The organism is Natrinema salaciae, from assembly GCF_900110865.1.
Taxonomy (GTDB): domain Archaea; phylum Halobacteriota; class Halobacteria; order Halobacteriales; family Natrialbaceae; genus Natrinema; species Natrinema salaciae.
On sequence record NZ_FOFD01000003.1, the window covers coordinates 114,000 to 171,670 of the forward strand.

Annotated in this window: 38 protein-coding genes (1 of these 38 only partly in view); 10 read left to right on the top strand and 28 right to left on the bottom strand. The window is 66.0% G+C overall.

From position 1 onward, the window contains the following. On the top strand, positions 1-1,680 hold the 3' portion of the coding sequence (locus BMX07_RS10055; RefSeq protein WP_090617394.1) for an acyl-CoA dehydrogenase family protein. It extends 159 nt beyond the left edge of the window; the window shows 1,680 of its 1,839 coding nt (coding positions 160-1,839); the start codon falls outside the window, past its left edge; it ends in the stop codon at positions 1,678-1,680. A 61-nt stretch (positions 1,681-1,741) separates the two neighbouring features. Here the strand turns inward: BMX07_RS10055 and hjc are convergent, their stop codons facing one another. The 4 genes from hjc to BMX07_RS10075 all read right to left on the bottom strand — a co-directional run bounded on the left by hjc (position 1,742) and on the right by BMX07_RS10075 (position 9,244). Then, entirely contained in the window at positions 1,742-2,263 is a 522-nt protein-coding gene (hjc, locus tag BMX07_RS10060; protein ID WP_090617395.1) for a Holliday junction resolvase Hjc, read from the bottom strand. 201 nt (positions 2,264-2,464) lie between these two features. After that, complete coding sequence (locus tag BMX07_RS10065; protein WP_245742089.1) at positions 2,465-2,815, bottom strand: DUF7344 domain-containing protein; 351 nt, start codon at positions 2,813-2,815, stop codon at positions 2,465-2,467. A 183-nt stretch (positions 2,816-2,998) separates the two neighbouring features. Next, positions 2,999-3,817 carry a CPBP family intramembrane glutamic endopeptidase gene (locus BMX07_RS10070; protein ID WP_090617398.1) on the bottom strand — a complete coding sequence of 273 codons (819 nt, stop codon included), beginning with the start codon at positions 3,815-3,817 and terminating at the stop codon, positions 2,999-3,001. Positions 3,818-3,913: 96 nt separating this feature from the next. Then, on the bottom strand, positions 3,914-9,244 hold the full coding sequence (locus BMX07_RS10075; RefSeq protein ID WP_090617400.1) for a PAS domain S-box protein: 5,331 nt from the start codon (positions 9,242-9,244) through the stop codon (positions 3,914-3,916). 202 nt (positions 9,245-9,446) lie between these two features. Here BMX07_RS10075 and BMX07_RS10080 point away from each other — a divergent pair, with 202 nt between their 5' ends. Then, positions 9,447-9,704, top strand: a complete 258-nt coding sequence (locus BMX07_RS10080; RefSeq protein ID WP_090617402.1) for a DdfA family disk-determining factor — start codon at positions 9,447-9,449, stop codon at positions 9,702-9,704. A gap of 69 nt (positions 9,705-9,773) precedes the next feature. Continuing rightward, a complete protein-coding gene (locus tag BMX07_RS10085; RefSeq protein WP_090617404.1) occupies positions 9,774-10,589 on the top strand; it encodes a PAS domain-containing protein in 816 nt (271 codons plus the stop codon). A 123-nt stretch (positions 10,590-10,712) separates the two neighbouring features. On the opposite strand, the gene BMX07_RS10090 is transcribed toward BMX07_RS10085, so the two are convergent. From BMX07_RS10090 to BMX07_RS10105, 4 genes are all read right to left on the bottom strand, one after another. Next, complete coding sequence (locus BMX07_RS10090; RefSeq protein WP_090617405.1) at positions 10,713-12,047, bottom strand: adenosylhomocysteinase; 1,335 nt, start codon at positions 12,045-12,047, stop codon at positions 10,713-10,715. A gap of 273 nt (positions 12,048-12,320) precedes the next feature. Further along, positions 12,321-13,001, bottom strand: a complete 681-nt coding sequence (locus BMX07_RS10095) for a hypothetical protein (RefSeq protein ID WP_175480114.1) — start codon at positions 12,999-13,001, stop codon at positions 12,321-12,323. Positions 13,002-13,129: 128 nt separating this feature from the next. Beyond that, positions 13,130-14,425 carry an amidohydrolase gene (locus BMX07_RS10100; RefSeq protein ID WP_090617406.1) on the bottom strand — a complete coding sequence of 432 codons (1,296 nt, stop codon included), beginning with the start codon at positions 14,423-14,425 and terminating at the stop codon, positions 13,130-13,132. 266 nt (positions 14,426-14,691) lie between these two features. Next, positions 14,692-15,552: a hypothetical protein gene (locus BMX07_RS10105; protein WP_090617408.1), complete on the bottom strand. Its 861-nt coding sequence runs from the start codon at positions 15,550-15,552 to the stop codon at positions 14,692-14,694. Between the two features lie 414 nt (positions 15,553-15,966). On the opposite strand from BMX07_RS10105, the gene BMX07_RS10110 reads away from it, so the two are divergent. The 4 genes from BMX07_RS10110 to hisG all read left to right on the top strand — a co-directional run bounded on the left by BMX07_RS10110 (position 15,967) and on the right by hisG (position 19,146). Then, complete coding sequence (locus BMX07_RS10110) at positions 15,967-16,647, top strand: stage II sporulation protein M (RefSeq protein ID WP_090617409.1); 681 nt, start codon at positions 15,967-15,969, stop codon at positions 16,645-16,647. A 114-nt stretch (positions 16,648-16,761) separates the two neighbouring features. Next, on the top strand, positions 16,762-17,646 hold the full coding sequence (locus tag BMX07_RS10115; protein WP_090617411.1) for a DUF4382 domain-containing protein: 885 nt from the start codon (positions 16,762-16,764) through the stop codon (positions 17,644-17,646). 204 nt (positions 17,647-17,850) lie between these two features. Continuing rightward, a complete protein-coding gene (locus BMX07_RS10120; RefSeq protein ID WP_090617415.1) occupies positions 17,851-18,048 on the top strand; it encodes a heavy-metal-associated domain-containing protein in 198 nt (65 codons plus the stop codon). Between the two features lie 237 nt (positions 18,049-18,285). After that, positions 18,286-19,146: an ATP phosphoribosyltransferase gene (gene hisG / locus BMX07_RS10125; protein WP_090617417.1), complete on the top strand. Its 861-nt coding sequence runs from the start codon at positions 18,286-18,288 to the stop codon at positions 19,144-19,146. Positions 19,147-19,157: 11 nt separating this feature from the next. Here the strand turns inward: hisG and BMX07_RS10130 are convergent, their stop codons facing one another. Together BMX07_RS10130 and BMX07_RS10135 are read right to left on the bottom strand one after the other, a co-directional pair. Next, complete coding sequence (locus tag BMX07_RS10130; protein WP_090617419.1) at positions 19,158-19,577, bottom strand: DUF7344 domain-containing protein; 420 nt, start codon at positions 19,575-19,577, stop codon at positions 19,158-19,160. A 308-nt stretch (positions 19,578-19,885) separates the two neighbouring features. Continuing rightward, positions 19,886-20,446 carry a TATA-box-binding protein gene (locus BMX07_RS10135; RefSeq protein ID WP_006671604.1) on the bottom strand — a complete coding sequence of 187 codons (561 nt, stop codon included), beginning with the start codon at positions 20,444-20,446 and terminating at the stop codon, positions 19,886-19,888. Between the two features lie 203 nt (positions 20,447-20,649). Here BMX07_RS10135 and BMX07_RS10140 point away from each other — a divergent pair, with 203 nt between their 5' ends. Beyond that, a complete protein-coding gene (locus tag BMX07_RS10140) occupies positions 20,650-21,768 on the top strand; it encodes a TIGR01177 family methyltransferase (RefSeq protein ID WP_245742090.1) in 1,119 nt (372 codons plus the stop codon). Between the two features lie 218 nt (positions 21,769-21,986). After that, positions 21,987-23,822, top strand: coding sequence for a histidine kinase N-terminal 7TM domain-containing protein (locus BMX07_RS10145; protein ID WP_090617422.1), 1,836 nt, complete (start codon positions 21,987-21,989; stop codon positions 23,820-23,822). Positions 23,823-24,369: 547 nt separating this feature from the next. Here BMX07_RS10145 and BMX07_RS10150 read toward each other — a convergent pair. Beyond that, positions 24,370-25,374, bottom strand: a complete 1,005-nt coding sequence (locus BMX07_RS10150) for an AAA family ATPase (RefSeq protein WP_090617423.1) — start codon at positions 25,372-25,374, stop codon at positions 24,370-24,372. 39 nt (positions 25,375-25,413) lie between these two features. Further along, a complete protein-coding gene (locus BMX07_RS10155; RefSeq protein ID WP_090617425.1) occupies positions 25,414-26,523 on the bottom strand; it encodes a DUF7282 domain-containing protein in 1,110 nt (369 codons plus the stop codon). A gap of 358 nt (positions 26,524-26,881) precedes the next feature. Here BMX07_RS10155 and rnz point away from each other — a divergent pair, with 358 nt between their 5' ends. Next, complete coding sequence (rnz, locus tag BMX07_RS10160; protein WP_090617427.1) at positions 26,882-27,808, top strand: ribonuclease Z; 927 nt, start codon at positions 26,882-26,884, stop codon at positions 27,806-27,808. 97 nt (positions 27,809-27,905) lie between these two features. Here rnz and BMX07_RS10165 read toward each other — a convergent pair whose 3' ends face one another. The 16 genes from BMX07_RS10165 to BMX07_RS10240 all read right to left on the bottom strand — a co-directional run bounded on the left by BMX07_RS10165 (position 27,906) and on the right by BMX07_RS10240 (position 57,045). After that, positions 27,906-30,917, bottom strand: coding sequence for a rhamnogalacturonan lyase family protein (locus tag BMX07_RS10165; protein WP_245742115.1), 3,012 nt, complete (start codon positions 30,915-30,917; stop codon positions 27,906-27,908). Positions 30,918-31,253: 336 nt separating this feature from the next. Next, a complete protein-coding gene (locus BMX07_RS10170) occupies positions 31,254-33,518 on the bottom strand; it encodes a hypothetical protein (protein ID WP_090617431.1) in 2,265 nt (754 codons plus the stop codon). A 286-nt stretch (positions 33,519-33,804) separates the two neighbouring features. Beyond that, positions 33,805-36,315: a VPS10 domain-containing protein gene (locus BMX07_RS10175; RefSeq protein ID WP_090617433.1), complete on the bottom strand. Its 2,511-nt coding sequence runs from the start codon at positions 36,313-36,315 to the stop codon at positions 33,805-33,807. 37 nt (positions 36,316-36,352) lie between these two features. Then, the gene (locus BMX07_RS10180; protein WP_090617434.1) at positions 36,353-37,906 is read right to left on the bottom strand and encodes a cellulase family glycosylhydrolase; all 1,554 of its coding nucleotides are present in this window, start codon (positions 37,904-37,906) and stop codon (positions 36,353-36,355) included. A 23-nt stretch (positions 37,907-37,929) separates the two neighbouring features. Then, positions 37,930-39,411, bottom strand: coding sequence for a glycoside hydrolase 5 family protein (locus BMX07_RS10185; protein WP_139210854.1), 1,482 nt, complete (start codon positions 39,409-39,411; stop codon positions 37,930-37,932). 110 nt (positions 39,412-39,521) lie between these two features. Further along, positions 39,522-41,249 (bottom strand): hypothetical protein, encoded by a 1,728-nt coding sequence (locus BMX07_RS10190; protein ID WP_090617438.1) that lies wholly within the window; start codon positions 41,247-41,249, stop codon positions 39,522-39,524. 94 nt (positions 41,250-41,343) lie between these two features. Further along, the gene (locus BMX07_RS10195) at positions 41,344-43,500 is read right to left on the bottom strand and encodes an endo-1,4-beta-xylanase (protein WP_090617440.1); all 2,157 of its coding nucleotides are present in this window, start codon (positions 43,498-43,500) and stop codon (positions 41,344-41,346) included. Positions 43,501-43,683: 183 nt separating this feature from the next. Beyond that, a complete protein-coding gene (locus BMX07_RS10200; RefSeq protein WP_090617442.1) occupies positions 43,684-44,415 on the bottom strand; it encodes a hypothetical protein in 732 nt (243 codons plus the stop codon). Between the two features lie 75 nt (positions 44,416-44,490). After that, positions 44,491-46,008, bottom strand: coding sequence for a glycoside hydrolase family 5 protein (locus BMX07_RS10205; protein ID WP_090617443.1), 1,518 nt, complete (start codon positions 46,006-46,008; stop codon positions 44,491-44,493). 116 nt (positions 46,009-46,124) lie between these two features. After that, the gene (locus tag BMX07_RS10210) at positions 46,125-47,489 is read right to left on the bottom strand and encodes a fibronectin type III domain-containing protein (RefSeq protein ID WP_090617445.1); all 1,365 of its coding nucleotides are present in this window, start codon (positions 47,487-47,489) and stop codon (positions 46,125-46,127) included. A gap of 91 nt (positions 47,490-47,580) precedes the next feature. Then, positions 47,581-47,871 (bottom strand): hypothetical protein, encoded by a 291-nt coding sequence (locus BMX07_RS23735; protein WP_139210856.1) that lies wholly within the window; start codon positions 47,869-47,871, stop codon positions 47,581-47,583. 83 nt (positions 47,872-47,954) lie between these two features. Continuing rightward, positions 47,955-49,994: a cellulase family glycosylhydrolase gene (locus tag BMX07_RS24830; protein WP_090617448.1), complete on the bottom strand. Its 2,040-nt coding sequence runs from the start codon at positions 49,992-49,994 to the stop codon at positions 47,955-47,957. A gap of 176 nt (positions 49,995-50,170) precedes the next feature. After that, positions 50,171-51,916 (bottom strand): endo-1,4-beta-xylanase, encoded by a 1,746-nt coding sequence (locus tag BMX07_RS10225; protein WP_090617449.1) that lies wholly within the window; start codon positions 51,914-51,916, stop codon positions 50,171-50,173. Positions 51,917-51,963: 47 nt separating this feature from the next. Further along, the gene (locus BMX07_RS10230; RefSeq protein ID WP_090617451.1) at positions 51,964-52,677 is read right to left on the bottom strand and encodes a hypothetical protein; all 714 of its coding nucleotides are present in this window, start codon (positions 52,675-52,677) and stop codon (positions 51,964-51,966) included. Between the two features lie 119 nt (positions 52,678-52,796). Next, positions 52,797-55,205, bottom strand: a complete 2,409-nt coding sequence (locus BMX07_RS10235) for a fibronectin type III domain-containing protein (protein WP_090617453.1) — start codon at positions 55,203-55,205, stop codon at positions 52,797-52,799. Between the two features lie 49 nt (positions 55,206-55,254). Beyond that, positions 55,255-57,045, bottom strand: coding sequence for a cellulase family glycosylhydrolase (locus tag BMX07_RS10240; RefSeq protein ID WP_175480116.1), 1,791 nt, complete (start codon positions 57,043-57,045; stop codon positions 55,255-55,257). Between the last annotated feature and the right edge of the window lie 626 nt (positions 57,046-57,671).

Below are 57,671 nucleotides of genomic sequence, written 5' to 3' on the forward strand. Positions count from 1 at the left end.
CACACCGTCGCGGACAACGCCGATTACGTCGACGACCACGGGCCGGAACTCGAGACCTACGACAAATACGGGGACGTGAAGAACGCCGTCCGGTATCCCGCCGAGCAACTCGAGAGCGACGAACTGGTCTACGAGGCGGGTATCGTGGCCGACGCGTTCGAGGCCCCGCCCGGCCGCGACGAGCCGATGCCGATCAGTCACTTCCTGGCGATGTTGCACCTGCTGTGTTACGCCGACGCCGGCTTCGGCTGCCCCGTCGCGATGACCGCCGGCGCGGCGCTGGTCCTCGAACGCTTCGACGACGGTGACCTCGAGCCCTACTACCGGGGGCTCGTCAGCCGCGACTACGACGGGTTGATCGAGGGCGCGATGTTCCTCACCGAAGAGCAGGGTGGCAGCGACGTGGGGGCGAACGAGACGACGGCGCGATACGACGAGACGGCCGGCTGCTGGCGGCTTACCGGCGAGAAGTGGTTCTGCTCGAACGTCGACGCCGAAGGGACGCTCGCGCTCGCCCGAACCGCGGACGCGCCAGCGGGAACCGAGGGGCTCTCGATGTTCCTGGTCCCCCACAGCGACCCCGACGACGGGGTCATGACGAAGGGCGATCGGCGGGCGTTCGAGGGAGCACCGCCGGGCGACGCCGTAAACGACCAGCGGTACCGTCGGCTGAAGGACAAGCTCGGAACGATCGCCGTTCCGACCGGCGAAGTCGAGTTCGAGGACACGAAAGCCTTCCTCGTCGGCGAGACGGAGGCGGGCTTCGAACAGATGACCGAGATGCTGAACCTCGAGCGGCTCGCCAACGCCGCCGCCTCCTGTGGCGTCATGGGACGGGCCCTGCTCGAGAGCAGGGTTCAGGCCGCCACCCGGGAGGCGTTCGGAAAGACGGTCGACGAGTTCCCGCTGATGCGCGAGGACCTCGTCGACATGACCGTCGACTACGAGGCCGCGACGGCGTACGTCCACGAGGTCGGCCGGCTCTTCTCCGAGCGCGAGCGAGCGAGACGAAACGACCGCGAGAGCGACGACGCCGACGACACCTACCGACTGCTGCGATTGCTGATCCCGATCGCCAAGCTCCGGACGGGTCGGATGGCCGTCGACACCGCCTCCTACGCGATGGAGATTCAGGGTGGAAACGGCTACGTCGACGACTTCGTCACCAACCGCCTCCTCCGGGACGCACAGGTGCTGCCGATCTGGGAGGGAACCGAGAACGTCCTCTCGCTCGACGCGATCCGCGCCATGGAGCGCGAGGACGCCCACGAACCGTTCACGCGCGTCGTCGAGGAGCGACTCGAGGCCGTCACCCATCCCGCGCTCGCGGACGCGGCCGACACCGTCGCCGACGAGTACGAGGAGTTGGCCGGGGCGCTGATCGCGCTGGCCGGCGAGGACTCCGAGTACGCCCAGCTCTCGGCCAAGCGCCTCGCCCACTACGTCTTCGAGGTGTTCACCGCCGCGCTGTTGCTCGAGGAGGCACAGACCAGCCTCGAGAACGGGGACGGACGGACGGCGATGGTCGCACGGCGGTTCGTCACGACGGAACTCGAAACGCGAGAGGCGCGCGGGATCACCGGCGGCGATCGGTTCGTTCTCGAGGCGTTCGAGCCGATCGTTCACCACGCGCCGGTCGATCCGGACGACCTCTCGCAGACGGTCACGGCGGACGACTGAGACGGTCGGCTGACAGTCAGGTTCGGCGACCCGCGATCCGTCTCGGGTGCACTGGCGGGCGTCACTCGAGCAGCGACGCCGCCTCGTCGACGTCCATGACGCCCTGCTGGACCGCGTTCAGCACGCGGAGAACGTCCTCGTCCGGGCCGTCGTCGCCGCCGTCGGCGACTTCCTCGAGCGTCACCTTCTCGGACCGCCCGGTGAACTCGGGGAAGTCGGTGCCCTCCGCGAGGGCGGTTTCCTTCTTGACGCGGTAGTTCCCGCCGTCCGTCACGTGGAGGTCGCCGGGGTGGAAGAAGTACCAGTCCTCGCGGTCGAAGCGGACGCCGATCCGGGGCTTCGCGCCGAAGTTTCGCGCGAAGAAGGTCAGCGCCTCGACCTCCTCGCCGGTGAGATAGATCGGATCGCCGGCGCTGGACTTCGCTTCGATCGCGTAGAACTGCTCGCCGTCGCCGGCGAGTACGTCGGGGAGTTCGCGTTCGGTCGCGGATCCGCTCGCGGGCGCACGCATCACCGCGAAGCCGGCCTCGTCGAGCGCGTTGACGAGTTCCCGCTCGCGTCGGTCGCCCTTCGCCTGAGACATACCGCCCTCTCTTCCGCGGGCGATAATAAAGGACCGGACGGCGATGGATGGCGCGGTGAAAGTGGTCGCCCCTCGAGGGTGGGGACGGTAATTCATCCCGGTATCGAACGTCGGGGTGCGAAAACCGGGTTCAGTACAACCACCAACGGAACTACCGGCCCTGCATCGATCGTGACGGAACGAGTATTACCTAACTACCTGCTATGAGACGGGTGTTCTAGCAGATCGTTCGGGGCCATCTGCTATCTCCGCAGCAGCGTCAAACAGATCGTCTACGGGCTCGTCGTCGTGAAGAACAACCGTTTCGTCGCTCGCGTCGTGGCTGATAACGTCGGCTTCCGCTAACTGTGACAGATGAGTATGGTGCAGCCGAATGGAGGCGCGTTCACGGTGCTCGTCACTGATCTTGTCGAGTGAGATTTGATGTCTTCGAGCGGCGACCCGTTCTGCGAGTTCGCTCACAGTAGCTTCGCCGTCCTGCTTGCAGAGTTCGTGGAGGAGAAGCTGACGGTCAGCGCTGGCGAGGAGTCTAAACGCTTCCGTCCGTTCCATACGTGAGAAACCGATCTCAGACCGAGAGTGCCGCTTCCTATCCTATCAAGGTGTAACGATCTGAGATGCAAATATACGTACACGTCTACTTCTCACTCCGTCCGCTTCGGTTTCGATCGATATTCGGATTCCAAACCCGTCCCCGTGTCACGGCCCTGATAACGGTGACGACGACGGCTACAGCTACAGCGGGACCGCCGCGAGAATCGCTTCACCGGTCGGCGCCGCCTCCTCGAGATCGTACTCAAGCGCGATGTAGAACAGGGCGAACTGGATGCCGTTGAACGTGGCGTGGGCGGCAATCGGAACGAGGAGGTTCTCGCTTTTCGCGTAGAGGTAGCCGAAGATGAGCGCGCCGCCGAAAACGGTCATGATCGGCACTGAGGTCGCGAGCAGCGATGTCGAACTGAAGGCGTAGGAGGCGAAGTGGATCAGCGCGAAGATCGCGCTGGCGATAACGATCGCCTGTGTCTGACTGAACGCGTCGTAGAGGCGCTTCTGGACGATGTTCCGGAAGAGAAACTCCTCGGCCGGTGCGTTGAAGAAGAAGACGATGCCGATCATGATCAGGACCATCATCTGATCGTTCTCGATGTATCGCATCACCTCGTTCTCCGCGGACGGCAAGGAGAGAACGGTAACGACGACGTTCACGAGAATGTAGAACACGATCATGCTGGCGATCCCCGCGCCGACGTACATCCAGCCTCGTTTCGAGGGCATTCGGAGATCGACGTACGACCAGCCGCGGTCGGTAACGATCAGATAGATAGCGCCGGCCAGGATCATGCCGACGAAGTTCAGGGTCAAAAGCGCCGTTCGACCGGCGATCGACGCCTCCGCCGGTGCGTTGAGCAATGCCGGATCGAACAGAAACGCGGGCAGCGTCGTGACGTTCGGCGCGACGATGACGCCGAAGATCGTCAGGCCGATGGCGACAAGCGTCGATCGCAGCGGCGCAGCATCGCGATCCGTGCGACGGTCGCGAGCGGGTGTTTCCATGGGTCCAGCTACGGCCGGGCGATCCTTGGGTGTTCCTTTCCGGTTCGACTCGGCGCAGGGGCCGGTTCGCCGACCCCCGTTCGGCCTCGCCCGCGCTCACTCGGCGGGGACCGGGACTTCGTCCTCGAATAACTGCGCTAACAGCCGCTGCTGGCCGACCCGAAGGTGCCGGTTGACCGTCGGCTGCGTCACCTCGAGCATGTCGGCGATCTCCTCGCCGGTGCTCTCGCGGGGCCACTCGAAGAAGCCGGCGAAGTAGGCCGTTCGCAACACCTCGAGCTGGCGGTCGGTCAGCGCGTCGAACAGGGACGTGACGAGTTCGCTTCGCGTACCCATGGTGCGTTCGACGTGACGGCGGGCCTGGAGTTCGACGGTCGGGTACCGGTCGCGGAGTAGCTCGACGAACTCGCGGACGTCGGTGCCCGTGGGCACGTCGACGACGAGTTCCAGTTCGTCGCCGTCGGCCCGCATCGAGCGCGGGCTGCCGCCGTGACGGACCAGCCGCGAGGCGACGACGTCGCCGGCGACGGTCGCCTCGAAGCGACAGTCGCCGTCGCGCTCGCTGATCAGTCGGTACGCCGCGACCGAGACGAGGTCGTCGAGGGCCGCCCGCACGTCCTCGGCCGGGACCCCGCTCGTTTCGAAGAACAGTAGCGTCTCGTCGGCGGAGTGGGTGCCGAGGCCCTCGTACTCGACGCCTGCCCCCGTCGCGGTCGCGATCCGTGAGAGGAGGTTGTCCGCACCCTCGATCCGGAGCGTGAGTTCGAGCAGTCGTTCGGCGTGGAGCGCTTCCCGCGTTTTCACCGCGGTGATCGCGTTCGCGATTCCCGCACCGAGCTCCGTCAACACCGTCCGCTCGAGGTCGCCGAACGCGTCCGGTTCGTCGGCATAGACCGTGAGGACGCCGTAGGTGTACTCAGCGTGCGAGAGCGGAACGCTGATGACCGACTGGAAGCCGCGGTCCACCGCCTGTCGCCGCCACACCTCGTCTTGGAGTTCCTCGACGGCGTTCGAGACGACGGTCGGGGCCTCGCTCCGGGCGGTTCGGAGGGCCGGCTCGGTCGAGCCGTCGTATTCGAGGGAGACGGTGTCCAAGTACTCCTGTGCTGATCCGGCCCATGCACGGGGCTCGAGCCGTGTCCCGCTCGGATCGTGCGTCCCGATCCACGCGAAGGAGACGGTGTCCGCCTCGAGCAGTCGTTCGGCGACGGTGCGCTCGATCTCCTCGCGGCTGTCGGCACCGATGAGCGACTGGTCGATCCGGCGGATGAGTTCCGTGATCTCGATCTGACGGTTGAGTCGCCGGTTGCGGTCCTCGAGTTCGGCTTCCCGTTCGCGGAGACTGGCCTCGCTCTCGAGGCGATCGAACGCCGCTTCGGTCGTGGCCACGAGCGTCTCCATCAACCGTCGAGCTTCGGCGTCGATCGTCTCGGTATCGGACGCGACCACGAAGACGCCGTGATCGCCGACCGGGACGACGACCCCGCTTTCGACGGCCGGCCCGAAGACCTGCGATCGATCGAACGACGCCGGGTCGTCGACGACCGTCCCCGTCCCGGTCACGTAGGCGTTCCAGACGACGGAGTCGCTGTCGCCGACGGCGACCGACGGCGGGCCCCGACAGAGGGATGCGAACGCGTCGGTGTGTGCAGTGGGTTCGAACCGGCTGGCCGCGGGGTCGAGCCGATAGATCGCCACGCCCGATGCGTCGAGGATGTCCGCGGCCGTCTCGGTGACGAGCTCCGCAACCTCCCGTTCGGTATCGGTCCCGAGCAGGTCGCGCGCGGCGTCGTGAAGCGACTCGAGGGCGAGTTCGCGGTCTTTCCGCTGGGTGATGTCGTTGTTGATCCCGACCAAGCGCCTGCCCCCCTCCTCGTCGCTCACGAGTCGACCGCGGGAGCCGACCCAGATCAGGGTCCCGTCCTCGCGTCGTAACCTGTACTCCGTCTGGAACAGTCCGCCGCTCTCGATCACCCGGTCCGCTGCCGCCTCGATCTGGGGGACGTCGTCCGGATGGACGCGTCGTTTGAAGTCCTCGAACGTTCCCCCGAACGAACCGGGCTCGAGCCCCACGAGCCGCTCGAGCGTCTCGTTCCAGTCGACCGTGTCGGTCTCCAGGTTCCACTCCCAGACGCCGGTGTTCGTCCCCTCCAGTGCGAGTTCGAGCCGACGTTTCGTCTCCCGGAGGTCGCGTTCGCGTTCCTTCCGTTCCGTGATGTCGCGACTGATCGCGATGAACCGATTCTCGTTCTCGAGTTCGATACAGATCAGGTGGACTTCGACGGGGAACGTCGAACCGTCGCGACGCCGATACAGACCCTCGAACTTTCGCCGCTCGCCCACCGACAGTTCCTCGAGCAGCGCCTGAACCTCGTCCGCGTCGAAGCGAATGTCGTACTCCCAGATGTTCGTCCCGATCAGCTCGCTCTCGGCGTAGCCCAGCTCGTCGGCGATCCGGCGGTTCGCGTCGATCACCGTTCCCGCCGTATCGAGCACGTCGACCATATCGGGGGAGTTCTCGAACAGCGCTTCGAGCCGCGCGCTCGTCGTTTCCAGTCGGCGTTCGCGTTCCTTTCGCTCGGTGATGTCCCGGACGACGCCCGCGGTCCCGACGAACTCGCCGTCCGTCATCGGTAACAGCGCGATGTGGTTCTCCACGTCGATCACGTCCCCGTCGACGGTCTCGAGGCCGATTTCGACGGTCCGGGAGGGCTCGTCGGATCGGAGCAGTTCCCGGATCATCTCCTGGGCGCGCTCGACGCCGTCCGACGGGATCACCGTCGCCGCGGGCTCGCCGATCAGCGCGTCCGGCTCGTACCCGAGGATCGGCGTGACCGCGTCGTTCACGAACTGGAAACGCCCCGCCGAGTCGAGCGTGTACACCAGTTCGTCGAGTGCCTGGATGATCGTCTCGAAGCGCTCGAGCTCCCGTTCGCGCTCCTTGCGCTCGGTGATGTCCTGGATCGAACCGCGGATGGCGACGACCTCGTCGCCCTCGGAAATGGGTTCACCGATGATCCGCATCCACCGTTCGGAGCCGTCGGCGGTGTACATCCTGGCCTCGTGGTCGTACATCTCGTCGTCCTCGATCGCGGTCTCGACCGCCGACAGGGCGCGCTCGCGGTCGTCCGGGTGGTAGAACTGCACGGCGTCCGCCGGGCCGATGTCCGTCTCGGGGGAGACACTGAACAGCCGATAGAGCCCCTCAGTGACCGTCAACTCGTACTCCTCGGACCGGACGTCGAGCTCCCAGCCGGCGACCCTCGCCATCTGCTGCGCCTGTTCGAGCAGGCCCGTCGTCCGCTCGAGTTCCCGCTCGCGTTCCTTGCTATCGGTGATGTCGAAGACCGCACCGTGGACGGTTTCGCCGTCGACGGACGGTTCGGCCGTCGCCCGGACCCATCGCTCGGCTCCGTCCTCGGTGAGGATACGGTGCTCGGTGGTGAACCCCTCGCCCGTTTCGAGTGCCCGCTCGAACAGCTCCTGCATGCGCTCGCGGTCGTCGGGGTGGATGTACTGGGTGCCCTCGGAGAGGGTCAGGCGCGCTTTACGATCGTCCGCTCGCTCGCGCTCCCGCTCGAAAATTTCGTACATCTGGTCGGTCCAGGTCCCGTCGTACGGCGGCTCGCCGGACAGATCGAGCTCCCACCCGCCGACCCCCGCGATACGCTGGGTCTGGCCGAGGAGTTCGCTGGTCCGCTCGAGTTCCCGCTCGCGCTCCTTGCGCTCGGTGATGTCCTGAATGGAGCCCCAGATTCTGCCGACCTCGTCGCCGTCGACCACGGGCTCGCCGATCGTCCGAACCCACCGGCAGTCGCCGTCCGGCGTCACCACCCGCAGTTCGAGATCGTAGCGCTCGCCGTCCTCGAGCGCCGCGTCGACCGCGTCCTCGATTCGGTGGCGGTCGTCGGGATGGTACAACTCGAGGGCACGGTCCGTATCGACGGCCTCGCCGATCGGAACGCCGTGAATCCGGTACACCTCGTCGGTCCACTCCAGTTCGGGCGGGTCGCAGGTCGCGTCGAGCTCCCAGGCACCCACGTTCGCCGATCGCTGTGCCTGAGTGAGCATCCGCCGCGTCCGCTCGAGCTTTCGCTCGCGAGCCTTCCGCTCGGAGATGTCGCGACCGACGCCGGCGACCACCCGGTTTCCGTCCGGATCGTCGAACGCCGTCGCGACCAACTCGTACGGGACGGTGTCGCCCGACGCTGTCAGAAATTCCGTCTCCATCCGCGCGCTGCCCTCCTCGAGGACGTCCCGGAGCCCCGCTCGGACGCGCTCGAACTCGGCTTCGCTGAAGGGGACGATACCCTCCTCCCGAATCTCGTCGACCGTGTATCCGGTCACCTCGCGGAAGGTCTCGTTGGCCCGCTGGAGGACCATGTCCTCGTCGAGGACGTAGAACACGTCGTCGAGGGAGTTCAGGACGTTGTCGGTGAACGCCTTGTAGCGCTCGAGGCGTCGCTGTCGCTCGCGGATCGTCCGAACGTGCTCCCGGCGTTCGAACATCTGGCTCACCCACCGAGTCATCAGATCGACGAACGACTTTTCCGCCGGCGTGAACGGTCGATCCCGGGGATCGGAGTTCAGGAAACAGAGCGTCCCGTAGAGGTCGCCTTCGACGAGAATTTTCCCGCCGACGTAGCAGCTGATGCCGACGTCCTCGGCGGCCGGATGCTCGTCCCACCCCTCCGCGGCAGCGTCGTAGATCCCCAGGATACCGTCGGATTCGATGGTCTCCTGGCAGAAGGTCCGTGGGAGATCCAGCTCCGCCACGTCGGATGCGAACTCATGCTCGACGACCGTCTCGAGCTCGTACCCGCCGTCGTCCTCGTCGATCTGAGTGATGAGTCCCGTCTCGAGCCCGAGTCGCTCGCACCCCAGCTCGAGCAATCGGCGGATCTTCGCGTCGCTCTCGAGGTCCGTATCGGCGGTGATCCGGTACAGTTCCTTTCGGTAGCGTTCGCTCTCGGCGCGCCGCCGTTCGCGATCGCGGATCGTGGCTGTCAGCTCGTCGACGACGGCCGAAAGGCGGCCGATCTCGTCGTCCCGGTCGATCGTGAAGTCGACGGGCTCGTCGAGATCGGTGAGCCCCTCGCCGTCGTCGACGCCGTCTCGGTCCGCGCGGTCGCCGCCGGCGTCGGCCGCAAACGAGGCGGGTTCTCCGCGGTCGAGACGCGAGACGAACTGCTCGAGTTCGTCGGTCAGTCGCTCGATATCGCTCGCTCGATCGGAGCCACTCCGTGTGACGAGCCCGAGGAGCAGAATTCCCGGTCCCGACGCCGGACCGAGCCCCGGCGTCGTGACGGCAGAAAGCAGTGTCTCGGCACCGATCCCGAGCAGTATGCCGGCCACACCGACCAGGACCACGACCGCACCTCGCGTCACACCCCCGTGCGCCCTCGTGTGGACCGCGATATCGACCATGGCCCCTCCTAGGGAGCGATCGATTATGATACGCGTGGTTGGTTCCACTCCGGCTCGGACAAATTTCACGGGCCGTCGGTGCTCGATCACCGCGCAGTCACGCGGTTTTGCCGAAATACTATACACGTAGCGTCGCCTTCGAAGGCGGATTACATGTATAACGAGCAGGCGGATACCGTCCGATCACGTTCGTTCACCCGAGATGCCCGGAACTACGCTAGATACTCACAGCGATTCTATCAGTCTACGAATCGTCGACGCGATCGCGGAGGCGACCGACACCGACGTCTACGAACTCGAGCCGCTGTACAACGTCGTCGATCCGGAGGCGCTCGATCAGCTCTTCCGACCCGACTCGGCGGTCGACATCCGTGTAGAATTCGAGTACGGCGGGCTGCTCGTCGAAGTCCGGAGCGACGGTACCGTCGTAATCGACGGGACGGTCCATGCGAGCGACTAGCCGAGGTCGGCTCGACGCACCCACGACTGCCGACAGTGGGACGGTGACTCCTGGACGCGGATCGAACCGATGAGCAGGCCATCTACTGCGGTATCCGAGCCAGCCGTTCGGACGCAGCCGGCGCAGCTGACCCTCCTGCTCGTCGGCGACGACCGGATTCGAGACCGCCTCGAACGCGCGTTCAGTGGCGACGAGACCGAGCTGGCCGTCGAAACAGTCGTCTCGCCCGCGGCCGTCGCGGAGCGATCCGAGATCGAGGCCGACTGCCTCGTCATCGCGTCGCCGGCGGCAACGGCGGAGACGGACGCGCCGGAGACCGGCGCTGCCGCCGAAGCGGCAGCCGGCCACCTCGAGACGCTCAGGACTCGCAGTGTCGACCTGCCGGTCGTGGTCCTCGCGGACGAGCGGACGCCCAGCCTCGCGGACGCGGTCCGGTCGTACGACTGGACCGCCGTCGTCGAACGTGACGAGCCGCCGGCTCAGCTCGCCGACCGCGTCCACGACCTCCTCGAGCGCCACCGGCTGACCGCACTGTCGCGCCGGTCGCTGGCGAGCGTCGAGCTCGCCGGGGACGCCATCGCGATCGTCGGCCCCGACGGTGCCCTTCAGTTCGCGAGCCGCTCGTTCGCGATGCTGTTCGAGTACGACGAGGACACCGCGGAAGGAACACCGTGGCGGGAACTATTCACCGACGACGCCGTCGACCACCTCGAGTCGGCGGCGATCCCGACGGTCTCGGAGGGGTGGCGGTGGACCGGCCGCTGTACCGGCCGGCGGAAAACCGGCGGGACGTTCGCGGCTCGGCTTCGTCTCGGTGGCCTCACGGACGGGAGTCTGGTGTTCGCGATCAGCGAGGACGAACGCCGCGACGGGCTCGAGGACTGAACTGGGACGGCGCTCGGCCCATCGACGACGCGTCGGGTTCTATTCGCACCGCTGACGCTCGCGTTTTCCGGCACATCGGCGAGGAAGGGGTCGACGGGAATCCGTTCTCCGGTCGGCGCGGAGTTACGTTCCGTGGTCCCAGCTATCCATGTACTCGTGCTGGGTCTCGGTCAGCGAATCGAAGTCCACGCCTTCGGCCTCGAGTTTGATCTCGGCGATCTCTTTGTCGAGTTCGTCGGGGACGTCGTGGACGCCGGCATCGTAGACGTCGCTTGCTCGCGGCTCATCGCCGCTCGCATCCGCGGCGCGTGGCTCCACGCTCTCGACCAGTTCGCGCACGCAGACGGCCTGGACGCCGAAACTCTGGTCCATGACCTCGACGGGGTGGCCCAGCGAGACGGGCGCGGCGAGGTTGACGAGTCGACCTTCGGCGACGACGTTCAGCCGGCGGCCGTCGTCCATCTCGTAGGCCTCCACGCCGTCGCGGGCCTCGTAGCGGTCGACCGCGAGGTCGTCGAGCGCGTCGAGGTCGATCTCGATGTCGAAGTGGCCGGCGTTCGCGAGCAGGACGCCGTCTTGCATCTTCTCGAAGTGCTCTTCGACGACGACGTCCCGGTTGCCGGTCGTCGTCAGGAAGACGTCGCCCACCGCGGCGGCCTCGGCCATCGGCATGACCTCGTAGCCCTCCATGTGGGCCTCGAGCGCGCGGCGGGGCTCGACTTCGGTGACGATGACGTTGGCGTTCTGGCCGGCGGCCTTCTTGGCGACGCCCTTGCCGCAGTAGCCGTAGCCGGCGACGACGACGTTCTTGCCGGCCCACGAGAGGTTCGTGGTCATGGCGATCGAGGCGAGCGAGGACTCGCCGGTACCGTGGACGTTGTCGAACAGGCGCTTCATCGGGGTGTCGTTGACCGCGAAGACGGGGTACTCGAGCGCACCGTCCGCGTCCATCGCGCGCAGGCGGTGGACCCCGGTGGTCGTCTCCTCGGCTCCGCCGATGATCCCGTCGATCAGTTCGGGGTGGTCCTCGTGGATCGCGGCGACGAGGTCCATGCCGTCGTCGACGGTGATCGTCGGCTCGTGGGCGATGACGGCCTCGATCGCGGCGTAGTACTCCTCGTCGTCGACGCCGCGTTTCGCGTAGCTGGTGATGTTCTCGTGGGCCTCGAGCGCCGCGCTCACGTCGTCGTGGGTCGAAAGGGGGTTGCAGCCGGTGACGGCGACCTCCGCGCCGCCCTCCGCGAGCGTCTCGACGAGGATCGCCGTCTTCGCCTCGACGTGCATCGCCATCCCGATCCGCTCGCCCTCGAACGGCTGTTCCGCGACGAACTCCTCGCGGACGTGCTCGCAGATCGGCATGTGTTGGGCGGCCCAGTCCATCTTCCGGCGTCCCTCCTCGCGAGCGGACGCGACGTCGTCCAACTGCTCGCTGATCGAGGGATACTCGGTGTCGGTCATGGGTCGACTGAGTGGGACCGGAGCCAAAACGCTACCGAACCGCTCCGGCGGTCGGTTTCGAACGGGACACCGTTTCGGCGGTGAACGCGCGACCGTCGCCGGCCAAAAAGACGTCTCGAGTGTGGTGGGTGAGCCGCGGTCACTCCGTGCCTGCTCGATCGGGACGGTCGCCGTCGGACGCGAACCGCTCCGATCTGGCCCGACACCGGCGACGGGTCACTGCGCGGCAGCGCCGTCGACCGGCATCAGTCGTTCGAGTGGGGTCGAACCGGACTATTCGTCGGCGTCGTCTTCGTCATCGGCGTCGTCGCCGCCGTCGGTACCCGATCCACCGGCGTGAGTCGGCGGGCCGCCGCCTTTCTCGTCGTCATCGTCACCGTCGTCGTCACTCGGACCGCCCGCGTGGCTCGGCGGTCCTTGTTTGTCGTCGTCGCTCTCGTTGCCGTCATCCTCGTCGTCATCGACGTCGTCGGACGGCGGGCCGGCGTGGCTCGGCGGGCCGGCGTGGCTCGGCGGGCCGGCGTGGGCCGGCGAGTTACCCGGGTTGTTCGCGACGACGAAGCTCGCGACCGAGAGGCCGATCGATCCGTTGGATTCGTTCTGCTGGCTCTCGACGTAGTCGGAAACGAGCGCACCGAAGTTCGTCGCGGACTCGTCGTCCGTCTCGTTGTCGGTTTCGTTGTCGTCAGTCTCGTTGCCGTCCAAGTCGTCGTCCGACTCGTTGTCGTCGATATCGGACTCGTTGTCGGTTTCGTTGTCGTCGGTCTCGTTGCCGTCCAGGTCGTCGTCCGTCACGTTGTCGTCGGTCTCGTTGTCGACCTGCACCACCGAGAGGGTGGCGTCGGAACTGTCGACAGCAGTACTTCCCGTATTCGCGGCCGCGGTCAACGGTGCGAACACGGACGCGAGCATCGCGACCGTCAGCACGAGTGCGAAGAATCGTTTGTGTCTCATCCGGATCGAACATTCACGGATTCCTGAATAAACCCCGCCGGCAGTTCGCTCAGTTCGACGCGTTCGTTCGAGCGATCAGAGAGTCCGATACCGTTTACGAGGTTATCTGAGCGTTCAATAGCGTTTCGTCACTCGACACGAGCCGACAGCGACGCGGCCGTCTCGACGGCTCGCTCCCGAACGCCTGCTTCGTCGAGCGTCAGTACCTCGCGATCGCGCATGAGGACTTGGCCATCGCAAACGGTGTGTCGCACGTCGGCCGCCGCGGCCGCGTACGCGAGGTGACTCACGAGGTCGTGGCGCGGCGTCAGGTGGGGCTGCTCGAGATCGATCACGGCGAGATCGGCCGGCGCACCCGCCTCGAGACGCCCGGATTCGAGGCCGATCGCGTCCGCGCTGCCTCGGGTCAGCATGTCGACGACCGCCTCGGCGGGCACCGCACTGGCGTCGTCGGCCGCGAGTTTTCCGAGCATAGCCGCATCGCGGGCCTCGTCGAGCATCGAGAGGTCGTTGTTCGAGGCCGCGCCGTCCGTCCCGAGACCGACGGTGACGCCCGCCTCGAGCATGCGTTCGACCGGGGCCATCCCGCTGGCGAGTTTCATGTTCGAGGCCGGACAGTGGATCACGCCGGTGCCGGCCGCCGCGAGCAGGTCGATCTCCGACTCGTCGACGTGAACGCCGTGGGCGACGAAATCCTCGGGCTCGAGGAGGCCGTGCTCGGCGGCGTACTCGAGCGGCCGCTGGCCGTGTTCGTCGACGATCGGCGCGACCTCGTCGACGGTCTCGTTGGCGTGGTAGTGGACTGGAACCCCCGCTTCGCGCGCCTCGGGAACGAACTCCGCGAGGTACTCGCTCCCGACGGTCGTCAGCGAGTGGGGCATGAAGGCCGTCGAGATCCGTCCGTCGGCCGCGCCGTCGTACTCGCGGGCGATCTCGAGGCTCGTGGTCGCGTCCTCGCGGGCCGCCTCGCCGTCCTTCCCGACGGTGACGATGCCGTGACCGAGCCGGGCGCGGAGCCCCGCTTCCTCGACCGCGACGGCGACATCGGGCACGTGGAAGTACATGTCCGCGAACGCGGTCGTCCCCGACTTGATCAGTTCGACCAGCCCCAGTTCCGCGCCCGCGCGGACGTCCGCCGCCGTCAGTTCGCCTTCGGCGGGCCAGATGTCCTCCTGGAGCCAGGCCTCGAGGGGCTTGTCGTCGGCGTACCCCCGGAGGAGCGTCATCGCGACGTGGCAGTGGCCGTTGACGAACCCCGGCGTCACGAGCGACTCCGCGGCCTCGAGCGTCTCGTCGGCCGCGCCCGCGAGATCGGTCCCGATCTCGCGGATCTCGCCGGCGTCCTGATCGATCAGTACGTCCGCGCTCGTCACCGTCAGGTCGGGTCGGAGGACCCGCCCGCCGGTGATTGCAAGCATCGTCATTGGATGGGAGTTCTCGCCGGGACGCCTTAGCCTGTCGATAGATCGCCGTGAAACGAGTCGGGACCGTCACGAGTTCCGCAACCGGAATGTGCGCCCCGACCGTGGAGCGACGACCGCGAACTCGAGCGGAACGTCCTCCACGTCGTCGGCGGTGACCTCGCGTATCACCTGTGTAGAAGCGAGTGGGCGCACCTGACCGACGAAAAGACGAATACGGATGGGGACTGCTCGCACGTGAGACGGAGTCTACGACACGGTCAATCGACCTACCCGGCAACGATCCCACCGTCCCGGTCGGAATCGCGGGATCGAATCACCAGTTCGAGGAGCGCAAGGACGGACACGGCGACGGAGAGGTACAGGAAGGACAGTTCTGGATGAGAGCCTTCCGGGGATGGATACGACGGGAACACCGCATCAGCGACGATAGCCGGAGCGACGAATGCGTAGAGGGCCAGCGGTGCGACGAGCCCTCTCGAGAGCAGCGCTGCGAGCGTAGCCGCCGTCGCGACACCGGTCGGTACGAGAACCACGAGAACGGTCGAGATATCCGTTTGAACGTACGACGGGAGATCCAGTAGCCCGACGCCGAGGCCGACGACGAACCCGGCGCTACAGACGATCAGCCAGAATCGCGATCGTGACAGCGGGAAGTCGGGGAGATGTCGAAGTCGGTCGTCACCGACGCCGTACTCGTATCGGAGTACGAACTCGGCGACGCCAGCCACCAGCAGCACGGCGAGCCACGCGTACCACGACTTCGCGTAACTCGAGGCGTAGACCGGTCCGTCGATAACGAGTCCCGTCGGGCCAGTCATCCCTTCGGGAACGGGAGACGCCAGTACGGTGGAAGCGACACCGCCGAGAAGCGAAACGAACCCCACGGAGGGTGCGACTAACCTAGTGGCGGCCGTAACGAATACCGGAACGAAGCCGAGCGTGAACACGCCGACCCAGATGTGGGGCGTGTCGAATATGGACCCCACGAAGACGGAGTTGAGGGACGTCTGTTCCCCGGGCCTGAAAAGCGGCGAGTTCACGCGCGTCAGTAACGCGAGCGTCAGGACGACGTTCACCACCCCGCCGAGACAACCCAGTACGGCCGAACCGACGAGAGATCGATTCATACCAACGCACCACTGGTACGGACTGGCTGGGCAGAGCGGTTTGCCGACTGGCTGCTAGCGGAGAGCGACCCGAATGGGCCCGAACTGTAACCGTTGGCGACGGGTGGGGAGTTCCGGAACATCAGCTGTGAAATAACCATTGTGGTAGTGTTTCCGGCACGTTCGTGCGTTCTTATGCTGTTTGGTAAAAACTTCTCATTTAGCCAGACCAACGATAACGCTACAAATTCAGAGTGTGATAAAACGTATCCAGCACAGATGTGTCATCGTATACAAGCGTCATCGACTCACGGTTCTCGCCGCACGGCCTTCTGGCGTCGATTTCGCCGGTCGCGACGGGCGACACGAGTCGAGCGCGACCGAACCCGACGGACCAGTCGGCGGATTTAACATTTCGGTGGCGCTACAGCCGGTATGGACCATTCATCGCGGCGCGCGCGGCTTCGCGCCTTCGTCGGCGACTACCCGCCGCGGGCAGCGCTGGTCGACGCCTGGGACGAACACAGCCGCTACGTCGGCTTCGCGGCCGGCCTGTTCGCGGTCGGCGTCGTCATCGGCGTGCTCCTGCTGGCGGCAGGCTACAACCTGCTCGAGATCATCGCCGAGTTGCTCGGCGAGGGCCTATTTCCGGAAGGGGTCGGGGAGATGGGCGGATTCGAACTGGCGCAGTTTCTGCTGGTGAACAACACGCGGGCGTTCCTGCTGTCGATCGGCGGCGCGCTCACGCTGGGCCTCCTGACGGCCTGGGCGATGCTGTTCAACGGGATCATCGTCGGGAACGTCGGCGCTGTCGTCGCCGAACGCGTCGGGGTCGACTACATCCTCGTCGGACTGCTCCCACACGGCATCTTCGAGCTTCCGGCCCTCTTCATCGCCGCCGGCGTCGGCTTCCGCCTGCTGTACCGGTTCGGCCAGCGGATCCTCGGGTCGCGCAATGCCGTCTTCACGAAACCCTACCTCTACCGAACGGGAGTCCTGATCCTCGCCGGCTGGCTCCTGCTGGTCGTCGCCGCGTTCGTCGAAGCCTTCGTCACGCCCGCACTGCTCGAGACGCTGTTCGCCGAGCGCCTCGAGGGGATGAACGGAGCTCCCTGATCGCTGCTGCGTCGGGAATCGAACGATTCGTTCGGACAGTTTACCGGTTTGAACGGTCGTGAACGGACCCAATGGTCGTGCCCCTTTTTCTCCACCGGACGACCGTCACCGGATATGAACGGACACGCGATCCGACTGATACTCATCGCAGCTCTCGTCGCTGTCGCCGGCTGTGCCGGCGGTATGGGCGGCGATCCGGGTACCGATTCGACGACCGACGACGACGCTGTGACGGACTCGAGCGACGGCGTGGGGACGGCCGCGTTCTACGTCAGCGACGAGCCCAACGTGATCGACGACTTCGAACACCTCAACGTGACGATCACGAAGGTCGGCTTCAAGAAAGCCGGCGATGGCGGGGGTGGCGACTCGGACGGGGCTGACGAAGACGACACGAACGAAACCGACGACGAATCGACCAACGAGACGGCCGACGACGGTGAATCAACCAACGAACCCGTCGAAGAGCCAGACGGCAACGAATCGGAAGCGGAAGACGAGGAAGCGGGTGGAGACGATGACGGCGACGCGAGCGACGGAGGATGGGTCGAACACGACGTTGACAACCGGACGGTCGACCTCACCGAGCTAAAAGGCGCGAACGCGTCCATGATCGACGAGTTCGACCTTCCGGCCGGCGACTACGAGAAAGTCTTTATTTACGTCAGCGACACCGAAGGGATCTTGGCCGACGGGACCGAGACGACGGTGAAACTGCCGAGTAACAAACTCCAGATCAATTCGAAATTTACCGTCGGAAACGGCGAGCGGGTCGACTTCGTCTACGACATCGCACCCCACAAGGCCGGCAAGAGCGGGAAGTACATCCTCAAGCCGGTGATCAGCCAGAGCGGAACGGGCGACGACGTGGAGATCCGCGATATCGACGAGAAGACCGACGACGAAAGCGACGGAGACGGTGAAGGCGACGGCAGCGACGAGGCGAAGAACGGAAGCGAGGCGCAGCGGGACGGCGACAAATCGGGACAGCAAAACTGACCAACCCGCACCGTTTTCGCGGCCGCTGTGACGGGAACGTTCGACGACTCCCACCCCGGACGAACATCGTTCTACGTGGACAGGCGTTCGGTTTTCGGTACAACGGAAGCGACACGCTCGACTGTGGAATCTAACGTCGCGGCCTCGATCGATCTCGCATCGAAAGCAGTAATCCACAAAGGCGACCGGTCCGTACGGTTTCGTATGAGTCGAACGATTACCGTCGAAGGCATGTCGTGTGAGCACTGCGAGCAGACCGTCGAGGACGCGCTCGAGGACGTCTCGGGCGTGCAGTCTGTCGACGCCGATCACGACGCGAACCGTGTGTCCGTCGAAGGCGATGCGGAGACCGCGGCTCTCGTCGACGCGGTCGACGAGGCCGGCTACGACGCGAGCGCCTGATCGGGCACGAACCGGGAGCGAGGGACCGTTCACCGGCGGAAGCCACCACAGATAGATACCGCGTTCCGAACGGTGCGTGCAGTCGGAACGTTCCAGTTTTTCACACGACGGTATTCAGCGACAGTCACGTGAGAGCGGTCGTGCAGGGACGGTCGACCCACAGGATAACCGCCACACCTCGACGTCCGTTCGCCGGGATGGAAAGACAGTTGCCCCGCCGCCCCGAAGAGCCGGCAAATGCGAATCGCCGTTCCTAACAAGGGCCGCCTGCACGAGCCGACGATCGACCTCCTCGAGCGGGCGGGGCTCCACCTCGAGAACGGTGCCGATCGAAAGCTCTACGCCGATACCGTCGACCCGGAAGTGACGGTCCTGTTCGCCCGCGCGGCCGACATCCCGGAGTACGTCTCCGACGGAGCGGCCGACCTCGGTATTACGGGCTTCGATCAGGTCCGGGAGGCCCGGGTGGACGACGTCGCCGAGCTCCTCGACCTCGAGTTCGGGCGCTGTCGGCTCGTCCTCGCGGCGCCCGAAGACGGCGACATCGACGCCGTCGAGGACTTGACCGGGGCGACGATCGCCACCGAGTTTCCGAACGTCACCACGGATTTCTTCGCGGACACTAGTGTCGATCCCGACATCGTCGAGGTGTCGGGGGCGACGGAGCTCACCCCACACGTCGAGATGGCCGACGCGATCGTCGACATCACGAGCACCGGAACCACGCTGAAGATGAACCGGCTGGCCGTCGTCGAAGAGGTGCTCGCGAGTTCCGTCCGACTGTTCGGTCGCGAGGACGTCCTCGACGACCCCAAGGTCGACGAGGTCCGGACCGCGCTCTCCTCGGTCAAACGCGCCGAGGGCAAACGCTACCTGATGATGAACGTTCCGCGGGACCGACTCGACGACGTCCGCGAGGTCATTCCGGGGCTCGGCGGGCCGACGATCATGGACATCGCCGACGGCAGCGACGGCGAGGCGATGGTCGCCGTCCACGCCGTCGTCAACGAGCGGGACGTCTTCGAGACGATTACGGACGTGAAAAACGCCGGGGCGAGCGATATTTTAGTGACCGAGATCGAGCGGCTCGTCGAGTAGTCGCGAGCGGGCTACCCGAGTCGGGCGGCGATCGGCCGCTCGAGCGATTCGAACTCGAGGAGGGATTCGAACGCGGCGCAGTTGACAGCCGGGCCGACGAGGCTCAGCGCGCGGTCGAAGCGGACGATATCGTGTTCCGCGAGCAGCGGGAGGTGTGTCTGGCACAGCGAGGTGTGGATCCGCTGGCGCAGCTGATGGATCGTCGTCCCGACCGTCGGATCGTGTTCGGCGTCGGCGAGTCGCCCGACCAGCGTGCGAACCGAAACCGGATCGTCGGCCGCGAGGACGCAGCGGAGCACTTCGCGTCGGCGGTCGTTGTCCAGCATGTCGCGGACGGTCTCGCGCGGGAGCGGCCGGCGCCCGATCGCACCGTCGTTACCGAGGTGAAACCGATCCGAGGTGGGCGCCGATCGTTCTGGATGGATCGTCATGGGCACGTGACAGTCAGCGACGGACACCCGGATAAACGCGAGCGGTCGTTTCGACGAATCGGGATCGATTCAGGCGAATCACGCCCGCTCGGCCGCGTTTGAACGATCGATAATCCGGTGAAAGCGGCGACGATTCGTGTCTCTATCGACGAATCGAACTGCGGCTCGAAGACGAAGCACAGTATTGAGTCGAGTAAGCCGATACTACCGGCGGCTGCCCGCGCCGATAGCCGAGGTCGATCACTGACCACACGCCTGTCGGCGGGCGAGGCAGTGGCGGCGAGTCGGTGAAACGAAAACGGACGGCGTTACTCGAGCAGGCCGAGGTCCTCGAGCCTGGAGACGATCTTGTCGACGGCGTGCTCGGCGTCTTCGGGCTTCTTCCCGCCGGTAATAACGAGTTTCCCGGAGCCGAAGAGCAGGGCGACGACCTCCGGTTCGTCGAGCCGATAGACGAGGCCGGGGAACTGCTCGGGCTCGTACTCGATGTTCTCGAGGCCGAGGCCGATGGCGATCGCGTTCAGGTTGAGGTTGCGGCCCAGATCGGCCGAGGTGACGATATTCTGGACGACGATCTCGGGGTCCTCGTTGACCTGGATCTGGAGTTCGCGGAGCTTGTCGAAGACGATGCGCAGGCTCTCGTGAACGTCGTCGGTGCTCTTCGCGCCGGTACAGACGATCTTCCCCGATCGGAAGATCAGGGCGGCGGATTTTGGATTCTGGGTGCGGTAGACGAGACCGGGGAACTGTTCGGGGTCGTAGTCGGCCCCCTCGAGGTCCATCGCGACACTCTGGAGGTCGAGTTCCTGTCCGATACCGGTCGACGCCACCACGTTTTCGATGTTGATGGTGTCCTTCGGGTCCGTCATTAGTCGCTTAAAAAGACGTATTTAAGGTTTATAAAGGTTAGTACCGCCACCTGATATATCCGGTTTATACGATCCGCGCCGACCCCGGCGACGGCCGGTTTCCGGCGCGTGACGGGCCGCAGGTGTGATATTTGGTATCGGATCTGACCGCCCGGTTCGCGGAAAGCGGTAGGCTCATGGCCGCCCCGAAGCGATCATCGACCGTGTATCTGCTCGAGTTGGGCGGCGAAGACGACGCGTTCGCGGCCCGGGAGGCGGCCAGTGCGGCGACCGGGATCCGCCGAATCGCCCCCGGGATCGCCGTCGCGAGGGGAATCGTCCCCGAACGCGTCCGCGGTCTCGCCTACACCCACCGCGCGAGCGAACTCCTCGGTCGGGGTGCGGCCGACCTCGAGAGCGCCCGCGCGGTGCTCGAAGCGGCGTCGATCGACCGCGAGGGATCGGTCGCGGTGCGGGCGACGGACGTCCACGGCTCGAGCGGTGTGAGTACCGAGCGGGCCGAGCGCGAACTCGGACAAATCCTGGTCGATCGTGGATTTCCCGTCGATCTCGAGGAGCCGGACCACCTCCTGCGGGTCGTCTTTTCGGCGGGCGTACTCGATGGCGACGCGAGCGGTGACGCGCTCGAGCCCGTCACAGACGACGGAGATGGCGGAGACGGCGGAGACGGCGGAGACGGGCCGGCGGGTGAGCAGGGCTCCGTCTGCGCGCTCGGCTGGCTCGCGGCCGAGAGCGTCCGCGATTTCGGCGCACGCGCACCGACGGACAAGCCGTTCTTCCAGCCGGGCAGCATGGATCCCCTGCTCGCGCGCGCCGTCGCGAACGTCGCGGGCGCTCGAACGGGAGCGACGATTCTGGACCCGATGTGTGGCACCGGCGGCGTGCTCGTCGAGGCCGGGCTCGTCGGGGCGGACGTGATCGGGACCGACGCGCAGGCGAAAATGGCGGCGGGTGCGCGGGAGAACCTGGCGCACTTCCTCGACGCCGAGAATCCCTCGCCGACCGGCGCGAATCGGGGCTCGTGGCACGTCGGCCGTGGCGACGCGACGCGGCTCCCGTTGACGGGCGATGCCGTCGACGGCGTGGTCTTCGACGCGCCCTACGGCCGGCAGTCGAAGATCGACACCCATCGGCTCGAGGACCTCGTTTCGGGTGCGCTCGCCGAAGCCCACCGGGTCGCGCCGCGTGCGGTCGTACTCGCGGATCGGTCCTGGGCGAGCGAGGCACGCGCGGCGGGGTGGGAACTCGAGTCGTCGTTCGAACGCCGAGTGCACCGGTCCCTGACGCGGTACGTGATGGTGCTCGAGCGGCGAACAGCGTAGGGAGAACCCACGGCCGTACGCAGCTCAACCGCCCGTCCAGTTTGGCATCACCCCACGTCGATCCGTTCATATCGAGAGACAATAACGGTAATTTTCCGAGTTATATTCACAGAACAGTATAATTTGGGCGGGAAAGCGGTACTGAAATCGACACTTCGGCAGTCAGTTTTTTCAAGGCAGGGTTACCTCATTCGGTAGCTATCGATTTTTCGAGTTTCATGTGGCAATACACACCGTATTCCGTTCCGCTCGCCGCTGCAGCGATGGTCAGTGCGATCGCGACGGTGCTCGTCTGGCGACAGCGGGACAGCCGCGCGGACGTGTGGGGAGCAGTCGCACAGTGTATGGCCATCCTCTGGGCGCTGGTTCACCTCCTGTCGGTTTCGGGTGACACGCTCGCGTGGCAACGTTACTGGCTGTTGGCCTTTTTTCCCGTCCTCGCGATGACCATCACCAGCATGTTCTGTTTTACCCTCTACTTCACCGGTCGAGACGAGTGGTTTTCCTCCTGGCGAACGCGGTTGCTGTTCTCGTATCCGATCGCAACGGCCGTACTGAGCCTAACCAACGGGATTCACGAACTCGTGATCGTCGATCCGGCTCTCGAGTCACACGGCTCGTACGAAATCCTTCAGTACGGCTGGGGACCGGGATTCTACGCGTTCGCGGCGGTCTCGTACTCGATCGGCGTCGTCTATCTCAGCCTGCTGTTCCTCAAGGGCCTGCGTTCTCGGAACGTATACCGAAATCTCACCTTCCTTATTTTCGCATCGATCGCGTTCTTGACCGTCCTGACGGTGTTCTCGGCCACAAAGAAAAGCCCGTTCCCGCATTTCATCCTGCATACGATCGGCTACCTCTTTATCGGCGTCGTGATGATCGCGGCGACGCTGAGCATGCGATTCATCCAGCAGCTCCCGGTCGATCGGTTCCTCTCGCCGTTCGGCAGTCGATTCGGGAGTCTCGTTCCGCTCGCACGCGATTTCGTTCTCGAAGAAATCGACAACGGCGTCGTCGTTCTCGATACGAACGGCCGGATCGTCGACATCAACACCACGGGAAAGCGCATGATCGGAACCGACCGCGCCGTCGGAAACCACGTGAGCGAGGTCGTCCACCACGATCGGATCGTCGACACCGGCGGCTTGGGAGGAATGCTGGACGGGACCCAACAGCTACACGCAGTGCAAGACGAACTCTGGATCGCGTCGCCGTCGGGAAAACGGTGTTACGAGGTCACGGTCTCGGAGCTTCCCGGCAACGACGGCGTGGCCGCAGGATACGTCGTTCTGCTCCACGACATCACCGACCAGAAACGACGGCAACAGGACCTCGAGCGGCAGAAAGCCGACCTCGAGACGCAGAAGACGAAACTGGAGCACCAGAACGAACAACTCGATCGGTTCGCAGGGATCGTCTCGCACGACCTTCGAAACCCGCTCAACGTCGCAAACGGCTACCTTGCAGACGTTTCGGACCGGACCGGCGACGACGGCGAAACCGTCACCATGGAAGCCACCACGGTCGAACACGTGACGGTATCGCTCGAGCGGATGGGTGACATCATCGACGATGCGCTCGCGCTGGCCAGACAGGGACGAGCGATCACCGAGTTCCAGGACGTGCGGCTGTCGACCGTCGCCCGTGAGGCCTGGACCAACGTCGACACGGGAGACGCGACGCTCGAACTCGATTGCGAGCGATCGATCCAGGCGGACCCGGATCGGCTACTCAACGTGTTCGAGAACCTCTTTCGAAACGCCGTCGAACACGGTTCCGTTGCATCCGAGAGCGAAGACCTCACCATCAGCGTCGGGTTCAGCGCGGACGGCGGCTTCTACGTCGAAGACGACGGAACCGGGATCCCGGCCGACCGGCGAAGCGATATTTTCGACCGCGGCTACACGACGAGCGAGGTCGGGACCGGCTTCGGGCTGACGATCGTGCGCGATATCGCCAGAGCCCACGGCTGGGAGGTCGCCGTGACCGACGGAGAAACGGGCGGAACGCGGTTCGAGTTCACCGGCCTCGAGGCGGCTCGCTCGGATGCGTAGTCCGAAATTTCCGCTGCGACCAGCAGCGTCGCCCCGATCTTCGGCGAGATCGCTCCACGTGTTACGGACTGGTGGCCGCCATCGTCGTCGGCGTGGCGTACCGACCGCTCAGAGACGCAGCCGGGGTCGGGGAACGTGTGCGGACGATCAGTGAGGTTGGCGTCCTGTGTCTCTGGCTCGGCTACCGCGTTTATACTCTCCGGAACGAGAGCTCGAACCAACGGGACGTGGTTCGACCGCAAGCTGCTGGTCTCGGTCGTCGCTGGAGCCCTGTTCGGAGTCGCGCTGCTCGGTTCACCGTCTGTCTCACCGCCGCCCCGTGTGTTCGGCGCTGTTCTCGTGGCCGTCGGGATCGTCATCGACGGACTCGGCGTAACCGGGTTCGGAACGGACGATCGGCTTGGGGCTATCGACACCGGCGTGAGGTGTCTCGTCGTCGGTTCCCTCTGGGCGTCAGTCCGGACGAGCTAGCCGCGCTCGAGTGCGTTCTCCCGGCCTCCATCCGCGTGAGAAATCAGTGCGGTCCGCCACCCGTTGCGACGACGATTCAGGCGTCCCGGCCCAGTTCAGCCAGTAGATGCGAGAGGTGAATTCGGTCGCTCGTGCCCTCGTGCAGCTCGAAGTCGATGTCCGCGGCGAGCCGGTGAAGACGAGCGAGCCGCCGGCCCTGATAGCGCTTGCGAGCGATGCGGAGGATCTCGTCGAGCACCTCCCCGCCATCCAACCCCTCGTCGACGAGGAGGTCGTCCAGCGTCGATCGGGCGTCGGTAAACTCGCCGGCTTCGGCGTCGTCTAACATCGACTCGATCTCGTCGTCGAGGCCGACCTCGCCGAGGGTGTCGTAGGCCGCGCTCATCGTGAGTTCGCCCTCGTCCTCGACGGTCGTCTGGGCCGCCAGGATCGCCTGCCGGAGGTTGCCGTTCGCGTAGCCCGCGACGAACTCGAGGCCGTCGGCGTCGTAGTCGACGCCCTCGGCCTCGACGATCCGCTCGAGGACGGTCACGATCTCCTCGCTGGTCGGCGAGGGGAAGGAGACGGGGAAACACCGCGAGCGGATCGGCGGGATGAGTTTGGTCGGTTGCCGCGTGGCGACGAGAAACTGGGTCGTCCGGTGGTGTTGTTCCATGATCCGCCGCAGCGCCTGCTGGAAGTCCTCGCGAACGTCCTCGGCGTTGTCGAGCAGTATCGTCGTGTACCCGCCCGAAACGGGCGCGTAGCTCGCGGACTCCTTGAGGACGTGGTTGATCATGTCACGCTTGGACATCGACGAGCGGCCGACGAGGAAGTGCTCGAACCGGGGGTCGTTCTTGATCTCCGTCTTGGTCCGACTGAAGAAGTCGGCGACGTTGATCTCGACGAAGTCGTTGTCCGGATCCGCGTGCGCCTCGCGAGCCAACGCGCGCGCCGCCGCCGTCTTCCCGCTTCCCGGCGGCCCCTGCAGGAGGAGGTTGATCGGCTCCTCGACGGCCCGCTGTAAGTACTCGCGAGCGTCGTCCTGTGGCAACTCGGCCAGCTCCGGGGCGTGGGTTTCGGTCCACAGCGGCGCGTCCATCGCCAGCGAGTAGGTGCGGGCCGGGTAAGAATCGGTCGGTTACTCGCCGCCGGACTCGTTTCCGCCGCCGCCGTCGCCCGCGTCCGCGAGCGTGAACGTCGTTTCCACCGGCTCGCCGTCGCGTTCGATCGGCGACGCCGTCTCGGCGTCCGCCGGATCGCCGGCGTAGAGGGCCGCCGTCAGCTCGGCGTCCGCACCGACGTCGGCGTCGGCCGCGAGATCGACGGTGACGTTCTCGTGTTCGCCGGGCTCGAGTTCGCCGCTGGTTCCGATCACCGATCCGTTCTGCTCGACGGCGACGAATCCCCGCTCGGGAATCGCGGCGGCGACCGTCACGCGCTCCGCGCCGGCCTCGGTCACCGAAACGCTCGGATCGGTGTGGAACTCGAGGTCGATCGCCGCGACCGCACCGTCGCCGTCGGTGTAGACGCCGATCGTCCGATTACCGGGCGGCGCGCCGCTCGTGTCCGTCTCGAAGGACACGGTCCGGGACTCGCCGCCCTCGAGTTCCAGCACCTGCCGCTCGAAGACGGCCCCGTCGATGCGGACCGTCACCGACTGCTGGGTCTGGAACTCCGTCGGATTGCGGATCGTCGCGTTCACCCGTATCGTCTCGTTGGTCGTCGCCGTCTCCGGTGCGTCGATCGATTCGACGGCGAACGAATCGCTCAGAGCGTCCTCCTCGGTCGTCGTCACCGTCGCGGTGTCGCTCACCGGGAACCCGTCCTCGAGGTACGGACGGTCCTCCTCGCCGTCGGTCTCGCCGTAGGCGAAGCCGTCCTCGTCCGCGGTGTCCTGGTGGACGGTCGCGGTCAGCTGCCCGACGAGTTCGCGAGTCGAGTCGTCCTCGCGCTCGACGGTCACGTTCTCGTGGGTCCCCGCCTCGAGACGCTCGGAGACGGCCAGCGGTTCGTCACCGCCGTCGGTGATGACGACGTAGCCGCCGTCGGAGAGGGAGACGTCTCGAATCGTGACGTTGGTCCCGTCGCCCTGCTGGTCTTCGAACGTGATCGAGGCTTCGGGGTCCTCGTCGACCCCGAAGATCGCCGGGGCCTGGCCGACGACGATGCCGGCGGCGAGCACGATCACGATCGCGATCAGGATCGCGACGATCCGCTTGAGCGTGCCGAACGTCAATCTCGAACTCATTGGGGGGGTGCGTCGTCACCGGATTCGTGCTCGATAGACGTAAAACGCGCAGTCCGTTCGCAGATTGCGGACCGTTCCGGGACGCTTTACGCGAATAGTCGGCGGTTACGACAGGTCACGCGCCCCGTTTATCGTCCGAGACGGACGGTGGGTCGAACTGAACGACGCCTGCGACGGGGATCGGTGGTGTTCCCGCCCTCGATTTCGCTGTGGGGAACGGGCCGCTCGAGACGCCGCGGCGACCGGCACTGGACGGCAGTCGCGACGATTCCCACGCGCTGGGTCCGGGACCGAGCCCGTCACACCGACCTCGAGCGATTCGAAGCCGGTTTAGTCGCGGCCCGCGGAGGCTTCATCGATGCCACTGCGCGTGACGTTTCTGGGGACGGCCGGGGCGATTCCGACGACGGAGCGGAATCCGAGCAGCATCTTCGTCGCACGCGACGGCGAGGGACTGCTGTTCGACGCCGGCGAGGGAACCCAGCGGCAGATGATGCGGTTCGGGACGGGCTTTTCCGTCTCGCAGCTGTTCGTCACGCACCTCCACGGCGACCACGTCTTCGGAATTCCGGGCCTACTCCAGACGATGGCCTTCAACGACCGCGCGGAGCCGCTGACGATCCACGCCCCCCACGATACGCGCCGCCAGCTGAAGGGACTGGTGAACGCCCTCGGAAACCGACCGTCGTTTCCCGTGCGAATCAACGAGGTCGGCGACGGAACCGTCGCCTACCGCGCCGACGACTACGAAGTCCGCGCGTTCGCGACCGACCACGACACCCGTTCGGTCGGCTACGCACTCGTCGAGGACGACCGCAAGGGACGGTTCGACCGCGAGCGGGCGGAGGAACTCGGCGTCCCCGTCGGGCCGAAGTTCTCGCGGCTCCACGAGGGCGAGTCCGTCGAACTCGAGGACGGCACCGTCGTCGATCCTGAGCAGGTCGTCGGCGAACCCCGACCAGGCCGGACGATCGTCTACACCGGTGACACGCGCCCCGCGGAGGCGACGATCGAGGCCGCCGAGGACCCCGACCTGCTGATTCACGACGCGACGTTCGCCGACGACCGCGCCGAGCGCGCCGCCGACACCGCCCATTCGACGGCCCGCCAGGCCGCCGAGATCGCGAACCGGGCCGGCGCGGACCGACTCGCGCTGATGCATCTCTCCTCGCGCTACGCCGGACACACCGCGGCACACGAGGAAGAGGCCGCGGACGTGTTCGACGGCGAGACGTTCGTTCCCGACGACGGCCAAGAACTCGAGATTCCGTACCCGGACGGCTGATCGGCGTTCGCGACTCGGTCTCGGCCCCGGTTCGACTGCAACCGTCGCCCCGAAACGCGGCCGTCGCGTTGCGTGCTCGGCAGTACTACCGATCGATTCAGATCTGCCGGAGCAGCTCGAGGACGTCCGTGAACCCGATCCGACCATTTTCGTCGAAATCGAACGCATCGGGGTTGTCCTGCACGCCGTCGGTCTCGAGGTGGTCGTAGAAGGCGTCGACGTCGGCGTGGGTCGTCTGGCCGTCGCCGTCGACGTCGTCGTAGAGCCCGTCACCGTCGGGATCTGTCGGCCGCTCGCCGTCGATCGCTGGTGGCCGCTTGCCGTCCGCGCCCGACGCGGTTCCCGGGACATCGACGGCTCCAACGTCGTCGCTACGGGACGGGTCGATACCGACCAGCTCGTCGAAGGTGGCCACACAGCGGGTTCCGCTCGCGTGGCTGGTGACGGCCAGTCCGACCCGAACGCTGCTCGAGAACGACAGCGGGAACTCGGCCAGAAGCTGCCAGCGCTCGCCGTCGGCGGACGTGTATGCCCGAACCGTGTTGCCCGAGCGGACGAGCCGTTGCCAGGCGTGGTCGGTCGTCCCGCCGGCGACCTCGCTTTCGCCCGCGGCACCCGAGGTCAGGCTCACCGTTTCGCCGCCGGCTGTCGGTCGCCACTGTACCGACGTCGCCGACGGCGTCCGCCGAATCATCGCGTTTTTCGCGCCGGCGTCCATCGAGCCGCGGATCATGAGGCCGGCTTTCGCGTATTCGTCCGTGTTCTCGACGTCGTCGACCCTGACGGAGAGATCGAAATCACCGGTCACGCTCGTCGAATAGTAGTGGAACGCGTCGGCGGACCCCCAGATGTCCGCGCCGGCACCCTCGACCGTGTACGGGCCGGAACCCCCGGTCCGCGGGGCGACCGGTTCGAGTCGCCAGCGCTGATCGTCGCTCTCGTTCCATTCCCACTGCACGGCGTTTGCTCCGTCGGCGACGCTGCCGCCGGCCACGCCGAGGACGAGGCCGGAGTGGCTGGCGACGAGGCGATACGCGCCGTCGTCGAGCGGATCGAGGACCCACCGTTGGTTGTCGTTCCCGTTCACCGTCCACTGCCGGACGTTCGCGCCGTTGTCGGTCGACGCCTCCGCGACTTCCAGTGCCTTCCCCGAACTGGCGGCGACGATCTCGTACGCGCCCTCGCCGACGTAGCGAAGGTCCCATCGCTGGTGCGTCGCGTCCTCGTCCGCGCCCTGTTGGACGGTGGTTCCATCCGATTCGTCGCCGCCGGCGACTTCGAGGACGTGGCCGGAGTTGGCGTTGACGAGCCGGTACGTGTCGGCCGGCACGTTCGCGGCGTCCGGCAGGCCGATGATATCGGTCGGGTCGTCGACCGGTCCGTCGGGACCGACCGGTTCGATGTCCGGTGTCGGCGGTTCGTCCATGCTCGAGCCGATGTAGAAACTCGGGTGGGGTGGCTGGTTGTATCCGACGTTCTGCCAGGCGATCGCCGTCCGGTACTGCGAGTCGTGCATCAGCGTGTACAGCCGATGGTCGGTCTCGTACGGCGTCACGAACAGCCGGAGAGCCTCGTCGTCGTCGCGCCGCCAGATCACCTCCTCGCGCCAGTCGCCGAGGATGTCGGCGGTCAGACACGGGTTCCCCTTCGTCCCGTTGTTCGAGCGCGTTCCCGGAAACGCCTCGAGTTCGGTGGTCGACCGGCTGTCGGGGTCCCACTTGTGGAGCGTGGGGCCGTCCCAGTCGTCCACCAGTTCGCGCTGTAAGTCGCCCGTCCACCACGCGAGGTGGTTGATCGACCAGGGGGCATCGCCGATCCGCTCGCCGCCGGTGGTGCGGAGGCCGACGCCGTTGGACGCCCAGGCCTCGACGCCCCGATGGTTCGGATCGATGTTGGCGGCGACGCCGCGGCCGACGTCGCCCGCAGCGTCGACGGTCCAGAGCGGCTCGCCGGTCTCGCCGTCCCGCATCGTCGCGCCGTGGGGCCCCGACTCGTGGGGCTGGAATATCTCGAGGCCGTCGCGGTCGGGCAGGAAGTCCCCGCAGTGGAGGGCGTCGCCGTGGTGCCACCCGGTCGTGTGCAGGCCCGTGCCGTCGTGATCCAGGGCCATCGCGCCGTAGACGATCTCGTCGCGGCCGTCGCCGTCGAGATCGGCGATGCCGAGCTGGTGGTTGCCCTGTCCGGCGTAGTCGCCGTTGCCCGGCTCGTCGCTGTCGAAGGTCCACCGCTCGGTGAGGTCGCCGTCGCGGTAGTCGTAGGCGGTGACCATCGTTTTCTCGTAGTAGCCGCGGCCTACGACGATGCTCGGTCGCTCGCCGTCGAGGTACGCCACGCCCGCGAGGAAGCGATCCACGCGGTTTCCGTAGCAGTCACCCCACTGGCAGGGGTCACCCCGGGCAGGCCGGAAGTCGGTCGTCACCAGTTCCTCGCCGGTCGTTCCGTCGAAGACCGTGAGATACTCCGGTCCGTCCAGAACGTATCCGTCGTCGTTCCGCCAGTCGGCGTCCGGGTCGCCGATGACGTTCCCGGCGGCGTCGACGGTGCCGTCGGCCGTTCGGACGACGAACTCCGCGATGCCGTCCCCGTCGAAGTCGTAGACGAGAAACGGTGCGTAGTGTGCGCCCGCCCGGACGTTGATCCCCAGATCGATGCGCCAGAGCGGCTCGCCCTCGAGCGTGTACGCGTCGAAGATGTGTGGGTCCGTCCGTCCGCTCTGCGAGTTGTCCTTCGCGTTGTCCGGCGACCACTTCACGACGATATCGTAGCTGCCGTCGCCCGTCAGGTCGCCGACGCTCGCGTCGTTCGGGTGATAGTTGTCACCGGGCCTGTCCAGCGGGATGTCCAGGTAATTGTCCTCCCAGACGCCGACCGACTTCGATTCCTCCCGTTCGGTGCCGTCGACCACCGGGCGGATCGTGTACGTCGAATCGGTCGTCCCGTCCGGATCGACGTAGTTCGTCCCGTCCGTGATCGGAGAGTCGTTCGCCCGCGTTCCATCTCGATAGAGGTTGAAAGCGACGTCGTCGGGATCGGTCCCGAACAGCCGCCAGCGGACGAGAACACCGTCATCGACGGCGACGGCGACCAATCCCCGGTCGAGCGCTTCCATCTGGCGAGTCAACCCGTCACCGGGTGCCGCCTTGGCCTGCGGACCTGCCGCGGCGACGACGGCGCTCGATGCCAATCCGCCAAGGAACATCCGTCGGTGCATGCCTCGCCCCCGCGATGGGGTTCCGATCGCCTCGTCGCGTTCGTCTCTCTCCTCGGTCATCGGTAGACTCTCCGTTCCATGCCATTATTTAACAGCTTGAATATTATAAATTTAACTATTTAATTTAATGGTGAAATATCGAATGGAGGCGCGAGCGACGCCGTGGAAGTCGTCGGCGGTGCCGGTGCCGGTGCCGGCGGTGGCCGACTGGCCGAATCAGCCTCGCCCGTCCGGTCAGATCCGTCGGAGCAGATCGAGCACGTCGGCGAAGCCGATGCGGCCGTTGCCGTCGAAGTCGAACACGTCGGGGTTGTCCTGCACGCCATCGGCCTCGAGGTGGTCGTAGAAGGCGTCGACGTCGGCGTGGGTGAGCTGGCCGTCGCCGTCGACGTCGTCGTACAGCCCATCGCCGTCTGAATCCGTGGGACGGCCGTCGTTGTCGCCGATCGGCGGCGGCCCGTCGTTCGGTGGGCCCCCGGAACCGGCCACTGTCGTCGTGCCGGCGGCCGTACGATTCGTGACGCCGACCTTCTCGTCGACGAACGTGACCGCTACGGAGTGGTCGCCGTCGGTCGCCGGGCCGACCTGGGCGGTGAGTTCGTACGTCGACTGGGTCACCTCGGTTACGGAGACGTCGCCATCGTCGAGGAGCGATCCGTCGAACTCGACCTCGAACTGTCCGGTCGTGGGCGCTCCGAAGTCACCGTACGCGTACGCGTCACCGTCGCCGAACGAGAGCGAAACGGTGAGGGTTAGTTCGCCGTCGTCGAGGCTCGCGCCGTCGACCGCGGCCGACGTGGCCAGCTCGTAGGTCGGGTAGTTCGTCGCCCGGAAGTACTCGACCGTGTCGCTCCCCGACGTCTCCTCGACGAGCTTCCAACCGCCGTCGAACGTGGCCTGTCCGGTGAGGGCGTCCGAGCGTACGACGGCGAAACTCGTCGCGAAGTCGTCCGAAACGGCGTGTTCAGCGCCCGCGGGATCGAACAGTCGCAGCGTGACGTCGTCCCCGTCGTCCGCCCAGGAGACGCGTGCATCGAGCACGTCGTCCGTGTAGATGACGTCGCCGTGGTTCTGGCTCTCGCGGTGGGAGAGGTCCGGCATCCAGTCGGGGTGAGTCGTGTCTACGTCGACCGCGTAGACTGAGGTGCTGCCGGCCGAAGCCGATCGATGTGGCGGGTCGTTGAACTGCAACGTCCCGTAGTCCGTCGAGACGGTGTCCAGCACGATGTCGGTGTCGATCAGCGACGCGTCGAGCGCCGAGTTGGTCGCCTGGAACGTACTCCCGTTGGCCGGCGGGGTGTCGAACTGGAGGTTCTCCGCGCCCCACTCGACACCCATGGACTGATAGTGGTGCCAGACGACCAGTCCCCGCTGTGACCGGTCGAGCGGCGCGTCGACGCCGGTTCCGTCGGCGTACGCGAGGTAGTAGTGTTTGTGAAAGTCCGGGTCGTCTCCGGCCGGGTTCGACTCGCCGACGACGGTGTAGAACTGGTTCTCGATTGACTGGGGCGGAAGGATCCCCGCCTGGTCCGTCGGGTGGATTGCCGTCGTCTCGTCCCAGCCCGTCGGGCCCGGCGTCTGATCGAGGTCGACGTTGACCTTCGACCACGGGATCATGTTCACGAGCGGCCCCGCGCCCATGATCCCCATGTTGCCGGTTCCGGGTGCCTGATAGAAGTCCGTGAGTCCGTGCAGATGGAGGTACTCGTGACAGGTGTAGTTGATGTCCTGTTCGGCCGCCGAGGCTCTCGCCGGTGCCTGACAGAACCCCCTGATCAGTACGCCCTGTCGTTCTATCGTGTTTCCCACCCAGGCGACGCCGCCACCGCCGCCGCCCATGAACGTGAGCGCGACGATTTGCGTCGGATTCTCCTGATCGTAGGCCGTGATATCGAAGCCATCTGCGATCGCGGCGTCGAGCGCCTCCCTGACCGCGTCGCCCAGGTTGAAATCGTCCGAGGGCTGTGACGTCTGATACCAGCCGACGAGCCCCGCCGGTCCCGGACCGATCGAGAAGCGCCCGTCGCTGACGATATCGAAGTACTCCTGCACCGTGTAATCGTCGTACCCGAGGTCGGCGTCCGGGTCGAACATCGCCGTTTCGTACGCTTCGATCGGTCCGGGAGGTGCGTTGTCCTCGAAGTAGATACCCAGGAAGATGACGTCCTGATGGCCCCGGTGCATGTGCTGACCGATCGGGAGTTCGTCGGGCGCTGCCCGGCCACGTTCGAGTCCGCTCGCCGCCAGCCCCGTTCCCAGAGCGGCCGTCGTCACCGTCTTCACGAAGTCGCGTCGGCCGACCCAGCCGGAAGACGCTCCATCCGATCCACCGGTAGTCCGTCCGTCAGTCGATCCCCCCGCGATGGCGTCTTCTGGAGCAGCAGGCTCCCCGTGCGAGAGCGCGCCGGACTCCGCGAGATCCTCGAGCGGGCTCCGGCTCGAACGGGCTCCAGTCAACAGCGATTCGTCCGCCTCGGGTGTTCGTGTGTCCTGTCGCATCGTCGTTCACGCTCGCATCGTCCTGTTCGTAACAGTACTCTACAGATATTAAATTTTATTATAATCAGTATGAAAATATTGGTTGCGCGCCGGAGATCGGAGGCGAAAGGGAGCGACCGACGGCACCGGCGGATGGCGCCGTTCGCCAGAGTCACTGCGTCGATAGCGGTTGCGCGTCTACGCTCCGACAACTGAGCGTCCCTCGGTTCGGTTCCCGACTCTCGAAAGCGACGGATCCTCCGCCGGAGCGACGATCGACCGGAGGAATCAGCCCGTGACCGTCCGGTCAGATCCGCCGAAGTAGATCGAGCACGTCGGAAAAGCCGACGCGGCCGTTGTCGTCGAAGTCGAACCTCTCGGCGTTTTGCTGCACGCCGTCGGACTCGAGGTGCTCGTAGAAGGCGTCGACGTCGGCGTGGGTGGTCTGGCCGTCACCGTCGACGTCGTCGTAGAGCCCGTCACCGTCCGGATCACGAGCCTCGTACTCGCCGACCTGTATCGTCTCCTCACCGTCGCCGGTGCCGTCGAGGTCGATCCAGAGGATGCTGATGCCGCCGACGCCGACGACCAGATTCGATCCGGAGAACGCGAGCGTCTTGTGGTTCCCCTCCTGTCGGGCCGCCGGGAGCGCGGAATCGAGTTTCGTCCAGGTGTCACCGCCGTCGGTGCTGACGATCGGCACCTCCCTGGCCGGGAACGCGGCGACCCGGTCGGGATCGTTCGGATCGAACGTCGCGGCCGCGCAGGGACGGTCGTAGATCTTCGACCAGCTTTTGCCGCCGTCCGTGCTCTCCCAGAGGGCGCCGCTCCAGTCCTCAGTGCTCGAGAACGGCAGTGCGACGGTGAGGAGGAATCGACCCTCTGTGTTTGGATCGGCGGTGACGTGCCAGGCCACGCCCGCGGTGTCGGCCAGTTCGTCGATCTCGTTCCACGTCTCGGTCTCCGGATCGAAGTAATGGGGTGATTCGCCCTCGACATAGTTCGTCGCTGTCACCATCGATCCGTCGCCGGAGAGCGCGAGCTGGTTCCGGCCGACCCAGAAGTTCCGCGCGAAGTGACTCGGTCCGATCGCGGGATCGGGGCCGCCAATCTTCGACCACGACTCGCCGCCGTCTCTCGACCGGTAGGCGACGTCGTCGCCGATCGCCACGACGACGTGCTCCGAATCGGTCGGATCGATGCTGACGCCGGCGGGCGCCTGTAGCTGCGTCGGCGCCCAGGAGGGCGCGTCGTCGGGAACGACGTGCTCGAGGCCGTTCAGTTCGCTCTGTCGCCAGGTCTCGCCGGCGTCCTCGCTGATGAAGATGGTCCCCGACCGCGAGCCGCCCGAGTACAGCGCCGTCGTACAGACGAGGTAGTCCGGGTTCGTGTCCGCGTAGTCGTGGTGGGTGACCGCGTGGAAGCTCACTTCGTTGTGGACATCCCACTGTTTCCCGTGGTCGCGCAGGCGGACGAACCCAGAGTCGGCGAACCCGGCATAGAGACGGTCGTTTCGCGGATCCGATTTCACATCGAACGGGACCATCTCCTCGAGGCCGTGCGAGGAGTATCTCGCCGTCTGGCCGCCGTCCTCGGTCTTGTAGAGTGCGTAGGTGCCGGCGATGTACCACTCGTCCGGGTCCTCTCGGTTGAACGCGATACCCTGTGCGTTGTAGGGTCCGAAGTCTTCCCAGAACCAGCCCGACGTGTCCAGGTCGTCGCCCGTGATCTTCGAGTGACGGGACCAGGAACTGCCGCCTGCGGGAAGCGTGAAGATGTCGTACGCCACGTCCGACGCCTTGCCGGTCAGCGCGTAGATCTCACCGTCGTTGACGCCCGAGACCTTGAACTGGGCATCCGGGAGGCCGTCGTCGAAGGCGGACCACGACTCGCCGCCGTCCGTCGACCGTTTGACGTAGGGTCCGTGTTCGTAGAACCCGTAGAGGGCGTCGGTCTCGGGGTCGGGGTGGAACTCGATCGGGCCCTCGGGGCCGTAGTGAAGACGCGTCCAGGACTCGCCGCCGTCGGTGCTCTTCCAGAATCCGCCCGTCGTGTCGTCGCCGTCGGGACGGGCACACAGGTAGGCGGTGTCCGGGTTCGTCGGGTCCCACTTGACGTCCGTCCCGTGGACGTTCGACGGCGTGTCGGTGGCAGACCACGTCCGGCCGCCGTCGGTGGACCGGTAAACGGTGTCGTTGTGCGGTGCCGTCATCAAGACGTCGTCGTCGTCCGGTTTGCGGGCGATCGTTTCGCCCGCCCACCGGTAGGTCCCGTTGGGCTTGAAACTCGTCTCGAGGACGTGCGACCACGAGTCGCCGCCGTCTTCCGTCCGCCAGACGCCGTCGGATTTCGCGTGGACGACGATATCCTCGTCCGCGGGATGAACGCTCAGCCCGCGGGTGCCGTCGCCGCGGTGGAAGATGTACCAGGTTTCGCCGCGGTCGTCGGAGCGCCAGGTGCCGCCGACGTCGGTCGTCGCGTACACCGTACACGGGTTTGCCGGCGTAGTGAAGGCGTTCTCTACCTGTCCGCCGGCGCCGATCTTGCTGTGCGTCCAGTCGCCGTAGCGGGGCATGCCAGTGTCGGGGTCGGTCTCCGGTCCCAGGTACTCACAGCTCGCCTGGGTGGCGGCCGCCGCCGCGCCGTTCGTCCGGGCGCCAGTCGGTGTTGTGCCGAGCGAGAGGCCGAGGACGCCCGCGCCGACGGCGACGCCCTCGAGCACGTCGCGTCGCCTCGGGGAACGCTTCGTCCCCGTCGGAGTGTCGTTCGATCGCAATTCGTCGATGTTCTCGCCGTCGAATGTCGTGTCGGTTGTCATCGTTGTCGTCCGCGATTTGTAACGTCAATGGTCGTCGTCAGATCCGCCGGAGCAGGTCGAGCACGTCGGAAAAGCCGACGCGGCCGTTGCCGTCGAAGTCGAACGCATCGGGGTTGTCCCGGACGCCGTCAGCCTCGAGGTGCTCGTAGAAGGCATCGACGTCGGCGTGGGTCGTCTGGCCGTCCCCGTCGACGTCGTCGTAGAGCCCGTCACCGTCGGGATCTCGCGCCTCGTACTCGCCGATCGAAATCGTCTCACCGGTGCCCTCGCCCGCGGGAACGCCGTCGTCTTTGTGTTCGGCGAGGAGGTCTTTGACGTAGTTGCCCATCGAATCCTCGTGGGGGACGACCTCCCACTCGCAGGGCGGGTCGGTACACTCGCCGTCGAACGCCGGCCTGACCGAGATCTCGCTCGCCCAGCCGGCGTCGAAGTTCCAGGCCTGCCAGTGGATCGCGTCGCTCGATTCCAGCCACTCGGCCATCGGATCGGCGTAGGACGAGATGATATCGGTGCCGAGATCGCTCGCACTCCAGCCCCACTCGGTGACGAACAGGGGATACTCCTCGTAGATCTTCTTCGTGCCGTCGCCGTTCGGCCCGGGCCCGTCCCACGCCTGCTGCTTGCTGGCCTCGTGTTTCGGGTAGATGTGGTACGTGTACGCGAGGTTCTCGCCCTCGAACGGCTCGACGAGCGCCCCCTCGGGGCTCTGGGTCCAGCTCGGCGACCCGATGAGGACCAGATTTCGCGGCGCGTGCTCGCGGATGATGTCCACCCAGGGCTGGGCCATGTCCTTCCACCACTGCCAGCGATCCGCGACCCAGTCTTTCTCCGTCGGATCGCCCCACATGCCCGGCTCCGTCGGCTCGTTGTACACCTCGTAGAGGACGTGCGACGCCTCGGCGTACCGAGGGGCGACAGTCTCCCAGAACAGCCGGACCTCGTCGTCGAGCCCCTGGTTTGGCTCGCCCGTGTCGGGGTCCGCCCACTCGAGTTCGCCGCCGCCCCAGTGGCGGTGGAAATCGACGATACAGTACACCCCGTTCCGGCGACACGATTCGACGACCGGATCGAGGTGTTCCTCGAGGTACGTCTCGAGTTGGGCCTGGGTCATCGTCGGCGGTTCGTAGTAGCCGACGCCGTCCTCGCGGTCGACGTACCCCTCGGGGTCGACATCGTCGTAGTGGTGGGCCGACCACGGGGACGGCAGGCCGGCGATGTCCCAGGGTTGACAGGGGATGCGGATGAGACGGGAGTACCACCCCTTCGCCTCGTTCGTCAGGTAGTCGACGGCCTGGGCCGCCGACTTACCGCGGCCGCTGACGTCCTCGTTCATCCGTCGCGGGTCGGCGATGTTGACGCCCCGCAGGGTGACGGTGTTCCCCTGCGGATCTTTCACGAGGTTGCCGTCTACCTCCAGCCACGGCGTCGGAATTCCCTCGCTGGCTTCCTGGGCGCCGACGGACCCGGCGATGGTGCCCGCGCCGAGGGAAAGCGCGCCGGTCCCGGCGGCGGCGCTGATGACGGTGCGCCGCGAGAGGGTGTCGGTCGGCGTCGATTCGTCTGCGTCGGGGGATCGATCGGTTTCGTTCATTGTATTTCCACTCAGTTGGGCAGTCAGATTCGGCGGAGCAGATCGAGGACGTCCGCGAAGCCGATGCGGCCGTTGCCGTCGAAGTCGAAGGCGTCGGCGTTGTCCTGGACGCCGTCGGCCTCGAGGTGCTCGTAGAAGGCGTTCACGTCGGCGTGGGTGGTCTGCCCGTCGCCGTCGACGTCGTCGTACAGCCCGTCGCCGTCCGGATCGGCGGCCTCGTAGTCGCCCACCTGAATCGTCTCGGGATCGGCGTCATTCCCGCTCTTCTCGGCGACAACGTCGGCGTAGGCCTCGATGAGGTGGCCGGATTCGCTCGCGTAGAGCTGGAACCCGTCGTGGTCCTGGGTCTCTTCGAGGACGACCTGCCACGGGAGGACGGCGTTGCAGTCGTACTCGTCGGCGACGTCGTACCACTCCGACAGGTACTCGTTGCGGGTCTCGAGATCGTGAGCGGAGTCGCTGACGTTGAACTCGCCGAGGTAGGCGGGTTTGCCGAGTTCCTCGTGGGCGTCGACGACGCGACGGCGGATGTAGTCGGTCCCATCCGCAAGCGGGAGGTTCCAGTGGTCGGGATAGAAGTGGAACGAACAGGCGTCGATCGTGTCGATCGCGTGGTGGTCGAGGTAGGACTGGCCGTCCCAGTTGCCGTCCGGATACTCGTCGTTCGCAGACCCGTAGTAGTGGCCCTCCGACCCCGTCGAGACGAGGTGGTTGTCGTCGAGTTCCGTGACGTACGCGGACATGTCGGCGAACCAGTCGCCGAGAACCGACTTGTGCTCCGGCGGCTGGAGGGCGTCCATCTCTCCGGGGACGTCGTCCTGCTCGAGGCGGGGCTCGTTGGCCAGCTCCCACACCATGATCGTCGGGTCCTCGCGCCACTCGATGCCGCTGAACGTGTTTTCTCGCGTGAGGATCGTCTCGACGTGGTTCCGGTACATCTCGCGGGTCTCGTCCATCGTGTAGAACTCGTAGCGGGACTCCGCGCCGGCCCACTCGGCGTACTGGAGCATCCCGCCCTCGTGTTCCCAGTTGTCCACGAGCGTCGCGATGAGCCTGATGCCGCGCTCTCTGGCCGCCTCGATCAGGTAATCGAGGTTCTCGAGGGCGGCCTCGTTGTACTCGCCCGGTTCGGGCTGGAGGGCCAGCGGCCCCTCCTTGCCCTCGCCGTGGGCCCAGAACCGCACGAGGTCGATCCCCAGGTCCGCGTAGAGGTCGAGGACGTCGTCGATTCGGGCTTTCGTTCCGTCGTACTCGTGGGTGAGCCAGAAGTTGTTGGCCCCGTTGAAGTAGACCGGCTCGCCGTCGACGACGAACTCGGTGCCGTCGGTCTCGACGAACGCGAGGTCGTCGGGGTCGGTTGTCGGGTCCGGCGCTGCGGCGGCGGCGCCGACGCCCGTCGAGGCGATCGCCGCACCGGCACCGATCGCTTTCACGAAGCGGCGCCGCGTCGGTCGGTTCGTTCGCTCGATTCTGTGCGTGTCCGTGGCGTGTTCGTTCGAAGTCATGCGTTCGTGTTCGCTCACTCGTCGCGCGGTTCGTTCGCCAACCGGTGACGCCGCGAGCGGCGACCGGTCGGGATCGATACGGTCCGCGGGTCGTCCGGCCTGCCGTCCGCTCAGTTCGACATCCGGTTGCGGAGGCCGACGGCGTCCATCAGGTCGATGTTGCGGTCCATCTCCGTCTCGACCTCGACGTGACAGGTTTCGGCCATGATGTCGACGAGCTCCTGGCGCTCCTCGGGCGTCTCGAAGCGGCCCGACGGCGGGGTCATCCCCTGCTCGAGGGCCCAGTACTGGTCCGGGTACGCCGTGCGCATGTTGTACGGCTCGTCGTGGAACGCGAGGCGGACGGCGTAGGCCGACAGCTTGCGGTCCTCGTCGTGGACGACCTCGATGATGTCCCGCTGGGGATGGCCGTAGCCCGGATGCGGTCGCTGTTCGTTGTTGTAGTGGCCGGCCCGGAGGTTGCCGTTCGCGCCCGACGGGCCGATCCACATGATGACGGCCGCATTGAGGAAGTACGGGACCGAGCTCGTGTTCCTGAACTGCAACACCTGGTACCAGAACCCGGCGTTCTCCTCGTGGATCTTCGCCTCGACCTCCATCGGCGCGTTGGCGGTGAAGCCGTCACCGCCGAGCGGGTCGCCCGTCGCCGGGTGGATTCCGTCGGCGAGGTCGTGGATCGGGTTGTCGTCGTCGTGGTACCGGTCGTCGGGGAGCCGGTCCGCCCGCGTCCACTCGACGTCGGGCCGGTACCACTCGTCGTCGGGATCGGATTCGTGGTCTGGCTGGTCGTGGGCCCGGTCGCGGAGCCGCACGCCTTCGGGGCGGTAGTCGCGAGCGTCCGGCGGCCACGGGTCCTGAATCAACTGGTCGGGATCGTTCGTCGCCGCGACCGGGCCGGCCGTCTCGTCCCAGAACGCCATCGGCTCGTTGTGGTAGGTCAGGTCCTCGGTCTCGTCGGGGAGCAGGGAGAGCCGAGGCAGCAGCTTCGCGCTGGCCTGCCGCGGGAACCCTTCGGCCTCGTACGTTCGGACGTGCTCGAGCGCCTGTGTCCCCATCTCGTCGAACGTCAGGGTTCCGTCCTCGACCGTCTCCTGGATCGCCTCGAGGTCGACGTCGAAGGCGTCGGCCTTCTCGCCGTCCGGCCAGTTGACCTGATCGTGGCTCCCGTGGGGGTCCTCGTCGACGCTGTCGGGGAGGTACGACAGCCAGGACGCGGGAACGTCTTCGGCCACGTAATCCGGATAGAACTCGGCGAGCGTGGTGTCGCCGGTGATCTCCGATCCGCCGTCGCCGTCGCCGACGAACGCGAGCTCCCCGATCTCCACGGCTCCGCTGGCGCCGTGCCAGAAGTCGAACCGGAGCTGGCGGACCGCCGACCGGTCGACGTTCGCGTCCGCCAGGTCGACGGTCACGGTCGAGAACGTCGTCTCGATCGAGTCGTCGGTCAGGTTCGAGAGTCGATCGCGGACGTCGCCGATCCGCAGATCGATATCGGCCTCCTCGCCGCCGTCGTCGCCGCGAACGACCATTTCGAAGCGGTCGTACCCCGAGAAGTCCGCGAGGAGGGTACTCGCAAAGAACCCACCGTCGTCGTACTCCAATCGAAGCGCGCCGTCGGTGAGCGCGTCGTCCTCGAACGCGACGTGATTCGACCATTCCTCGAGTTCGTTCGCGCCGGGGTAGGTCGCGGTCTCGAAGTCGTTGACGACGAGGCCGTCGCCCGCATCGCCGGTGACCGCTCCCGACCCGGACGACGCCTCCACACTGGCATGCAGTCCGCCCAGGGTCGCTGTCGCGACGGCGATACCGCTTTCGAGTACCGTTCTCCGTTCGACCATATACCGTTTATTACCCCATAAATATAAGTAATTTTATTAGCATTAAGTAGGTTTTTACCAGTAACACATAATTCATTAGATATAACGAGCCGGTTCAGATTCGCCGGAGCAGGTCGAGGACGTCCGCGAAGCCGATGCGGTCGTTGCCGTCGAAGTCGAACGCGTCGGGGTTGTCCTGGACGCCCTCGGAATCGAGGTGCTCGTAGAAGGCATCGACGTCGGCGTGGGTCGTTTCGCCGTCGCCGTCGACGTCGTCGTACAGGGCGTCGCCGTCCGGATCACGCGCCTCGTACTCGCCGACCTGGATCGTATCGCTGGCCGGGTCGCCGATTTCGACCGTCAGGTCGACGGCGTCGTCGGGATCTGTGAGGGAGACCGTCTCGGTCGTTTCCGATTCGCCGACCGTCACCGTCACCTCGTGGTCGCCGAGATACGGCTCGGTCGCGTACGTCCCGTCGGCGTCGGTCGTTCCCGATTCCTCGGTCCACCACTCCTCGAAGACGAGTTCCCGATACGCCTCACCGTGCGCGCGGAGCACCCAGTCTTCGTCGTACAGCGCGGCCGCCGGTCGCCAGTGCCGGTTCGCCCAGAATCCCCAGTGGAGGACGCTCTCGAGGGCCTCGTGACTGTACGCTGCGATGAGGAGGTCGCGCATGTAGTCGCGCCGCACCGCGATCTGGTCCTCGTCGTTCGGGTCCTTGAGGGTGATGTCGAGTTCGGTGATCTTCAGGGGGACGTCGAACGCAGCGAACTCGTCGAAGATCTCGAGGAGTTCCGCGGGCGGACGCAGATAGTCCACGTCGAAGTGGCCCATGAACCCGATGCCGTCGACGTCGACCGCGGTGCCGTCGAGCCACTCGATGTACTCGCGGTACGGATCGCGATTGCCGTTGCGCGCCGAGATGACCCGTCCTTCGTTGACCCACATGGGCGCGGTGGGGTCCTCGTCGGTCGCCGCTGACCACCAGTCGACGACGGACTCCCGCCCGAGATCGTCGGTGATCTCGGAGAACATCACCGGATGATTGTGCATGTCCCACTCCAACAGTCGACCCTCCATCGCCGCCGCGCGCTCGCGAATCGTCTCCTCGATCGCCGCGACGATCTCCGACTCGGGCCGGGTGTCGTCGACGCCCATCGCGTCGTACGTCCCCCACAGGAGCGTATGCCCTCGAGTCGGGACGTCGTGCCGATTGAGCCAGTCGATCGCGGCCTCGGTGTTCTCGGGGCCGAGACTCGAGCCGAACTCGCCCTCCCACGCGCCCCGCTTGAGGCCGTTCTCCGTGACCGCCTCGTTGAAGTTCTCGAGGAAAACGTCCTGGTACCGTTCGTTCGCGGTCAGTTCGTCGACGGCGATGGCGCTTCCGAAGCCGAACTCGTGGTCCCGCATCTCTACCGCCACGTCGGCGTCGGGAATCGGATCGCCGTCCTCGTCGGTGACTGTGACCGTCAGCGGCGCCCGGCGAATCTCGTCGATTCGTTCGCGGGCAGCCTCCCGCCAGGCGGCGCCCTCGGTACGCCCCTCGTAGCCGAATTCGACGCCGGAGCCGGGAAGGGCGTCGGTCTCGACCGATTGCCCGAAGTGAATCAGGGCCAGCCCGCCGACGTCGACCGTCTGTGACCCGTACCCCAGGAAGAGTTCCGTCCACCAGTCGCCGGGATCGCTCGCGTAGTCGAACTCGATCTGGAAGTAGAATCGTCGCCACTCGCGGGGGAGCGAGGGGGTCGCGGCGTTGACCACTTCGTTGGTCTCGAGGTTGTCCCCGTCCTTGGCGGTGTACTGAACGAGTCCGTCGGTGTCGCTCGCCGGGCCCTCCCGGAGGTACACCACGCCCAGCAGGACGTCGCCCGCGGCCACGCCGCGGTCCTCGACCGTCCCGTTCAGTATCGCGTCCCACGGGTTGGAGACATCCGCCCCGACCTCGAGGCGCATCGCCTCGTTGAACGGGAGATCTGCCGGTGCCTGAATCTCCGCCGCCTCGACGTCCCCGATGACGTCGTAGGCGGCCATCGCTTCGGCTTCGCCGCTGCCGTAGCAAAACTCCCCCTGCGGGAGGCCGTGTGCTGCCAGCTCGTCGGCGAGGGTCGCGTAGTACGGATCGTCGACGCCAGACCACGATTGGGCCGTCGCCGACGCGACGGCGTGTCCCGCTCCGAGCGCCGCGAGCGATCCCAAAACTGGTCGACGGCCGATGGTTCGTCCTGGTGCGTCCACGCTCTCGCTGTCGTTTTCCGTTGGTTCGTCGATCATACGATTAAATTTTGGCTTGGTACCATACAACAAGTCCGAGGGATAAATAATTTACTAACAGATGAATTATTTTTTTAGTGCTGGACGGCGTTCAATTGCGGCGATACTCACGGTGTCGGTCCGGCTGTACCGGACGCGAGGTCACAGCGGTGCGAACGCACTCTGACCCCGTCGAATGCGGCCTCAGATCTCCCGGAGAAGCCTGAGGACGTCGGCGAAGCCGATGCGGTCGTTGCCGTCGAAGTCGAACGCGTCGGGGTCGTCCTGCACGCCGTCGGCCTCGAGGTGCTCGTAGAAGGCGTCGACGTCGGCGTGGGTCGTTTCGCCGTCGCCGTCGACGTCGTTGTACAGCCCGTCGCCGTCCGGATCACGCGCCTCGTACTCGCCGACCGGGATCACGTCTCGCTGAACGAACCTGATCTCCTCGATCTCGATCGCACCGCTGCCGGCGTCCCAGAAGGTCAGCCACACGTCCTGGATCGACGACGGATCGACGCCGACGGCCGAGAGATCGATTCGGACCGTCGCGAACGCCGTGTCGATTGTCTCGTCCGTGAGCGCCCCCAGCGGAGCTTCGACATCGTCGATCTCGACGTAGACCTCGCTCTCCTCGCCGCCGTCGTCGCCGCGAACGTCGAGTTCGAGGTGGCTGTACCCCGAGAGGTCGGTCCGGACGTTGCTGAGGAACCACCCGTCGTCGTCGAACGCGAGTCGCAGCGCGTCGCCGACGCGCTCGCCGGTCCCGTCCCCGTTCTCGAGGGCCCCCGCGCTCGAGTACTCGCCGAGGCGGTTCTCGCCCGGCCAGTCGGAGAAGTCCTCGAGGACAAGGGTGTCGGCGTCATCTGCAGCGGCGGTCGCGGTCGAATCGACCCGCCCCGCGGATCGGTTCGTGGCGCTCTCGATTCTGGATGCCATATTGGTAACAATAAACATAGTGAGTGATAAAAATAGTGGTTACTTATAGCAAATCAATATGACTGTCGGCTGCAGTCAGATTCGCCGGAGTAGGTCGAGGACGTCCGCGAAGCCGACGCGGCCGTTCTCGTCGAAGTCGAACGCGTCGGGGTTGTTCTGCACGCCGTCGGACTCGAGGTGCTCGTAGAAGGCATCGACGTCGGCGTGGGTGGTCTGGCCGTCGCCGTCGACGTCGTTGTACAGCCCGTCGCCGGTCGTATCCCGTGCTTCGTAGTCGCCGATCCCGATCCAGTCGGACCCGTTTTCGTCGCCGTCTTCGCCGACGATCATGTCGTCTTTCGTCTCCTCGAGCCACTGCCGGACGAACCACCCCATCTGTTCGGGGTCGTCTTTCAGCTCCCACGGCTCCCCCGCGCCGTCGCCCGGCGAGTCGAAGAACGTCGGCGCCCAGGTATCGTCGAAACACCACGCGATCCAGCCCATGTTCTCGTAGGATTCCATCCACTCGCGGACGGGTTCGCCCCACTCGCTCGTCGTTCCGAATTCGACGCTCTCCCGGAACTCCTCGGCGGGGTCCCAGCCGAACTCGGTGCAGACGACGGGAACGTCCTCGGCCGGCGCGCCGTACTCCGGATCGAACGGGCCGACCTCGTACGCGTCGTCTCCCTCCCCGCGCTCGAGCGTGTCGTACGGGAGCCCGTTGTCCGGGTAGATGTGGCCGGCGTAGATCAGGTTCTCCCCGTCGAAGGGGTACTCGGCGGCGAACTTGGTCCGCGAGGTCCAGTCGGGAGAGCCGATGACGATCGGCGTTTCGGGGGCCTCCTCGCGAATCAGGTCGACCCAGGACTGGGCGGTGTCGCGCCACAGCATCCACTCGTCTTCCTTGGTTCCGACCTCCGGGCCGTACTCCCCGTATTCCGACCACGCAACCGGGAGCGTCGGTTCGTTGTACAGTTCGAAGAGGACGTTCTCGTCGTCGGCGAACGCGGGTGCGACCGCGCCCCAGAACTCCCGCAGCAGCTCGTCGGTGCCGACCCAGGGATCGAACCCGAGACCGTCGAGGCTGTCCGCCCACCCGTCCTCGACCATCTCCTCGGCCTGATTCAACACGTCTACGTACGGTCGAATGAGGTGGAAGTCGATCATCGCGTAGACGCCCCGATCGGCGAGCAGGTCGACAGCCGGCCGCAGGAGTTCGTCGACGACGTACGCCGGTCCCTGCTCGTGGACCGCGTTCTCGACGATCGGCAGCCTGACGGTGTTCGGATACCACTGTTCCCCGTCCGTCGCGTGCTCGAGGACCTCCCGCTGAGTCCTCGGGTAGTACCCCTCCTGCATGTAATCCAGCGACGCCGGTGAGAGCCCGCGGAGTTTCACCCGCTCGCCGTCCTCCGTGACGATCCACTTCCCGTCGGTGTGGAGCCGCGGCGTCGGGTTGTCGACCGCTGCTGCCGACCCGGCCAGTCCGCCGAGTGCGAGGCCGGCCGTCCCGACGCCGGCCGCTTTCACGAACGTCCGTCGCGTCGGCCGGAGCGATCCCGCGTTCGTCCGTGCCGTTCGTCGCTTCTCACTGAAATTATCCTTTCTAACCATGTTTAGTATAACTAATTTCCAAGTAAATATATTTTACTTACTCCTGTAGTAAAGCCGGCCGATACCGATCCGACCGACCGTCGTCGAGACGGCGCTCGTCGTCCGCCACCGTCGGCTTACACCCGCCGGAGGAGGTCGAGGACGTCCGCGAAGCCGACGCGGCCGTTCCCGTCGAAGTCGAACGCGTCGGGGTTTTCCTGCACGCCGTCGGCCTCGAGATGCTCGTAGAAGGCGTTCACGTCGGCGTGGGTCGTCTGGCCGTCGCCATCGACGTCGTCGTACAGCCCGTCACCGTCGGGGTCTCGCGCCTCGTGCTCGCCGATCTGAATCGTTTCCGTCGCGTCGTCGGTCGTCACCGTCGTCTCGACGACCGGCGACCAGCCGCCGTCGTTCCCGGCCGCGACGCCGACCTCGTAGGTCGTTCCGGGCGTCAGGTTCGCGATCGTGGCCGTCGGTTCGGACGTGGTCGTCCTCCGGTCGCCGTCGAGGGTGACGTCGTACGTCGTGGCCGCGTCGACGCTCGTCCAGCCGAGTTCGATCGTCGTCGCCGTGACCTCGTTCGTCCACACGTCGTCGGGCGACGCGGGCGGGGTCGGTCCGGCGTCGCTCTCGAGGCCGCTTTCGTAGGTCGTGCCGTCGACCGTGAGGTCGAGGGAGGTGTACGTCACCTCACCGCTGGCCCCCGCCCAGTACTCGTTGCCGACCTCGACGCCGGTGAGCGTCAGGTCCTCGCTGACGCCGTGCTCGTCGGTCAGGTAGTCGCCAATCGCCGCGAGATCGACCTGCCCCGTCGACGCGCCGCCGGCGATCCGAAAGATGTGGAACGTCCACTCCCGGTCGTAGTCCGCCCAGTGGTCGATCTGATTGCCAAACTGGTCGGTCAGGACGTCTTCTTCCTCCATGTAGTGGTCGTGGCCGCCGCCCCAGTCGAGCACCAGCATGATCTCGTGGGTGATCGGCGGATTCTCCGAGTCCCGCTCCCCGTCCAGGAGCCACCACTCCTCGGCGAGATCCCACTCGCCGCCGCCGATGTCGACGTCGACGTCGAACTCGAGGACGAGTTCGTCGATATCGCCGCGCCGGGTCGGCAGCTCCGGGATTCCGGTGTCGGCACCCCACGGTCGCCCGCCGCAGAACGCCTCGGGGTAGTTGATCCCGTCGCCGACCGCGCTGAACTGGTAGCCGTACCGTCCGTCGTCGTAGACCCGGATACACTGCTCGGAGTTGGGCATTCCCCACTTGTTGTTCATGAGGTGCCAGTGGCCGTCGCCGAGTTCGAAGGTGTCCCAGTCGCCACACGTCTCCCGTTCGATCGACTGGGCGGCGGCCGTCGAGACGCCGCCGAGCGCGAGCGCACTCGCCCCGATGGCGCCGGCCCGGAGCACGGACCGGCGGGAGCGCGCCTCGGCCGCCCCGCTGCTCGCGGTCTCGGAATTCGTCCGTTCGGTTCGTCGGTCTTCTCGTGTGTCGCGTCGGGTCATTGTCATAGTCGCCTGCAATCGTTCGAATGTCTGTTCACGCTCGCGGCTCCGAAACGGCCGCTCGCTTTCCGGGGGCCGCTAGCCTCTATCGTCAGATCCGCCGGCACAGATCGAGCACGTCGGCGAAGCCGATGCGGTCGTTGCCGTCGAAGTCGAACGCGTCGGGGGTTGGTCTGGACGCCCTCGCCCTCGAGGTGGGCGGAAAGGGCATCGCCGTCGGTGTTGGTGGTCCGGCCGTTGCCGTCGGCGTCGTCGTAGAGCCCGTCGCCGTCCGGGTCCTGGGGCTCGTACTCGCCGACCTGGATCGTCTCGTCGCCCCATTGTCCAGGTCAACGAACTCCGAGACCGCGAGGACCACCGGCGCAGGGTAGTTGATCGCCAACTCGTTAGTCGAGCACGACCCGGTGACGTCGACGGACGACAGCGCCGTGCCGGCACGCCGGCGTCGAGCGGGGAGCGCCGCCGTCAGATGCGGCGGAGCAGATCGAGGACGTCCGCAAAGCCGATGCGACCGTTGCCGTCGAAGTCGAACGCGTCGGGGTTGTCCTGCACGCCGTCGGCGTCGATGTTCTCGTAGAAGGCGTTGACGTCGGCGTGGGTGGTCTGGCCGTCGCCGTTGACGTCGTCGTAGAGCCCGTCGCCGTCCGGGTCCTGGGGCTCGTACTCGCCGACCTGGAGCGTGTCGTCGACGCTTCCCGTCTCGAACGGCACCAGGTCGTCCTTGTGCATCTCGAGCCGGTCCTTCAGGTACTGGCCGCTGTCCTCCCCGCCGAGCAGCTCCCACTCGCAGGGAAGCTCCTCACAGCCGACCGGGATGTCCGCCATCGGCGTGTCGTAGAAGTTGTCGTTGACGAGCTCGAGGTCGCCCTCCTCGGGGGCGCCCGGGTACTCGAACATCTTCGGCAGCCAGCGGACGTCGGCACACCAGCCGATCCAGCTGATCCGGTCGTCCTGCTCGACCGCGTTGAGGAACGGCTCGCCGTACTCGAAGGTCGTGCCCAGTCCGGTCGTCGAGCCGCGAAGCCAGTGGGAGACCTCCGGGTCGTTGATCCAGCCGAACTCGGAGATGGCGATGGGGTGGTGGTCCATCGCGTTCTGGAGCCCCGCCGCCTCGTAGGCCTCCCACCCCCAGCAATCGGGCTGGTCGACGCTATCGGGCGGCGCGATGTAGGGGTCCTCGAGTTCTTTCCCGGTCTCGGCCTCGACGGCCTCGGGGCTCTTGTAATCCGTGTCGTTGAACCAGTTGTTCACCTGGCTGACGTCGTGGCCCGCGTAGTTGTGCCAGGTGACGGCGATGTTGTCGTACCCTGCCTCGTTGAAGTTCCGCCAGTGGAGCGCCTGGATCGACTGACACCAGCCGGGGACGCCGACCAGCAGGACGCGATCGGACTGATACTCCCTGATCTTCTCGATGATCGGACCCATGAAGTCGTCGACGAACGTGTCCCAGAGCGGCTTCTGCTTGATCGCTCCACAGCCCTGGACCGGCCCCCAGATCCCCGGTGCCGTCGGCTCGTTGTACGGCTCGAAGATCACGTGGGGTTCGTCGGCGTACCGCTCTGCCACGGTATCCCAGAACATGAGGACTTCCTCGAGCAGTTCCTCGTTGACCGTCCAGTTCTCGTACGCGTACGGCGTTCCGGGGATGTCGCTCTCGTCGACGATACCGGCCCAGCCGTCGTACCCCGGCGTGAGCTCGTTGATGGTGACCTGGTCGACGTGACCCCACGAGCCCGGCGCCTCCTCGCCGAACGCCTCGTGGGTGTTGTACGCCCAGTAGTTCGTATAGTCGCTGTTGTACGGAAGGTGGTTCTCCGCGGCGGCGGGTCGCTCCTTGCCCGGCGGCTGCTCGTGCCAGTGACGGTGGTAGTCGACGATGCAGTAGACGCCGCGCTCCTTACAGCGCTCGACGATCGGGTCGTAGTGGGTCTCGAGGTAGTCGTCGAGTTCCGCCTGCGTGAACGCGACCGGCTGTGGCGGTCGCATCTTCCGCCGGTCGTCGTCGACTACGTCGGGTGATTCGAGCTCGCCCGGTTCGTACTCGGGCCCGGTGTGCCCCATCGGGTGCTCGCCGATGTCCTGCGGCTGGGCGGGGACGCGGATGGCCCGCGGGTACCAACCCTGCTCGGGGTCCGTGACCATATCGAGGAGCTGCGTCGGCGTCTTCCCGCGGAGGAACCGCGTCCGGTGGAGCCGCTTCGGGTCCGGGATGCTGAGCCCCCGCATTTTGAAGGTCTCGCCGTCCTCGTTGACGATTCGATTGTCGCTGCTGACCGTCAGGTTCTGAAACTCCTGGATACCGGTGGCTGCGGCGCTGCCGGTGAGGCCTGCCCCCAGCGCGAGTCCCGCGGCTCCCACGCCCGCCGTCGTCCGCATTACGCCGCGTCGGGTCAACTCGATCGACGACTCCGAGTCGTTCGACGCCTGATTCAGCACGCGACGCCGCGTGTTTCCGTTCGTCGATGTCGATTCGTCCGTCCGCTGTGTTGTGTCGTTGTCTTGCATTGTAGTCCGGTGGTTGAATTCGGTACGTACCGCCTCGATCCGTGGTTCCGCTGCGCCGGTGCCGGCGCGATTATCCTTACTCGGTGCCGAGTAATAAAACTAACTAATTATTCATAATAATTTAATTTAGTTATGTTGTAATTATATGGCACGGGAACGACCAACCCAGCGACGATTCAGATCCGCCGGAGGAGGTCGAGGACGTCCGCGAAGCCGATACGGTCGTTGCCGTCGAAGTCGAACGCGTCGGGGTTGTCCTGCACGCCGTCGGCCTCGAGGTGCTCGTAGAACGCGTTGACGTCGGCGTGGGTCGTCTGGCCGTCGCCGTCGACGTCGTTGTACAGCCCGTCACCGGTCGTGTCCCGGGCCTCGTAGTCACCCACCTGAACCGGCTCGTCGGACCGGGAGTCGTCGACGGTCACGACGACGTCGTGCACACCGTCGGGCTCGGTGACGGCGACCGTCCGTGTCGTCGACTCGCCGCCGACGGTGACGGTGAGGTCGTGGCGTCCGAGGAACGCCGTCGTCTCGAAAGTGCCGTCCGCATCGGTCGTTCCCGATTCCTCGGTCCACCACTCGTCGAACACGAGATCCGTGTAGACGTCGTAGGCGGGTTTCGGCGTCCAGTCCTCCTCGAACAGCGGCGCGTCGGGCTCGGAGCCGTCGTAGTCCGGCGCCCAGTGATCGCCGTCCCAGAACCCCCACACGAGGAAGTCGCTCGTCGCGGGGTGACTGAAGAACGTCTTCAGGAACTGGCGGAAGAACGCGGCCTGCTGATCCTGACTCTCCCAGTCGCCCTGGAACATGTCGAACTCGGAAGCAGTGAGGGTGGCTCCGTAGTCGGCGTACAGATCCAGCCCCGCGACGATTTCGTCGGGCGTGAGTCGCTGGTCGACGGCGAAGTGACACTGGAACCCGATGCCGTCGAGCTCGATTCCCTCGCCGCGGAGGAACTCGATCTGCTCCGTGTACCAGTCTCGAGCGTACTCCTCGGGTCCGGAGAGGGTGTTGAAGTCGTTGACCGCGATGTCGACGCCCGCCTCGTCGGCGACCGTCTGCGCTCGCTCGTACCAGTCGGCGAGCAACTCCGATCGCCAGGGGACGACGTCTCCCTCCCACGGCCGGTCCTCGTCGACGGCGTCGTCGTAGACGCCGACCATGAGGTCGTGGGCGTGCAGGGCCTCGTTGACGACGTCCCACTCCTCGATGTCGTCGCCGTAGTGGCGGATGATCGTCTCGATATGCTCGAGGCTCCGCTCGCGGATCGTCTCCGCGTCGCGTTCGTCGATGGCTGTCTCGACGTCCGCCGGGACGGCGTACGTGTCCCGGTTGCCCCAGACGCAGGTGTGGCCGCGAACGTCGAGTTCGCGGTCGAGGAGCCACTCGGTCGCGGCGTCGGCGGTTTCCCGATTCTCCTCCCAGAACCGCCACTTGTGGTGGTTCCCGAGCACGGCCGTGTTGAACAGTTCCGGCACGCGCTCGCGGTACGCCTCGAGGTCGGCCTCGTCGACCGGGTCGCCCTCGATGGACCCCTCGACGAGCAGTTCCGCGTTCACCTGGGTCCCAAACCCGTACGCGTGTTCCCGCATCTCGACGTCGACGGTCGCGTCCGGGATCGGCGTTCCGTCGGCGTTCTGAACGACGATCTCGAGGTCGCTCGTCCGGTGTTGCTCGATGCGCTCGTCGGCCGCCAGTTCCCAGTCGTCGGCCTGTACGGCGGCGGTTCCGGTCGTCGCGCCGAGCACACCGACCGCGCTCGCGGTTCCGATCGCACCCACCGAGCGGAGGTACTCCCGCCGCTCGAGCGGGGCGGCGCGGTCGTCGGTCGGCCGCCGGTCGCGTCGATCCTCGTCGGGACCGCCGCTCGCTTCGGAGCGATTCGATTCGTGTCGGTCGTGTCGTGTCCCGTCCGTGTCAGTCATTGTTCGTGCTGGGGTACGAGGTCGTGTTGCCGGTGCGAGGCTGTCGGTCACTCGTGGTTCTCGATCGTCGGCGATCCACCGGAGCGGTCGGAATGTCGCCTGAGCGCGTACGCGACACCGCCCGTCGCCCCCGCCACCGCGGTCAGGGGCCCGAACCCGGGATTCTCGTCGTCGGACGCCGTCCCGCCGTCCGTCGATTCGTCGCCGTCGCCGACGGTCAGCGTCGCCGTCTCGATCTCGGGCTCGACGGGTTCGCCGTTGCCGTCCTCGATCGGGAGCGAATCGCCCTCCGCGACCTCGACGGTGGTCTCGCCGTCGGCCGCGCCCTCGAGTTCGACGGTACCGAACGCGACGTCGGTCGCGCCCGCCTCGACCTCCTGTGCCGCTTCGAGGGTCGCCGTCTCGTCGGTCACCTCGACGGTGTTGAACATGGCGTCGGCGAAGGGCCCACCGAGCTCGGCGTCGACGACGGTCGCGACGTCGGTGTCGACGCTGACCGCGAGGTTGAACCCGGAGAGGCCGTCGGGAGCCGCGGTCAGGCCGAGATCGACGGTCGTCGTCTCGCCCGGATCGATCTCGGCTGCCACCGCCGTTACCGTTACCGTCGGCGTGACCGTCTCCCCGACGACGGGTCCGGCCGCCGAGCCGACGCCGACGAGACCGACGGCCGCCAGGAACGGCCGTCGCCCCATCGGGCCGTCGGTCGCCGTGGTCCGCTTATCTGCCCGTTCTACCCGTTCTATTTCCGTGTTTTCGTGCATTGGAATACAAACTCGTCAGACCCACCGATCGCGTATCGAAAGCCGCGAGACGACGGCCGGCAGGGTTCGGATTCGACGGATCGCCGCGATGGCGACCCCGGACGATACCGGGAATCGAATCAGGCGACGGTGATCTCGACGGTGTGCGTCGTCTGGCGTCCGCGCTGGTCCGTCGCGGTCAGCGACACCGTGTAGGTGCCACTCGAGTCGTAGGCGTGGCCGGCGTACCAGCCGCTGGCGGACGTGCCGTCACCGAGGTCCCACGCCAGCTGTTCGACCCAGTTCTGATCGGTCGTGTTGTCCGTGACGTGGAAATCGATGCGCTCGCCGACCTCGACCGACGTGGCGCTCGGATCGATCTTCGCGAGATACTCGACATCGATCGGAATCTCGCCGTCGACCGGCTCCCAGGCGTAGAACTCCTCGTATTTGGGCTCCGTGCCCTGGTTCGTCCACTGCGCTTCCCAGTCCTCGCCGTTCCAGTGGACCCGGTCGCCCTCCTCGTAGAGCGTGTCGGGGTCCCACTCGGGGTACTCGCTGTCGCCGTTGTCGCCATCGCCGTCGTCGGCTTCGTCGGTCGTGGCCGAGACCGTCGCGGTGTCGGTCTCCGTCTCCGACTCACCGACGGCGCTGACGCCGATCTCGTAGGTGGTGCCGGCCTCGAGTCCGGAGACAGTGGCGCTGCTCGTGGTCGTGGTCGTCTCCTGCGCTCCATCGACGTAGACGACGTACTCGACGGCGTTCGGATCGGGACTCCACGAGATCTCGATCGACGTCTCGTCGACGGTTACGACCTGGAGGTTCTGGGGGACGCTCGGCGGTTCGTCGTCGGGTTCGCCGTCGCCGACGGTCAGCGTCGCCTCCTCGATCTCGGGGCCGACGGGTTCGCCCTCGATGTTCTCGATCGGGAGCGTCTCGCTCTCCGTGACATCGAGGACGGTCTCGCCGTCGGCCGCACCCTCGAGTTCGACGGTACCGAACGCGACGTCGGTCGCGCCCGCCTCGACCTCCTGTGCCGCTTCGAGGGTCGCCGTCTCGTCGGTCACCTCGACGGTGTTGAACATGGAGTCGGCGAAGGGCCCACCGAGCTCGGCGTCGACGATGGTCGCGACGTCGGTGTCGACGCTGGTCTGGACGTTGAACCCGGAGAGACCGTTCGGTGCGACGGTCAGGCCGAGATCGACGGTCGTCGTCTCGCCCGGGTCGATCTGTGCGTCCGCGAGGTCGACGGTGACCGTCGGCGTTCCGGGACCCTCGCCCGCGGCGGTCGTGGCCTCGACCGTCGCTTCGTCGGACGCGGCGCCGTTTTCACCGACGGCGCTGACGCCGATCTCGTAGGTGGTGTCAGCCTCGAGTTCGGTGATGGTGGCGGTGGTCGAGGTCGTGGTCGTCTCCTGCTCGCCGTCGACGGAAATGGCGTACTCGACGGCGTCAGAGACCGGACTCCACGCGATTTCGACCGAGGTCTCGTTCTCGGCGACGACCTCGAGGTCCTGGGGGACGCTCGGCGGTTCGTCGTCGGGTTCGCCGTCGCCGACGGTCAGCGTCGCCTCCTCGATCTCGGGGCCGACGGGTTCGCCGTCGATGTTCTCGATGGGGAGCGTCTCGCTCTCCGCGACGTCGACGGCGGTCTCGCCGTCGGCCGCGCCCTCGAGTTCGACGGTGCCGAACGTGACGCCGGTCGCACCCGCCTCGATTTCCTGTACCGCTTCGAGGGTCGCCGTGCCGTCGGTCACGTCGACGGTGTTGAACATGGAGTCGGCGAAGGGCCCACCGAGCGCGGCGTCGGTGATCGTCGCGACCGCGGTGTCGACGCTGACCTCGAGGTTGAATCCGGAGAGTCCGTTGGGCGCGCTGTTCAGCCCGAGACCGACGGTCGTCGTCTCACCCGGGTCGACCTGCTCGGCGGCGAGGTCGACGGTGACCGTCGGCGTCACGGGCTCGCCGGGCCCCTCGCCGACGGTCAGGGTCGGCGCGTCGTAGACGGCCTCCTCGACGAGCCCGCCGTCGGGCGGCGTCAGCGAGAAGTCCGCGAGTTCGGGCTCGGTAGCGCCGTCGCCCCGCCCCTTGAGGTGGAGCGTCGCGATCTCGTAGGCGGTCTCGTCGATGCCGTTACCGTCGAACGACTGGGCGTCGATCGACGAGACGGCACCGCCCGCGTCCTCGATGTCCTGGTTTATCGTGTCCTCGAGTTGGGACGGCGCGTGCTCGCCCAGTTCGATTTCGGTGATCTGGGCGACGGCGGGGTCGACCGCGACCTCGATGGAAGCGCCGAGCGATCCCGCGGGGGAGTTCTCGACCCGGACCGTCGCGGTCGTGCTCGCGCCGACCGCGAGCTGTGCATCGGCGAGGTCGACCGTCACCGTCGGCAGGTCCTCTTGAGCCGCGACCGCGGACGTTCCGGTCGCGAGAACGGCAGCACTGGCGCCGGCGGCCCGTATGAAGTTACGTCGCGAGGTGGACGCGCTCGTCTGGCGGTCGGTTTCGGCGAACTGTTCCTCGTCGTGTGTCTCGATATTGTCAGTCATTGGTATGTCAGCGTATGGTGTTGTCACAGGCTACTCGCTCGCGATCCGATTAGATCCGTCTGAGCAGGTCGAGGACGTCCGAGAAGCCGATGCGGCCGTTGCCGTCGAAGTCGAACGCATCGGGGTTGTTCTGGACGCCGTCGGCGTCGATGTTCTCGTAGAAGGCGTTGACGTCGGCGTGGGTGGTCTGGCCGTCGCCGTTGACGTCGTCGTAGAGCCCGTCGCCGTCCGGGTCCTGGGGCTCGTACTCGCCGACCTGGAGCGTGTCGTCGCCGGAGTAGGGATCGCCGTCGACCGGCCCGTCACCGATGTGCTTGTCGTTCTTGCCGTTGTCGGCGTCCGGGTAGGGCTCGTCGCCGGCAGCGGGTTCGTGGCGCTCGTCGACCAGTTCCTGGTTGAGCTGGTGCCACCAGACGCCGGGCGTCTCGTCGTTGAGGTAGTTCATCCAGTCGTCGGCGCCCTTCGCGCCGTCGTTCTGCCCCGGCGTGCCGTGTTCGAACATATTCGGCTCGTAGGTGTGATCGAACGACCACGCGAGGGGGTGGATGTCGTGGTTCCTGATGAACGACTCGTAGCCCTCGATGTACGGCTCGCAGTTGCCGTCGTGTTCGCCGCTGCAGTCCATCCAGGGCGTGTCGACGTGCATGCCGCCGCCCTCGATCCAGCCGAACTCGCTGAAGAAGATCGGCACGTGCTCCGACGGCTGCCCGAAGTAGGTCTCGAGCGGCCGCAGATCGTCCTGCGTGTAGACGTGGGCGGTGTAACACATGTTTTCCGCCTCGAACTCGTTGAACGGTGTCCAGTAGGTGTACTGGCTCCACCGCGGACTCCCGATCGTGATCACGTGGCCGGGTGCGTTCTCCTCGACCGTATCGACCCACGGCTGGGCGCGATCGACCCACAGGTCGTACCAGGCCTTCATGTCCTCGTGGGCGACGTCGTAGTTGGACGCGTCACCGTCGCCGGGCGCCACGTCGGGATCGGAGAGTTCGCCCGCCTGCCGCTGTGGACCGCCCCAGTCGCCGCCGTACGGACCGGTCGGCTCGTTGTAGACGTCGAAGATCACGTGATCGTCGCCCGCGTATCGGTCGGCGACGACCTCCCAGAACGTGTGCAGTTCCTCGTCGAGCGCGTTCGAGACCTCCGGTGGCTCGAGGAAGATGTCGTCCTCGTCGAGGTCGAACGCCTCGAGAATGTTCTGCTCGTCGATCAGGTTCCAGATCTCGTCGACCTGATCCTCGCCGTGCCAGAGGACGCCGCGTTCGCCACAGACTTCCGGATGCCGCCAGTCTTCGCCGCCGTCGGAGTTGCACTTCCAGACGTTGTCGGGAACGCCGTGGTTCTTGTGATCTTCCTGATGGAAGACCGGGTAGTGACGGTGGTAATCGATCATCACGTAGGCGCCGCGCTGAGCGCCGAGTTCGACGAGGTCGTCGAGAAAGGTCTGACAGTACCACTCGACGTCGCTCGCGTCGAACTGCCCCGGCAGGGCCGGACCCCAGTCGTCTCCGTGGGGCATCTCGTGCGGTGCCGGAGCACGCGTTCCGGCCGCGAGGAACGAGGGCATGACCGGTACCCGGACGACGTTCGTATACCAGCCCTGACTCTCGTCGGTCGCCAGCTGGAACGTCTCGGGTGCAGTCTGGCCCCGCCACGGGCGGCTCTGTTCGCCCGGATCGGCGATGTTCACTCCCTGGAGGATAACCTCGTTTCCGCTCGGGTCGACGAGCTTGTTCCCGTCTCGGGCCAGCGGCGGGAGGTCGGCCTCCTGTGCCATCGCGGAGTTGGCGATGCTACCGAGGCCGCCGAATGCGATCACGCTCGTGCCGGTGGCCTTCATTATCGTTCGACGCGACGTCGAAACGTTCCGACCGGCGCGATTCGACTGCGCTTCTGAGTCGTGTGGGGTCGTCTGTTCTGACATGGTGTGTTATTCGCCCCATCGAACGGAATTTGCGATCCGTTCACTGGGAACATCGAGGAGTTCGATCTCCTCTCACCCTACAATCCGGCCGAAAGGTTATGTAATTTTGGACTTTTGTGGTGAATATTACGTTTAGGGGCTACAAAAATAAATATCCACATAACAAACGATATCTGATATTTATCGACAATATCGGTACGTATCTCGATCCGCCCCAAATAGATAAGAGCGGATATTAGGCGCTTAAATACCCAAATACGGCAATTTAGATGACAGAAAGAAACCCCACTACCACACGGATAACTAATCTAAGTAGTCTAACAGCTAGACAAACATTACAGTCAGCTATGAGGAACAGTCATTTTTTGATAGAAATGTTATATTTTCTGTCGTGCGGTCTTCGAGGAGGAGACGGGTCGCCCCGGCTCACCGAACGGACGACGTCGACCGGTCGTCTCACGGACGGCTGCACCCTCCCATCGGTGTCGCTCGAAAGCCGCTGCTCGAGACGAGCCGAAGCGACGGTCACGACGCGACTCACC

Coding starts and splice junctions, on each gene's coding strand:
- hjc (WP_090617395.1), bottom strand. CDS start 2,263: ATGTCTCAGGCGAAGGGCGACCGACGCGAGCGGGAACTCGTCAACGCG.
- BMX07_RS10065 (WP_245742089.1), bottom strand. CDS start 2,815: ATGGAACGGACGGAAGCGTTTAGACTCCTCGCCAGCGCTGACCGTCAG.
- BMX07_RS10070 (WP_090617398.1), bottom strand. CDS start 3,817: ATGGAAACACCCGCTCGCGACCGTCGCACGGATCGCGATGCTGCGCCG.
- BMX07_RS10075 (WP_090617400.1), bottom strand. CDS start 9,244: ATGGTCGATATCGCGGTCCACACGAGGGCGCACGGGGGTGTGACGCGA.
- BMX07_RS10080 (WP_090617402.1), top strand. CDS start 9,447: ATGCCCGGAACTACGCTAGATACTCACAGCGATTCTATCAGTCTACGA.
- BMX07_RS10085 (WP_090617404.1), top strand. CDS start 9,774: ATGAGCAGGCCATCTACTGCGGTATCCGAGCCAGCCGTTCGGACGCAG.
- BMX07_RS10090 (WP_090617405.1), bottom strand. CDS start 12,047: ATGACCGACACCGAGTATCCCTCGATCAGCGAGCAGTTGGACGACGTC.
- BMX07_RS10095 (WP_175480114.1), bottom strand. CDS start 13,001: ATGAGACACAAACGATTCTTCGCACTCGTGCTGACGGTCGCGATGCTC.
- BMX07_RS10100 (WP_090617406.1), bottom strand. CDS start 14,425: ATGACGATGCTTGCAATCACCGGCGGGCGGGTCCTCCGACCCGACCTG.
- BMX07_RS10105 (WP_090617408.1), bottom strand. CDS start 15,552: ATGAATCGATCTCTCGTCGGTTCGGCCGTACTGGGTTGTCTCGGCGGG.
- BMX07_RS10110 (WP_090617409.1), top strand. CDS start 15,967: ATGGACCATTCATCGCGGCGCGCGCGGCTTCGCGCCTTCGTCGGCGAC.
- BMX07_RS10115 (WP_090617411.1), top strand. CDS start 16,762: ATGAACGGACACGCGATCCGACTGATACTCATCGCAGCTCTCGTCGCT.
- BMX07_RS10120 (WP_090617415.1), top strand. CDS start 17,851: ATGAGTCGAACGATTACCGTCGAAGGCATGTCGTGTGAGCACTGCGAG.
- hisG (WP_090617417.1), top strand. CDS start 18,286: ATGCGAATCGCCGTTCCTAACAAGGGCCGCCTGCACGAGCCGACGATC.
- BMX07_RS10130 (WP_090617419.1), bottom strand. CDS start 19,577: ATGACGATCCATCCAGAACGATCGGCGCCCACCTCGGATCGGTTTCAC.
- BMX07_RS10135 (WP_006671604.1), bottom strand. CDS start 20,446: ATGACGGACCCGAAGGACACCATCAACATCGAAAACGTGGTGGCGTCG.
- BMX07_RS10145 (WP_090617422.1), top strand. CDS start 21,987: ATGTGGCAATACACACCGTATTCCGTTCCGCTCGCCGCTGCAGCGATG.
- BMX07_RS10150 (WP_090617423.1), bottom strand. CDS start 25,374: ATGGACGCGCCGCTGTGGACCGAAACCCACGCCCCGGAGCTGGCCGAG.
- BMX07_RS10155 (WP_090617425.1), bottom strand. CDS start 26,523: ATGAGTTCGAGATTGACGTTCGGCACGCTCAAGCGGATCGTCGCGATC.
- rnz (WP_090617427.1), top strand. CDS start 26,882: ATGCCACTGCGCGTGACGTTTCTGGGGACGGCCGGGGCGATTCCGACG.
- BMX07_RS10165 (WP_245742115.1), bottom strand. CDS start 30,917: ATGGAAGCGCTCGACCGGGGATTGGTCGCCGTCGCCGTCGATGACGGT.
- BMX07_RS10170 (WP_090617431.1), bottom strand. CDS start 33,518: ATGCGACAGGACACACGAACACCCGAGGCGGACGAATCGCTGTTGACT.
- BMX07_RS10175 (WP_090617433.1), bottom strand. CDS start 36,315: ATGACAACCGACACGACATTCGACGGCGAGAACATCGACGAATTGCGA.
- BMX07_RS10180 (WP_090617434.1), bottom strand. CDS start 37,906: ATGAACGAAACCGATCGATCCCCCGACGCAGACGAATCGACGCCGACC.
- BMX07_RS10185 (WP_139210854.1), bottom strand. CDS start 39,411: ATGACTTCGAACGAACACGCCACGGACACGCACAGAATCGAGCGAACG.
- BMX07_RS10190 (WP_090617438.1), bottom strand. CDS start 41,249: ATGGTCGAACGGAGAACGGTACTCGAAAGCGGTATCGCCGTCGCGACA.
- BMX07_RS10195 (WP_090617440.1), bottom strand. CDS start 43,500: ATGATCGACGAACCAACGGAAAACGACAGCGAGAGCGTGGACGCACCA.
- BMX07_RS10200 (WP_090617442.1), bottom strand. CDS start 44,415: ATGGCATCCAGAATCGAGAGCGCCACGAACCGATCCGCGGGGCGGGTC.
- BMX07_RS10205 (WP_090617443.1), bottom strand. CDS start 46,008: ATGGTTAGAAAGGATAATTTCAGTGAGAAGCGACGAACGGCACGGACG.
- BMX07_RS10210 (WP_090617445.1), bottom strand. CDS start 47,489: ATGACCCGACGCGACACACGAGAAGACCGACGAACCGAACGGACGAAT.
- BMX07_RS24830 (WP_090617448.1), bottom strand. CDS start 49,994: ATGCAAGACAACGACACAACACAGCGGACGGACGAATCGACATCGACG.
- BMX07_RS10225 (WP_090617449.1), bottom strand. CDS start 51,916: ATGACTGACACGGACGGGACACGACACGACCGACACGAATCGAATCGC.
- BMX07_RS10230 (WP_090617451.1), bottom strand. CDS start 52,677: ATGCACGAAAACACGGAAATAGAACGGGTAGAACGGGCAGATAAGCGG.
- BMX07_RS10235 (WP_090617453.1), bottom strand. CDS start 55,205: ATGACTGACAATATCGAGACACACGACGAGGAACAGTTCGCCGAAACC.
- BMX07_RS10240 (WP_175480116.1), bottom strand. CDS start 57,045: ATGAAGGCCACCGGCACGAGCGTGATCGCATTCGGCGGCCTCGGTAGC.